Source organism: Streptomyces sp. NPDC002787 (assembly GCF_053592095.1).
This window is the reverse complement of record NZ_JBSFVC010000017.1, coordinates 1-56,639: the sequence shown is the minus strand read 5'-3', so window position 1 is coordinate 56,639 and position 56,639 is coordinate 1. Positions and strand designations below refer to the sequence as shown.

Genomic DNA, 56,639 nt, shown 5'->3' with positions numbered 1-56,639 from the left:
CCGCGTAACTGCGGCCCATCACGGCGGCGCTGGCGTTGCCCGCCGCGTACAGGCCGCGGATCACCGAGCCGTCCGGCCGCAGCACGCGGGCGCGGGCGTCGGTGAGGAGGCCGCCCTTGGTGCCGAGGTCGCCCGGGACGATGCGGAGGGCGTAGTAGGGCGGCAACCACAGGGGCGCCAGGCAGGAGTTGGGGAGGACGGACGGGTCCGTGTAGTAGTGGTCGTACGCGCTGTCGCCGCGCCCGAAGTCGGTGTCCTCACCCTGCCGGGCGAGGGAGTTGAAGCGGTCGACGGTGGAGCGGAGGGCGGCGGCGGGTACGCCGATCGCCCCGGCCAGCGCGTCGAGCGTCCACGCCTTGTGGACGGCCCCGGCGTCGTACCACTCGTCGGGGAACGGGAACGTCGGCAGGATGTCCTTGAAGAGGTACCGGTTGCGGTAGTTCTGGTCGACGATCAGCCAGGCCGGGATGTGCGAGGCGGACGAGGTGTCCTTTTCGTACATCGTGTGGACGACATCGCTGTACGGCCCCGCCTCGTTGACGAACCGCGCACCGGCCCCGTTGACCAACAGCCCACCGGGCAGCGTACGTTCGGCGAGGCAGAACCAGGCCTGGCCCGGGGTGGCGATGGCCGGTCCCCACCAGGCGTCGTCCATCAAGTCGGTCGCCGCGCCCGCCTGTTGACCGGCCCGGATCCCGTCGCCGGTGTTCTCCTTCGCGCCCACCGTCCACTGCGTGCCGACGGGCTGCTCCTGGTACCGCTCCCGCATGGCCGCGTTGTGCTCGAAGCCGCCGGAACCGACGATGACGCCCCGGCGGGCGCGGACGAGCCCGGGGGAGCCGTTCTTGGTGACGACCGCTCCCGTCACGGCCCCGTTCTCCAGGTGCAGGTCCGTCAGAGGGGTGTTGAGCCACACCGGCACACCGGCGCCGAGCAGCCCGGCCCGCAGTCCGCCCGCCAGTGCCTGCCCCATGGTGAGCGGCTTCTGCCCGAGCAGCGCGGCCTTCGTGCCCCGGGCGAGGCACTCGGTGGCGACGGCCAGCCCCTTCGCGCTCACGGCGGTCAGCGCCAGCCACTTGTAGTCGGCGCTGAAGACCACCATCCCGGCCGGGGTGGCCAGATAGGCGGGATTCAGCCGGGCCAGCTCGTCCCCCAGCAGATTCCCGTCGAACTGGTCCGGCTCGATGGACCGCCCGTTCGGCAGGCCTCCCGGCAGTTCCGGGTAGTAGTCGCTGTAGCCCTCCATCCACCGGAACCTGAGCGGGCTGTTGGCCATGACGAACGACAGCATGGCGGGCCCGTGGTCGAGGAACGCCTTCTGCCGGTCGGCGGGCACGTCGTCCCCGACCACGGCCGCCAGGTACTGGGCCGCCTTGGCGGGCGTGTCCGGCACCCCGGCCGCCTTGATCACACTGTTGTTCGGCAGCCAGATCCCGGCCCCCGAACGCGCCGCCGACCCCCCGAAGGTCGGCGCCTTCTCCACGACGACACAACTGAGCCCCTGCTTGGCCGCCGTCAGCGCCGCGGTCATCCCGGCGGCGCCGGAGCCGATGACGACGACGTCGTAGGTGCCGAGGAGGGGTGGAGCGGCTGCGGCGGCGGTCCCCGCGAGCCCACCGGCCGCGACCGCCGCCCCCGCCCCCGCTCCGGCGGCCGTGCCGAGCACCCGACGCCGCGAAGGCCCGCCGTGTGCCGCCGTACGTCTCTCAGGATCCGCGCTCTTGGACATGCAGGACGCTCCAGCCTCGCGAAGGGACGGGTAGGCCGTGCTGTTCCCCGGGAGGCAATCGGTCCCCTGCGCCCCGGACGTGGTGCGGAGCCTCGAATCTGACGTGAAGGGATGGTGAAGTCAAGCCTGTCACTGACGTCGAATCAGGTCCCTTTGATTCGGGCCCATTTGACCTGCATATTCGTTTCGCGGGGTAGGCGCGCGGGCAATGTTCGGGCAGCGTGGTCCCGGTCTGCGGACCGAGGGAGGGGGAGCGCTGTGCATGACCTCGTACGGGCGCCGGACCATGTCCGGACGGCCGACGGGCGGCGGTTACGGGTCGAGTGCGCGGGGGATCCGGACGGCCGGCCGGTGTTCCTGTTGCACGGGATGCCGGGGAGCAGGGTGGGGCCCAGACCGCGGTCCATGTTCCTCTACCATCGCGGCGCGCGGCTGATCAGTTACGACCGCCCCGGGTACGGAGGGTCGGACCGGCGGCCGGGGCGGCGGGTCGTGGACTGCGTGGAGGACGTGGAAGTCGTCGCGGACGCTCTGGGGTTGGACCGTTTCGCGGTGGTGGGCCGGTCCGGCGGGGCTCCGCACGCGCTGGCCTGTGCCGCGCTGCTGCCGCACCGGGTGACCAGGGCGGCCGCCCTCGTGACGCTGGCGCCGCAGGACGCGGAGGGGCTCGACTGGTTCGCCGGGATGGCGCCGCACAACGTCCGTGAGTTCCGTACGGCGCTCACGGATCCCCGGGGGTTCGTCGCCGCGCTGATCCCGCGGTCGGCCGCCATCCGTTCCGACCCTGCCCGGCTGCTCGACGAACTGCGCGGCGATCTCACGGACGAGGACCGGATGATCGTCTCGGACAACGGCATCCGGTCGATGCTGCTGCGCAACTACCACGAGGCGCTGCGGACTTCGCCGTACGGCTGGATCGACGACGCGCTCGCGCTGACCGGCCCCTGGGGGTTCGACCCCGCGGAGATCAAGGTGCCGGTGCTGCTCTGGCACGCCGGGAAGGACGTCTTCACCCCGTCCGCGCACTCCTCCTGGCTCGCCGATCGCATTCCCCGCTCCATCGCCGTCTGCGAACCCGCCGCCGCCCACTTCGCCGCGATCCGGGCTCTGCCGGACGTTTTGAACTGGCTGCTCACCGCGAGTGAGCCGAGTGCGGCGGCAGTGGTCTGAGTTTGTCTGCCGGTCCGGTGGGGGCTGGTCGCGCCCCGCGGCGGAGCCGCATATCGACAACGCCCCGCGCCCCTTAAAAGCCCCGGGCGCGACCCATGCCTTAAGGGGCGCGGGGAACTGCGCGAGCAACCACACACCACCCGCACCCGCCCACGAAACCGGCAACCCACCACCCCCTGACGCGCCCCTCACACCGCCAGGGGCTCAAGGTCCCGGTAAACCCTCCGCCGCTGCCCCACCAGACGCGTGATGCCGTTACCCTCGCCCAGCTTCGGGCCGAGGCGGCGCAGGTCGGAGAGGGTCGCCTCGCGCAGCCGCTGGGCCTCCTCCTCCCGGCCGAGCGAGCGCAGCGTCAACGCGGAGTTGCTGATCACGGCGAGGGTCTCCGGGTGCTGGGGGCCGAGGAGCGACTTGAGGACGGTGCGGGCCGGCTCCTCCAGGGCCCAGGCCTCCTCCGGACGGCCCTGCTCCGCCAGTACGTTGGCGTGGTTCGCGCGGGCGAAGAGGGTGTGGGGGTGCTCGTCGCCCAGGGTCGCCGCCATGCGGCCCGTCACCTGCTGGAACACCTCCTCGGCCTCCTCGGCGTCCCCGCAGGCCCACAGATAGATGCCGAGGTTGTTGAGCGCGGCCTGCGTGTAGGGGTGTTCCCTGCCCGGGACCTTCACATAGTGCTCCAGCACGCTCTTGACGGTCTCCCGCGCCCGGTCGGGCTCGTCGGCGGCGTACAGATCGGCCGCCAGGTTCAGCTCACAGGCGAGGGAGTCCGGGATCGGGTCCGGATACTTGTCCCTCGTGTACTGGGTCCGGTACTGGGTCAGCGTCGCCCGGGTCAGCCGGTGCGCGTCCACGAACTGTCCCGACCGCCGCAGCGACACCGCGAGCGACTTGGCGCAGCTGAGCGTGCCGGGGAAGTCCTTGCCGAGGATCTGCTTGTGCGTCTCGTACGCCTCCGACAGGACCACCACCGAGTCGGTGTAGCGGCCGACCTCGCGCAGGTCGCGGCCGAGGCCCTGGGCCGAGATCAGGGTGTAGGGGTGGTCGGGGCCGAGGACCTCGCGGCGGCGGGCGTAGGTGTCCTGGTCGACGTCGCGGGCCTCGTTGTAGTGGCCGACCATGCGCAGCGCGAGCGCGAGGTTGTTCGCGGCGTTGAGCGTCCGCCCGTGCGACTCGTGGAAGATCTGGCTGAACCCCTGGTGGGCCTCCCGGGCGAGTTCCACCGCCTGTGTGTACTCCCCGAGGGCGGCGAGGTCGCTGGCGAGGCTGGAGGTGGTGACGTACGTGTGCGGGTGCGTGGGCCCGAGGACCCGCAGCTGCCGGTCGAGCACGTCGGCGTCGATCTCGCGCGCCTCCACGAAACGCCCCTGCGACCGCAGCACGTTGGCGAGCTGACCGCGCAGGTACATGTACTGCAGATCGTCCTCGCCGAGGGTCTCGTGCCAGTGTGCAGCGAGCTCCTCGGCGAGTTTCCGGGCGCCGGGGAAGTCACCCCGCTTCCACAGGTAGCGGACCCGGTCGATGAACAGGCGACGGGGCTCGGCCTCATGGCAGTCGCGCAGCTCGGAGGCGTTCAGATGCGGCCAGATGATGGCGAAGCGGGGCCAGGTCTCGGCGTCGTCGATGGGTTCGTCGCCCGGGGGGCGGGCGCCGGCGAGCATGGTGTGGACAACGTGCCGGGCCTGCCGCTGCTCCTCCTCGGTGAGCCGGGAGCGGATCACGGCCTGCACCAGCCGGTGCACCTGGATGCTGGTGCTGGCCTGGTCGACCTTGGCGAGGGCGAAGCGGCCGATCTCCCGGATGACCCGGCCCAGCATCAGGCTCTCCTGAAGGCTCGGGTCGACCTTCTTCAGCTCGTCCAGCATCTCCCGGCTGTACAGCAGGTGCGAGGAGATCGGCTCGGGCGCCATGAAGGCGCACAGCTGGAGCAGGCGGACCGAGGCGGGGGAGCGTTCCCGCAGCCGGGTGATGGAGATGTTCCAGGTCGCCGCCACCGTCTGCGGGTAGTCGGCGGGCTGGTTGAGGTCGAGGACACCGGTCGTCTGCTCGTTCAGCTGCCGCAGGTACTCCTCGATGGGCGTGGCGGTCTCGGCGAGCCAGGCCGCCGCCTGCTCCACGGCCAGCGGAAGGTCGCCCACCGCCTCCGCGACCCGGTCGGCCTCCTCGGCGCTCAGCCCGGGGGCGCGCCGGGAGAGATGCTCGACGCTCTCGTGCCGTGGGAAGACGTCGACGGGCAGGGAGGTGCCCCGTTGTTCCCAGGTCTGGTTGCGGGAGGTGACGAGGATGTGCCCGCCGCCGCCCTGGGGGAAGAAACGGGTGAGTTCCTCGGGGTTGTCGGCGTTGTCGAAGACCAGGATCCAGCGTTTGGTCGGCACGCCCTCGGCGAGCATCCGTACGGTCTCCTGGCTGACCAGTGTCATGTCGTCGCCGCCTGGAGCGTGGATGCGGGCGCCGAGTTCGGCGAGGGCGGAGGTGACGCCGTCGCCGTGCTCGGCGGAGATCCACCACACCAGGTCGTAGTCCGCCATGAACCGGTGCACGTACTCCAGGGCGACCTGGGTCTTGCCGACGCCGCCGAGGCCGAACAGGGTCTTGGGCTGGGTTCCCACGGCCGACGACCCGCCGCGCAGCTGTTCGCGCAGTTCGTCGAGGATCTGGCTGCGGCCGGTGAACGTGGTGTTGCGCTGCGGCGCGTTCCACACGGTGGGGGCGCTGCCCGGGAAGCGGGGCTCCACGACAGCGAGGTCGTCGGGCCGTTCCGGCAGTTTCAGGGCGCTGAGCAGGGCGGCGACGCACTGGGTCGCGTCGAGCCGGTACAGGTCCACCGGCTCGTGGTCGATGTAGGCGTCGGGGAAGCGGGCCTCGTCGACGCGCAGCGGCACCGTCGTGGTGCGCGGCATCGCCAGGGCGGTGTCGGTGAGGGAGCGCCAGGTCGCATGGGCGTGCCGGGACTTCTGGAAGGCGTGGGACAGCAGCAGGAGCGCACGCGTCGCCGTGTCCAGGCGCTCCGGTGGGCCGGTGGACACGTCGTGCAGGGTGACGTTGCAGCCGGTCTGCCTGAGGACGGCCTCCACCCAGTCGGCCCACATCCGGTTCTCCGCCGCGTACACCACGACGATGTCCGTCATCGGCTGTCGTCGTGTGAACGCCTCCAGACAGCGCTGCCGCAGCGGTTCGGGCACCGGTGGCAGTGCGGTGATCTCACCGTCGGAGATCACTTTCGTGAGCCGTTCGAAGGCCGACAGCAGGGAGTTGGCGATGTTGCTCTTGTCGCCGACCGTGGCGAGGGTCTCCTCGTACGCGTAGAAGGGCACGTACGGTATCTCCATCGCACCCCAGTAGGCGTCCTGCTGTTCGGCGCTCAGCTCCTCACCGTCCAGGCCCCTGGGCAGCCCCTCGAACCGCAGCCGGGCCAGTGCCCGCCCCGCGTCGACCTTCCGCTTCTCGCCCTCGTCGATGCGCATCAGGACCGGCAGCACCCTGATCCGCCGCTTGTGCTGGCCCCCTTCGACGCTGCGGGCCACCGCGGCCGCCCCGTCCAGGGACTGGCCGCTGAGCGTGAAGCAGTCGACGAGCACGTCCGGCATCTGGATGGTGCAGATGTCCGCGCTGTCCGACAGACCGGTGCGGCTGTCGATGAGGATGTAGTCGTACGACGCCTTCATGTCCTCGCGCAGGGCGTCCAGGAACTGGCCGCCGCCGAGGCGCTCGTAGAAGTTGTCCCACTCGAACGACGACACGGCCGCCGAGTACTCCCGGTTCCGTCGGCCGGCGGAGAGGAAGTCGAGCGAGCCGCCCTCGGGGAAGGACAGCCCGAGCCGTTCGGGGCTGAGGGACACGGCGTGCTGTTCGACGCGGGCGTAGTCCCGGTGCCAGGGGCCGGTGCGCGGGCCTCCGGTGGTCGCGGCCCAGCAGTACTCGGTGATCATGTCGATGACCCCGGTGGTCGACGCGAGGACGCTCAGGTCGAGGAAGGGCTGGAAGAAGCGGTCGAGGCCCGGGGCCTCCAGGTCCCAGTCGACGGCCAGGACGCGCTTGCCGTTGGCCGCCAGGATCCACGCCGTGTTGGCCAGGGCCATCGTGCGGCCCGTACCGCCCTTGTACGAGTAGAAGGTGATGATGCGTCCGTCCTGCCGGGCCGTCATGCTTTTCCTCCGTGGTCGGAATCCGCATCGGGGGCGGTCGGGCCCGCGAGAGTGAGCCGTGGCCGGGGTGTGGGCGGGCCCGGTGGCGGGTGGGCCTTCGCGTGCCTGAGGAACTGCCGGGTCGCCTGCGCCACGACCACCGGCAGTACGTCCATGAACGCCTTCAGAGTGGGGACACCGTTGACCGCGGACCAGCACTTGGCGCGGCGCCCCCGTTCCAGGAGCAGCGGCATGGTGTCCTCCAGTTCCTCCTTCAGCCGCTCGCCCTGTTCGCCTCGGCACTGCAGGTCGAGGCGGTTCCACGGGACGATCGCGCCGACCCAGGGGTGGGCGGTCGAGTCGAACGCCTTGAGCCGGTGCCGCCGGTCCCGGTCGAGCAGGGCCCAGCGGTCGAGCAGCAGGATCCCCGGGTGGGGCTCGGGCGGCTGCCCGCTGCCGTCGGGCTCGGACTCGGCCGAGGTGAGGCCGTCGGTGCCGGGGTCCGGGAGGTCGAAGTCCGAGACGGTGATGCGGTAGTCGAGCGACCGGATCAGCTCCTCGGCCAGCGTGGACAGCGGGCGCCTGGACTGGCCGTGGTACGGGTTCCACTCGGTGGCGTCCTCGCCGTACGGGGCGGCGTCCCGGCCCTCCGGCACGGTGCTCCGGCTGGGCGCCGCCACGGTGAGGTGGATACGGCGCGGCCCCTCGCCGTGCGGGCGGAACGCGCTGTGCGTCGACTCGTACGGCCGGGGCCGGCTCGACGGCAGCGGGGTGTTCTCGGCGACCTGCACGATCCGCTGCGCGAGGCCGAACACCGTCTCCTCGTACTCGTCCCGCAGTCGCTTGAGCTTGATCAGCCCGTAGATCCCGTACGACGCGTAACGCTCCCCGAACTGGGTGCGCTCGACCTGGATCTGCCGGACGGATTCCGGGAGCCCTTCGAGGTCCATGCCCGTCCACAGCACGGGGACTATGGCGGGGATGTCACCCAGGCCGGCGTTCCGGGCCTCGCGTATGCGCTCGTCGAAGGTGAACCACTCGCGCCCGCAGTTGTCGCTGGAGAAATAGCGGGGCGAGTACAGCGGTACGAACACACGGCAGTGCGCGAGGTTCTCACTGAGCCGGTCCGGCCAGCCCTCCCCGGACCGCATCTCCCGGTCCAGGAACCCCGCGGGCGTCCCCCGCGGATGAGCGGTGAGGGCCAGGACGTCCGCGCACAGATCCTTGTAGAGCAGGTGCACCCAATGGTCGGGATCGCCGCTGTCGGGTCCCGAGGACGGAGTGTGCGCGTAACTGAGGAAAAAGTACGGACGGTTGTCCGGAGCCCGTCCCTGAGCAGGTGTACCCACACGCCCCCGCCTTTCGATGCCCTCGTGCCCCCGCCTAGGCGCCATCCAGCCGGAACCAACAATGTGCCCGATCAGCTCCCCGGGCACATGGCTCGTTTCACGTCATTTCCGCGCGATATCCGGACATCAGATGCCGCGCCGTGTCGACAGCATCGCGCATCCCGAACAGAAACGTCGGTTTTCCCGCGAACTCCCTTTCCCTGAACAAACCATGCGGTAAGCGGGCCCCGATCGTCCCGAAGTCGCCGTCGTACAGGGAGAGATCCTCGTACTCGATCCAGTTCCCCTTGTCCTCGACCACACAGCGGTAGGTCCTCGTCGGGGGCGGCGGGGTCATCCGGTACTCGGAGAGGTGGAAGGCGGTGCACACCTCGAAGCCGACCCGCAGGAGCAGGACCTGGGCGTCGGCGGCGTACAGCGTGGCCAGGGGGGACCGTTCGCCCAGGTGGCAGTGCGGGTCGTGGTCGGCGAGCAGTTCCCCGGCCCGGGGCCCGAGCGCGGCGAAGGAGGTCTGCGGATGGGCGCTGCGCACCGCGCCGGGCGTGGTCCGCACGCACTCGGCGAGCGCGCCCATGGTCGGGCAGGGCGTGGCGTTGGGCTCGAACGGGAGCATCGCCGCGCGGAAGTCGGCCTTCTCCCGCTCGGTCATTCCCTTGGTACGGCTGTGGTACGAGGGGGAGGTGTCGGAGTTCTCCGGTGTGAAGGCGGGTACGACGAGGGTGCCGTCGGGGCCCAGCGCGTCGAGGAGGGCGTTGCGTACCTCGGTCGGGCTCAGCCCGGTGCCGCGCAGCGAGGAGTGCACCATGAGCACGCCGCCCGGCCGCACGCCCAACCGGCCCAGTGTGTCGTGAAGTCGGGCGACCTCACCCATCCGTCACCGCCAGCTCCGCGCGCAGTTCGCCGGCCAGGCGGGCCCCGCCGCGGGTGAGTTGGTGTTCCGCGGTGGCGGCGAGCGTGTCCAGGGCGGCATACGCCCGTCGCAGCGACCCGTCGGCGTCGTGTGGTACCGCGCAGGCCCGCCCCACGTACTCGCTGGCCTCGTCGAGCAGCCGCCCGGCGGCGCTGCCCGGCACGTTCAGGTCCGTGACCTCCCGCAGGGCGGCGAGCCGGGACCGGCGTCCCAGGAGCGGCAGTTCCCGTACGAACGTGTCCGGTGCGAAGTCGACGGCCACACCGAGCGCGCCGAACGCGTGCGTGCCGAGCCGGAGTCCGGCACCCGGGGCGAGGGGGGTGACCGTGGTGACGACGAGCGCGTTGGCGCCCTTGCGCCAGCCTGGCTCCCGCGCGTCCAGCGCCTCGTGGGCCGACCGCAGCCGCTCGCCGAAGGCGGCCAGCTCGTCCGGGGGCAAGGGCTCCGCGACCGGCGCCTCGAAGCGGTCGCGGTACGGGTCGGCGTCGTCGAGGAGCAGTGTCGCCCCGTCGGTGAGTTCGGTCGTCCTCAACGGCCGCCAGCCCACCGCGAGTTCACGGCCTTCCTCGTCCGTGCCGCGCACCTGGAGGCCGCTCTCCGTGACCGCGCACTCCACCCGGCCGGGGGCCGAGAGTCGCACCGTCCCCAGGGTCGGCAGGTGGAGGTCCCGGGCGGGGTGCCGCCAGGTGAGGGTGGCCTCCGTCTCCGCCAGCACGGCGGCCGCCGTGACCGCAGCCATCAACTGGGGGAGATCGACGGGTCCGTCCAGGGAGCGGCGCAGCACGGACCGCAGATACGGGTGGGCGAGGACGGTGTTGAGGTGCGCGGCGGTGGCGGCGTCGGAGTCCAGTTCGACCAGTACGCGCCAGGCGGCCTCCCAGTCGGGGTGATCCGTCAGGGCCGCGTTCACCGTCGACAGCAGATCGCGGTCCAGCTTCAGCTGCGCCAGCCGTAGTTCCTCGGCGTCGGTGACCGCCGGGTGCAGCGTGTGCTCGGTGATCCGCTCGGCGATGCCCTCCACCAGGCCTCGCAGGTCGGCGCAGAACACCGAGGGATTGTCGAAGCCCTTCTCGCCGCTGTACCGGTGGGCGTAGAGGCCGCCGCCGCAGGACTCCACGACCGGGCAGCGGCGGCAGGTCTCGCTGACCCCCGCGATGCCCAACTGGCGGGCACGGACACCGGGATGCTCGGCGAACTCCGCGAAACCGTGCCGGAAGACGTCGTACCCGGTGGCGGGGGCGCCTTCGTACGCCGTTTTCAGCGAGTCGGCCTGCTCGAAGGTGCCGTCGGTCTCGATCACCGCCAGGTCGGAAGGGGCGAGCCCCAGCGCCTCGGTGAGGCTGGGGCCGCCGCGCAGGGTGCTGAGCACCGACTCGAAGGTGCGCACCGGCATGGGGCGCCCCTGCTCCTCCCACCGGTCGAAGACCTTCAGCAGCCAGTCGGCGTACGGTGTCGCCGGCCCGCCGGGCTCATGGCCGGGGGGAGGGCTGTCCCAGGTCGAGTGGGGGAGAAGATAGTCGATCCGGGGCGGATCGAGGGAGGTCAGCGCGTCGTGCACCGCCACCGGGTCGTTGGCCACGTCCACGGTGCACAGCAGGCCCTGGTACAGATGCCGGTGTTCCGGGAGGCGGAGCAGGTCGAGGGCCCGCAGGACCCGGTCGTAACTGCTGCGGCCCCGGCGGTCGAGGCGGTGGCGGTCGTTGGCGACGCGGTCCCCGTCGAGCGAGACGCCGACCTTTACCCCGAATTCATCGAAGATCCGCAGGTGATCTCTGTTCAGCCGCACCGCGTTGGTGTGAATACGCAGATCGAGTGCGGTGACCGGGGCGAGAGCGCGGGTGAGTTCCGCGCAGATTCGTCTGAGCCGGGCGGGTCCGACAAGGAGAGGTTCGCCGCCGTGCAGAATGACCGTGACGGATTCCAGATTTCGCGCCTGCACGTACTCGGTGAGGCGACGGGCGACCTGGTCGAGGGTTTCCTCGGAGATGACCGTCGGCCGTGAGCGCCACGACTGGTCCGAGGCCTCATACACGTAGCAGTGGTCGCACGCCAGGTCGCACCGGCTGTGGATCTTGAGTACCAGTTGCTGGATCGCGGGGTCCCTCACTTCGGCAGTGTAAGCCCTCGCGCCACTCGCGACAGACATGACGACGGGGCCCAACTTCCTTGATCCAAAAGGAGGTTGAGGCCCCGGTTGGCCTACGTCAGATGCTGGAGGTGAACCCCGGCTTGGCGAGGTGCGGGCCACGAGCGTCCGTCACCCGTCCGGTGGAGCGCTGGGTGCGGGGCTCGTGCACGGCGACCTTCGCGAGCGGGGCGAGCCTCGTGTGGGCCGACCGGGCGGTGTCCGATCCACGCGTCGTCTTCGTGAAGGAAAGGTTCATCTCGTCGCTCCAGTTCGAAAAAGGGACGCTGTCATCGGTCCCTTGCTGACGAGGTCCTTTTGGTCGAGGCTCGGACATGAGGGTGGACGACAGACTACAGACTTTCGCGTTTCTATCATGCGCCGACGGGGGTTCGCTGCGCGATATGAGGAGATGGCGATCTGGCGCATATTCAAGATTGACGAGAGCATGACCGTCCCGTTGACTTCCCGGCATCCTTACGAGGTGTGCATGGCTGCGACGCCCGGCCCCAGCACCACGGTGAGTGATCGAGATCTGTCCCCGTTGTTCCGTGTCAGCGATGAGAGGGCGCTGGTCCGGCAGGGTGAATCCTTCCGGGTGGTCCGTACCCAGTTGGTCGTGCTGCTGCTCGCCACGGCGACCGCCTCGCTGGCGGAACGGGTGGGCAGCCGGGTGCCCTCGGCCGTCGCCGCGGTGCTGTACGCCCTGACGGTGGGGATCGGCCTCTACGCGTCCCGTCGCCGCGCCCGGGCGCAGTGGCAGGCCCAGCGGGCCGCGGCCGAGGTGGTCAAGTCGCTGGCCTGGCAGTTCATGGTGCACGGCGGGCCGTTCCACTCCCGGCTCGTCAATCCCGAGGCGCTGTTCGCGGAGCGGTTGGAGGAGCGGCTCAGCGAACTGCGGAAGGTGGGCTGGGAGGATCCGCGCGAGAGTGTCACCGAACGGGGGCTCGGCCAGATCACGCCCATGATGCGTACGGTGCGCGCCAAGCCGTTCGCGACCCGGCGGGACATCTATCTCCGCGACCGGGTCATGGAGCAGCTCTCCTGGTACGGCAACAAGGCCCGGCAGGCGCACCGCGCGTCCGTGCGCTGGTCGGGTATGACGACCTTTCTGACGCTGCTGGCGCTGCTCGCCGCCGTGCTCAGGGCCTTCGGGGCGATCGAGGGCCGCTGGGACCCGACCGGTGTCCTCAGCGCCGCCGCCGCGGCCGGCGTCGCCTGGCAGGAGGTCCGGCGGCACCGCCCGCTGACGTACGCGCACCGGCTCGTCGAACAGGACCTGGAGACCCTGCGGGTCGCCATGAGTACCACCGTCACCGTCGACGGGTGGGCCGACGCGGTCGCGGAGGCGGAGCGGCTGGTCTCACCGCAGCACACGGACTGGCTCGTACGGTTCGGGTCCTGACGGGGCGCCGAACGAGTGAGGGGGTGAAGGTCAGGCGCGGCGTACGCCCGGTTTCCACAGCACCGTCACCGGGACGCCCGTGAGGCGGGCGTAGTCGACGATGTCGGCCGTGCCGCCGAGGCCGCGGGCCGGGGCGCCGTCCCAGACGGCGATCACGCGGTCGGCGTGGTCGACGATGTAGCGGCCGGCGGCGTAGTACGCCTCGTCGTGGGTGCGTTCGTGCGGGAGTTCCACGCGTGCGGCGCAGCACTTGAGGAGTCGGCGGTAGGCGGCCCGGACCGTGTCGTCGCCGAGGTGGGTCTCGTAGTCCATGCCGGGGATGACGGCGGTCAGCGGGATGCCGTTCTCCAGGGCGATCTCCGCGAAGAGCTGGTCGGCGCCGGCGGCGAGGCTGCTGAGGGCGCGGGCGGCGGGGCGGTCCCGTAACTCCGCCCGGATGCCCGAGCGGACGGTGGACAGGGCGGCGTCCGGGATCTGCCGGTGTCCGGTGATACCGATCCGGGTCACGGGCCCTGACATCCGTGCGCTCACCTCCGTGGCCGCGGTCATCCGAACAACCCTAGCGGCGCGGGCCTTTGACGAGAACGACGCGTACGGGCGTTCGGTGGGGCGAATGCGGGCTCGAGGAGGCGGCTGCCGGGTGAACGTCGTGGTGCCGGCCGCCCCCTGCGTGCTCCGGGTGCTGCCGCTCGGCGGGAACGGCGGCGGATACGCGTCAGTTCTCGTCCGCCGGGTCCTCGTCCGACGCGTCCTGGCTCGCTGGGTTCTGGTTCGCCGGGTACAGGCTGATGGGTTCGATGCGCCCCTCCAGCATGGCGCCGATGCCGAGGGCGGCGCAGACGTCGGGGCGTTCGGCGATGTGGACCGGCATGCCGGTGGCGTGGCGGAGCATCTGGTCGAAACCGGGGAGGAGGGCGCTGCCGCCGACCATCATGATGCCCCGGTCGGCGAGGTCGGCCACCAGGTCGGGCGGGCAGTCGCGGAGCACCGCGCCGATGCCGTCGACCACGGCGGTGAGAGGGGTCTGGATGGCGTCGCGCACGGCCGCGGTGTCCACCTGGACGGAACGGGCCAGCCCCGTCGCCACGTCCAGCCCGTGGATCTCGGTGGAGGTGGGGCCGTGCGGGGTGAGGCCGTTGCCGGAGAGGGCGAGCTGGAGCGGGCGTACGGACTGGCTGGGCAGCGTCAGCTCGTGCCGCAGGCGCAGGTGCTGCACGATCGCGTGGTCGATGGCCTCCCCGCCGACGGGGATGCGTACGGCGTTGACGACCGAGCCGAGGGAGAGGACGGCGAGCTGGGTGGCCGCCGCGCCACAGACCATGATCATGGTGGCCTCGGGCTGCTCGACGGGCAGGCCGCAGCCGACCGCCGCCGCGATGAGCGTGTCGACCAGCTCCACGCGGCGGGCACCGAGGCCCACCAGCGTCTCGATCGTGGCGCGCTGGGCGAGCGGGTCCGCGTCGTGCGGGGCGCAGGCGGCGGCGCGCAGGACGGGCTTGCGGCGCAGCGTACGGCGGACCTTGTCGCCCAGCAGTTGGCGCAGCATGCGCTGGGCCATCTCGATGTCGACGACCGTGCCGCCGGAGACGGGCCGGACGACCCGGATGTAGTCGGGCGTACGGCCCGTCATCTTCTCCGCGAACTCCCCGACGGCGATCAGCGCGCCCGTCCGGGTGTTCACGGCGGCCACGCTCGGCTGGTCCACCACCAGGCCCGCGCCCTTCACATACACGCGGGTCCGCGCGGCCCCCAGATCGACGCCGAAGTGGCAGCGGCGCAGCTGCTCCAGACTGGCGGTCATCGCGGTCATTGCGGATCCTCCCGAACACACGGGCCGTACGGACCGCCGCCGGTCGGCGGTTCCTGGGTTCCCTTGCATCGTGCGGGGGACGGGGGGCGGGGTGCCTGCTGGGGTGGGCCGGGTGGGGTGCGGCCGGACGGGTGGTTTTCCTGTGACGGTCCATCAGATCGGGAGGAGAGCCTGGTAGAGGGGGTTGAGTGAGGTGACCGTGTGCTCGCATCCGGCGCGGCGCAGCCGCCGGGCGAGCTGGCGGGTGCGGGCGTAGCCGATGAAGGGGAGGCCGAGGGCGGTGGCGGCCGTGAGCTCGGCGATCGAGGAAGCGATGGATGCGGCGCTCGGAGGGCCGGTAGAGCCGGATCAGGCGGCCGTCGAAGCAGAGCGGCACCGCCTGGGCCGGCCACCCGCGCAGGCCCTCCTGGACCGCCGCCCGCATCTCCGCGTCCGCGCCCTTCGGATGACGCCTACTGAAGCGCGACGCCCCTTCGTGGAAGTGTGCGAGGAGGAGCTCAGGCAGGTCGGTGGTGGCGTTCGGTGACGGGGAAGCAGGCTCCGGTGTCGCGTCCGCACCTGATTCTGGCGTGCCAGGATGCGCTGGTCATGAGGCCGGAGCGGTCCCCGAGGAGCCCTCGGTCGACTGGGGTGACCAGGAGAGTCTGACCACGAGATGACCTTCGACCGCGCTCTTCGCGATCAGGGCGCCCGCCTCCGCGGTGAGTTTCACACCGAACTCGATCTCGACGGCGTCCGGCTTCAGCGAGCCGTCCCGGAAGACCCGAAGGGCGGACTCGGCGGCCGTCCGTACGCCGTCCAGGGATCTCTCGAAGGTGCGGGTCGCCTGGACCGCTCCGTCGTCGCCACGCGCCACGAGGCGGGAACCGAACTCCTCCTGGGCCGCCGCCTCGACGGCGATCACTGCGCCGTCCTCGGTCCTGAACTCCACCAGGCCTTCCATGACGCCCCCGTCCGTCGTCGCCCGTGACGTGTCACCACTACCGCCAGGCCATTGTTACGGACGTGCCCGCGGTTGTCGTCGGTTTCCGTACTCCTTCACGCGTCGGCCGAGAGGCCGACGATCCCCCGTACCACTCCCAACTCCACCAGGTCCTGGGGTCGTACGCGGAGTTCGTCGGCCGTCGCCCGTACGTGGTCCGCCGGGCGTTTGAGGATCGCCGCCGCCAACTCCGGTGCGATCACCGAGAAGTAGCTGTCCGGGGTGGCCCAGGTGTTGTCGGGGGCGGCCAGGGCCAGGGCTCCGCCGGAGCCGCCCTCGCCGATGAGGAGGGTGGTGAGGGGGGTGCGGGCGGTGGCGACGGCGGTGAAGAGGTCGGCGATGGCGGGGCCCGCGCCCTGGCGTTCCGCTTCGGCGTCGTTCGCGGCGCCGGGGGTGTCGACGAGGGTCAGTACGGGGATGCCGAGGCGGTCGGCGAGGCGGATGAGGCGGGTGGCGGTGCGGTAGCCCGCCGGGCGGGTCGGGGTGCCGCACTGGGCCGCGTAGGCGATGGTCCGGCCCTCGTGTTCGCCGAAGCCGCACAGCATGCCGGGGTCGGTGCCGCCTGCGCGGTCCCCTTGCAGGGAGGCCCGGCGGGTGAAGTACGTGTCCAGGTAGGCCTCGGCTCGGGGGCGGTGGGGGGAGCGGGCGCGTTGTACGGCTTCCCAGCCTGTGGTGGGGAGGGGCGCCTTGGGGGGTGGCGGGTTCGGTTGCTTGGCGGCTGCCGGCCCGTGGGGGCTGGGCGCGCAGTTCCCCGCGCCCCTTGAGGGCCTACGGCCCTCGTGAGGGGCGGCGTGGGGTGGGAGGGCGTGGGGTGGGGGTGCCGGTTCTGTGGACGGGGCGGTCAGGAGGGTCAGCCAGAGGGTCAGTGTGTCGCGCAGGTCGGCCGGGGGGACCACCGCGTCGATCGAGCCCGCCGTGAGTTGGGACTCCGCCGTGTACGCCGCCGGGTCCGCGTTCGGGGGGCGGACCCGGGAGCCGGCGAAGGCGATCTGGGCGGTGGGGAGGGCGAGGACGATGTCGGCGCCGGCGCCGAGGGTGGCCCAGCCGCCGCCCGTCGTCGGGTCGCGGAGGACTGAGATCTGGGGCAGGCCGGCCTCCCTCGTCAGGGCCGACTCACGGGCCACGCGCTGGAGTTGGGTGAGGGCCCGCATCCCCTCCTGCATACGGCTGCCGCCGGTCGCGACCAGGGAGACGACCGGCAGACGGTGCTCGCGCGCGTACGTGTACGCCGCCTCCAGCCGGTCGCCGGTGCGTTCGCCGAGCGAGCCGCCCAGGAAGCCGAACTCGAAGGAGATGAGCACGGCCTGCGAGGTGTGGATCGTCGCCCGGCCCCACACCACCGACTCCTCCTCCCCGGTGCGCTCGGCGGCGCGGGTGCGCGAGGCGTGGTAGCCCTGCCAGGCGAGGGGGCCGTCCGGGGCGTACTCCCTTTCCGGCGTGGGGAGTTCCGTGAAGTCGTCCGTCAGGACGGTGATCGCCTCGCGGGCGGAGAAGCGTCGGTCACTCATCCGTCTTCAGCGCTCGCTTCATGATCTTGCCCATGTCGTTGCGGGGGAGGGCGGAGAGGTGGCGGACGGTTCGGGGGCGCTTGTGGGGGGCCAGGCGGGTGGCGACGTGGGACGCCAACTCATCGGCGGGTGGCGGGGATTCGGGGTCGGCCGGGACGATCCAGGCGACCACGCGTTCGCCGAGGTCGGGGTCCGGTTCGCCGGTGACGGCCGCTTCCCGTACCCCCGGGTGTTCCAGGAGCGCGTTCTCGATCTCGCCCGCGCCGATCTTGTAACCGCCGCTCTTGATGAGGTCGGTGGCCTTGCGGCCGACGATGCGTACGTAGCCGTCGGGGTCGCGGACGGCCATGTCGCCGGTGCGGAACCAGCCGTCGGGGGCGAACGCGGCGGCGGTCGCGTCGGGGCGGTTGAGGTACTCGGTGAAGAGGTTCGGGCCGCGTACCTGGATCTCGCCCACCGACTCGCCGTCGTACGCGGTGAGCGGGGTGCCGTCGTCCTCGACCAGCCTCAACTCCACGCCCGGCAGCGGTACTCCGACCGTGCCGGCGCGGGGTTCGCCGTCGGCGCGGACGCTGGTGTTCATGAGGGTCTCCGTCATGCCGTACCGCTCGATCACCCGGCGTCCGGTCGCCGCCGCGATCCGTTCGTGGTCGTGCACCGGCAGCGCGGCCGAGCCGGAGACGAGGAGGCGGGCGCGGCCGAGTGCCTTCGCCAGTTCCGGGTCCTCGGGCAGGGCCTCCGCGATGCGGTGGTACATCGTCGGCACGCCGAACAGCATCGTCGCGCCGGCCGACAGTTCCCGGGCGACGGCGGCCGTGTCGAACCTGCCCAGGTGGCGGACCTCTCCGGCGCGCCGCAGCGGGCCGAGGATGCCCAGGACCAGGCCGTGCACGTGGAAGAGGGGCAGGGCGTGGACCAGTACGTCGTCGGCGGTCCACCGCCAGGCGTCGGCCAGTGCGTCCAGGGTGGTAGTGATGGCGCGGCGGGGGATGACGGCGCCCTTGGGCGGGCCGGTGGTGCCGGAGGTGTAGACGACGAGGGCGGGGGCGGTGGGGGACGGTTCGTCCGGCGCGGGGTGCGGGGCCGGCGGCTCCTCCGACGCGGGGTGTGGGGCCGACCGCTCCCGTACGTCGATGTCTACGCGCTTCAACTCGCCTAGCGCTGAAGGGAGTTCGGCACCAGGTGGTGTGAGAACCAGTGTGGGGGCGCTGTCCTTCACGATGTGCCCCAGTTCGCTCTCGCCCGACTTCGGGTTGAGCGGTACGGCGGGGACGCCGGCCCGCAGCGCCGCCACGACGCCCACCGCCGTCTCCAGTGTCGGTGTCGCCCAGACGGCCACGCGGCCCGCGTCGCGGAGCCGGGCGGCGAGCGTGCCGGTCACGGCGGCCAACTCCGCGTACGTCAGGGAACGCTCGCCGAACCGGAGGGCGGGGTGGTCGGCCCTGGCGTCGTCGGTGAGGGCCGGGAAGAGAGAGGACACGTGTCGTACTCCTTGGTTGTCGCCGTCCGATGTACCGCTGTACCGCTACCGCGCGTGTGGCTACCCGAATCCCGGGACGACCAGCACCAGCCACACCACCGCGGGTACCACCGCCACCACGATCCCTCCGTAGATCATCAGCTGTCGGAAGAAACGCTCGCGGTCGACGTCCGGGGCGGCGGCCAGGACGAGCGCGCCGTTCGTGGAGAAGGGGCTCACGTCCACGACCGTCGCGGAGACGGCGAGGGCCGCGATCATGCCGACCGCGCCGATCTCGCCCTGGGCCAGGAACGGTACGGCCAGGGGGATCAGGGCGCCCATGATGCCGACGGACGAGGCGAAGGCCGAGACGATCGCGCCGATGTAGCAGAGCAGTACGGCGGCGAGGAGGGGGATGCCGATGTCGCTGACGCCCTCGCCGGCCCAGGTGATGGTGCCCATCTCGTCCAGTACGCCTACATAGGTGAGGACGCCGCAGATGAGGAGGACCGTGGGCCAGGCGATCTGGGTCACGGCCTTGCGGCTGTCGTCCGGCCAGAGGGCGCTGAGGAGGGCGGCGAGGGTGATGGCGGTCAGGCCTGCGTCCAGGTCGAAGGCGAGGACGGCGATGACCAGGGCGGCGAGGGTGGTGAGGGTGGCGATGCGGGCGGGGGTGAGCGTGGGGGTGGTTTCGGGGAGGGGGGTGCCGGTGGCTTCCGGGTGCCCGGGGGTGGTGTCGGCCGGGGGTTGGGCCCGCTGCTCGGCGGTACGAGGTGCCGCTGCGCCCACCGGTGCCGCCACAGCGGCACGATGGCCCGCAGCTGAGAGGGACGCGGCGGTGGACAGTTTCAGCCCCCCGAACAGCACGAACACCACCCCCGCGATCACGATGTTGGCGAGCAGGGACGTCAGGAACAGGGCCAGCTCGTTGCCGGGGAGGTTCTCGCGTTCGACGATGCCGTTGACGATCGTGCCGTAGATGCTGATCGGGGAGAAGCCGCCGCCCTGGGCGCCGTGGACGACCATCGCGCCCATCAGGAGGGGGCTGATGCCGTACCGCGCGGCGAAGCTGAGGGCGATCGGGGCGACGATCGCGACCGCGGCCGGGCTCACCGCGCCGATCGCCGTCAGCGCGCCGGTGAGGAAGAACATCACCCACGGGATCAGCGCCACCCGCCCCCGTACGAGCCGGATCGAGGCGTGGACGAGCCAGTCGGTGGTGCCGTTGGCGCGGGCGATGGCGAAGAGGTAGGTGACGCCGACGAGGACGACGAACAGATCGCCGGGGAAGCCGGCGAAGATGCCGTCCGCGTCGAGGTCGGCGACGAGTTCGCCCACCGCGAAGGCGGCGGCGAAGGCGAGCGCGCCCATGTTCACGGAGCGGGTGGTGGCGATGACGAACACCACGGCCAGGACGAGGATCGAGATGAGTTCGGGGGACATACGGGCTCCCGTCGTTGGGTCCCGGAACGGCACGAGAGGGGGAAGTATTGGAGTGGTTGAGTGGCCGAGTGGATGAGCCACTTACGGTTGGTCAGCGTGGGGGTGTACGACGGTGGCGTCAAGGGGTTGCGCAGGAATTGGTTCAGCCACTCGGCCATCGAGCCACTGGGGCGGGCCGGTGTTACGCTCCCGACGAGCGACGCCGGACGAGCCCCGGCGACGCCGTACGAGCCGGACGAGTAGGGGGACCCCGTGAGCGACGCCCTGCGCCCCATGGCCAAGCAGCGGCTCTACGAGCAGGTCCTCGACCGGCTGCGCCAGTACGTCGCCGAGGGCGGTCTGAAGGCCGGGGACCGGCTGCCGCCCGAGCGGGACCTGGCCCAGCGGCTGGGGGTGAGCCGGGCCTCGGTCAAGCAGGCGATCGTGGTGCTGGAGGTCCAGGGCCTGGTGGAGGCGCGGCACGGCGGCGGCACGTATCTCGTCCGCGACAGCCTCGACGTCGAGCCGGTCGAGAGGATGGTCGAACGGCGTCGGCGGCTGCCCGATGTGCTGGAGGCCCGCGAGGCGTTGGAGACCAAGCTCGCCGAACTGGCCGCCGAGCGCCGTACGGAGGACGACCTGGCCGCGATGCGGGACGCGCTCGCCCACATGGCCGGGGAGATCGAGCGGGACGGGCACGGCGTCGAGGGCGACCGGCTCTTCCACGCGGCGGTCACGGCGGCCGCGCACAGCAGTCTGCTCGCCGAGTTCATGCGCTCCATCGCCGACCAGATCGCCGAGAGCCGCACCGAGTCGCTGCGCCAGCCGGGCCGTCCCGACCGTTCCCTCGCCCAGCACCGGGCGATCCTCGACGCCATCGCCGCCCGGCAGCCCCAGCAGGCGGCCACGGCGATGCGCCGCCATGTCCGTACGGTCGCGAAGGTCCGCCTGCTGGACTGGGACCCGGGCGACTCGCCCTCCTGAGGGAGGCCTGGGACCACGGCCGGCCCCTCCCGGGGGACGTCGCGTTGTCAGTGGTCGTCAGTACAGTCGGCCTCCGGCAAGCGGACGGGTGGATGCGGGGCGGCGGTGCGGGATTTCGCGGGGGAGTTCGAGACCCATCTCACGGTGGTGTCCGAGTCTGTGGCGGGTGACGAGGGGCGGATACGCCGCTGGGCGGAGCGTCACCGGGTGAAGTACACGCGGATCGTGCTCGATCGGGGCACGACGCCCGACCAACCGATGCTGACGGTGCGTGGCTCAGGTGGCCTGTCGGCGCAGCGCGTGGCCGCGTCGGCGTGGGTCGAGCGGCTGGGCGCGGAGGGGTTCGGGGTCGCCCGGGTGAAGATCGAGGCGGCGCCGTGGAACGAGGACGTGCCGCGGACGGCCGCCGAGGCGCGGGCGCTCCCGCCCGGCTGTTACTTCGAGCACCACGTCAAGCTCGCCCTCGCCGACGAGACCGAGGTGGCGGCCGTGCGCGTCCTCGTCGAGCGGCACTCCGCCCATGTGTCGCGCAACGCCCGCCGCGATCTGGGCGGACGCGGTCACGAACGGTTCGTCACCCAGCGCTGCCGCGACGTCGGCCGCGCCGAGGCCCGCCGCCGTCTCGACGCCCTCCTCGACGCGCTCGCGGCGGCGGAGTTCAAGGCCGTGGAGGTGGAGGAGGAGTTCGTCGTCCACGACGACCGTCCGGCCCTGGACAGCGGGTGGATCGACGAGCGGGCGGCCGTCAGGTGACCCGCTCCCCGAACGGCGAGCGGTGGCGCGCAGCCCACCGGGCCGTGCTCGACCATCTGCTGCACCTCGTCGCCGGATCTCCCCTGGGCGGTGATCTCGTGCTGCGCGGAAGCATGGTCATGCCGGCGTGGGTCGGGGCCGCCGCGCGGGAGCCCGCCGACCTCGACTGGATCGTGCCGCAGCCCCTGCTGGTCCCGCTGGATCCCGCGCACCCGTATCCGTACGTGGAGGGGCTGGAGTCCGTACAGCAGTGGCCGGAGGCCGCCGACGGCGCCGGGCGGTACGAGATCTGGAAGTTCGAGGAGTTCGACACCGGCGGCCTGCGGCCGGCGGTGCCGCCCGAGGGGCTGCACTGGGTCGTCGAGGCGGAACCGGAGGAGCGCCCACCGCACCTGGCACTGCTCGACCTGGTGCGGGAACGGCCCGTGGCGGCGCCCGGCGTGGTGCTCGACGTGGACCGCGCCCAGCCGGACGGCACCTGGACCTACACGGAGTACGAGACCCCCGGCGTCCGCCTGATCATCCCCTGGTCGGCGGACGGCCTCCCGCCCGGCGAGGCGCGGCAGGACTTCGCCCGCGACGAGTGGCTCCCGGAGCTCCCCGTCTGGACGGCGATACCCCGCGGTGACGGCACCGGCCGGACCGTCGTACGCACCCCCGGCAGGGGCCTGTCCCTCGCCTGGAAGCTCCTGTGGCTGCACGCCGACTGCGCCGCCGAGGGACGCGCCGGGGCCAAGGACCTCTACGACGCGGTACTCCTCGCGGAAGCGGAAGCCACCCGGCTGCCCCCGCGACTGCTGCGCGAGGTGTTCCGCCGCGAACCGGGCGGGACGGCCACCGCCGACCCCCTGCGCCTGGACACCGTGGCACTGGACTCCGTGGACTGGGAGGCCTTCCGCGCGGCCCACCCCCAGGTGCGGGGCACGGCCGAGGAGTGGCTGGAGCGTCTGAGCCGGGCGCTGGAACAGCGCGGGGGCCTGCCGCACAGCGAGGCGATCGACAGCGGTCCCTAGCGCTGCGCGGCCCCCTTCCCCACCACGTCCGCCACCACGCAGCTCACGTTGTCCGGACCGCCCGCCTCGTTCGCCTCGGTGACGAGGGCGCGCACGGCCGCCTCGGGGTCGGCGACCGAGGCCAGGGTGCGCCGGATGGCCGGGTCGGGGACGACCGACGACAGGCCGTCGGAGCACAGGAGGTAGCGGTCGCCGGGGTGGGCGTCGTGGAGGCGCAGGTCGGGAGTGGCGATGGACTCGTTGGTGGTCAACGCCTTGAGGAGCAGGGCCCGTTGGGGGTGGGCGGTCGCCTCCTCGGCGGTCAGCCGGCCCTCGTCGACCATCGACTGGACGACGGTGTGGTCGTGGGTGATCCGGAACAGTTCGCCGCCGCGCAGCAGATACGCGCGGGAGTCGCCGATGTGGACGAGGGCGAGCTGGGAGCCGGTCCACAGCATCGCGGTCAGGGTCGTGCCGTCGTCCCCGGTCTCCGAGATGCCCCGTACGGCGTCGGTCGCGCCCCGCACCGCGTCCTCCAGCAGGTTCAGCACGCTGCCCGCGGGGAGGGTGTCGCGGTCCAGGGTCTTCAGCGCCTCCACGGCGGCGGTGCTCGCGGGGGCCCCGGCCGGGCCGAAGCCGTCGGCGACGGCGAGGACGCGGGTGCCCGCGTAGGCGGTGTCCTGGTTGGCGGCCCGGACCAGGCCGGTGTCGGAGAGAGCGGCGTAACGGAGTTCGAGCATCGCGGTGTCCTCCTCGGACGTGTGGGTGAGGTGGTCCACGAGGAAGGCAGCCAGATCGCGTCGGGTCGCCGTCTCGGCCTCGACCCCGGCCCAGTACGTGCGGATCTCCCGCGCCGCCGGACCCGGCTCCAGCGCGCACACCGTACGGATCCGGGCCAGCGGCATGCCGAGCCGGCGCAGCCAGGCCACCAGCCGGGCTTGCTCCAACTGCTCGGCGGCGTAGTAGCGGTAGCCGGTGTCGGGGTCGACCCGGGCCGGCCGCAGCAACTCCAGCTCGTCGTAGAGCCGCAGCGCCTTCGGTGACAGCCGGCTCGCCTTCGCGAAGGCCCCGATCGTCAGCATCTCCATGGCTCCCCCGGCTCCTCCCCGGTCCTGGCCGTTCCTCGTTCCGCGTTCGATGCTGAGGCTTCACCGAAGGTGAAGGTCAAGCGGCGAATCGGAACCCCGCCCGCCATCCGTTATCGTTTCGTGATCAGGTCGGCCACATCCGATCACATTCTGATCACACTCTGAAGGAACATGAGCGCGCACAAAGCAACACCTTCCAGTAGTCGTCGGCGGCGCAAGGGTTCCGGACGCCGGAAGAAGGGGCCCGCGCGCTGGGCCAAGGGTCCTCTGTGGGGTGGGCTGGGGGCGATGGCCGTCCTCGGTGCCGCCGGCTTCGCGGCCGTGGGCTGGACGTCGGGCGGCGCGGGGGAGTTAACCGACGAGGCCGGGGCCACCGCGTCCGCCGACCCCTCGCCCGAGCGGTCCCGGCGCACACCCGGCCCCAGCCCGGACATCGGCTCCAGCCCCCAGGGCGGCTCCGGTGCTCCCGGCTCCAGCGCTCCCGGCAGTCCCTCCTCCTCGCCCAGCGCGTCACCGAGCGGGTCCCCCGGCACCTCGTCACCCAGCGGGTCCCCGGTCACCATCCCCAGGAACGGGCCGGGGACCTTCACCACCGCCTCCGGCGGCAGCGCCAAGGTCGGGAAGGGCACGCCCCTGCGCTACCGGGTCGACATCGAGAAGGGCCTGTCGCTGTCGGCCGCCGCCGTCGCCGAGGAGGTGGAGGCCGTCCTCGCCCACCCGCGCGGCTGGACCGCCGACGGCGAGTCGGCCTTCCAGCGGGTCTCCGGCGGCGCCACCGACTTCGTCGTCAAGGTCGCGACCCCCGGCACCGTCGACGACATCTGCGGCAGGGCGGGACTGAACACCCGCGGCGAGTACAACTGCAGGGCCGGCGACGACGTCATGGTCAACCTCGAACGCTGGGAACTGGCGACCCCCGTCTACGCCGACGACGTCAAGGCCTACCGCGCCCTGATCATCAACCACGAGGTCGGCCACTTCCTCGACCACGGCCACGTCACCTGCCCCGGCGCGGGCAAGCCCGCCCCGGCGATGATGCAGCAGATCAAGGGCATGAAGGGCTGCGTCCCCAACGTCTGGCCGTACGACGACGAGGGCCGCCTCATCACCGGGCCGGCCGTCCCCTGAGCCGGGGCTCCCGGCCGGAGACTCCGTTCGCGAACCCGTTCCCCTCCCGTCTCCCGTGCTTGTTAGCCTGCGCGGACCCCGCACGTACGAGATTGGAGCCCCCGTGGCCCGCACAGCCGCCGCCCCCCGTATCGCCGTCGCCACCTACGACCCCGGGCCGGCGGCCAGCGTCGACCGGGATCTGCCGGTGCTGGTGGGGGCGCTCAGGGAGGCCGGGGCGGACGCGGCGGCCGTGCGCTGGGACGATCCGGCGGCCGACTGGGCCGGCCACGACCTCGTCGTCATCCGCTCCACCTGGGACTACAGCTGGCGCGCGGCCGAGTTCGTGGCCTGGGCGGCGAAGGTCGGCGAGGCCACCCGGCTCGCCAACCCGGCCGAGGTCGTGCGCTGGAACACCGACAAGCGGTACATCGGGGACCTCGCCCGGGCCGGGGTGCCCGTCGTGCCGACGGACTATCTCGCGCCGGGCGACCCCGTGGACCTCCCGGTGGCACACGAGTACGTCGTGAAGCCCACCTCCGGCGCGGGCGCCCGGTTCGCCGCGCGGTACGCCCCCGGGCAGCGGGAGACCGCCCTCCGGCATGTCGAGCGGATGCACTCCGAGGGGCTCACCGCGATGGTGCAGCCGTTCGTGACGAGCATCGACACGGAGGGGGAGCGGGCCCTGCAGTTCTTCGGGGGCCGCCTGCTGCACGCCAGCCGCAAGGGGGCGGTGCTCACGCCCGGCACGGCGTACGACGCCGACAAGACCGCCCACCCGAACCTGGAGCGCTGGACCCCCACCGAGGCCGAACTGTCCGTCGCCGAGCGGGCCTTGGCCGCCGTACCGGGCGCGGCGGAGCTGCTGTACGCGCGCGTCGACCTCGTCACCGGAGAGGACGGGCGGCCGTGGGTGATGGAGCTGGAGCTCGTCGAGCCCAACCTCTTCCTGTGGCTGCACACCGAGTCGCTGCCCCACGTGGTCGAGGCGATCCTCGCGGCGGCGGCCGACGGCTGACCCCCCGGCCCCGTACCGGAACCGGCAAGGCCCCCTCACCCGAAGAGGCGGCAAATCCACGAAGGGCACGTTCCGCCCGTGCCCGCTGCCTACCCTTCGGGGTTACAACAGCGCGTACGGGAACCACAACTGAGGGCGTGACCAGGGTCGTGGGCGGATCGGAGTCGCGGCGCACTTCCGGTTTCCCGGCGGAGCTGACGAGCTTCGTGGGGCGACGGGACGAGGCGGCGGATGTCAGACGGTTGTTGTCGGCGGGCAGGCTGCTGACGCTGACGGGACCCGGCGGGGTGGGCAAGACCCGGCTCGCCGGGCATGTGGCGGGACAGGTCGCACGGGCCTTCCCGGACGGCGTGTGGCTCGTACCGCTGGCCGCGCTGCGCGACGAGGCGTTCGTCCCGCACGCCGTGAACGACGCGCTCGGCGTCCGCAACGAGACCGTACGGCGCCCGCTGGAGATCCTCGTCGACCATCTGCGCGAGCGCCGGTTATTGATCGTCCTCGACAACTGCGAGCACCTGCTGCGCAGTTGCGCGGTCCTCGCCGGGACCGTACTGGCGGCCACCGAGGGTGTACGGATCCTCGCCACCAGCCGGCACCGGCTCGGGCTGGCCGGGGAACAGCTCTACGAGGTGCCGCCGCTGCCCGCGCCGGCCCCGGAGGAGCTGAGCCCGTCGGCGGTCGAGTCCTTCCCCGCGCTGCGGTTGTTCGCCGACCGGGCGGCGGCCGTGGTCCCCGGGTTCACGGTCGGTGAGGACAACCAGCAGGCCGTGGCCCGGCTCTGCCGCCGCCTCGACGGGCTGCCGCTCGCCATCGAGCTGGCGGCGGTACGGGTGCGCGCGCTCGGCGTGGACCAGCTCGTCGAACGCCTCGACGACCGCTACCAGCTCCTCACCGGCGGCAGCCCCACCTCCGCGCCCCGCCATCGCACCCTGCGCTCGGCGGTCGACTGGAGCCATGAACTGTGCACCCCGCAGGAGAAGTTGGTGTGGGCGTGGCTGTCGGTGTTCGTCGGCGGCTTCGACCTGGCCGCCGCCGAGGCCGTCTGCGGCGGGGACGGCGTCGACGCGCGTGACGTCCTGGACGCCGTCGCCGGGCTCGTCGACAAGTCGGTGCTCGTCCGGGAGGAGCGTGCGGGCCAGGTGCGCTACCGGCTGCTGGTCTCCCTGCGCGACTACGGGCTGGAGAAACTGCACGACCTGGGCGAGGCCACCGAGACCCGGCGGCGGCACCGGGACCACTTCGCACGGTTGGGCGCGGAGTACGAGCAGGCCTGGTTCGGCCCCGACCAGGTGGAGATCACCGAGCGGCTGCGGATCGACCAGGACAACTTCCGGGCCGCCCTGGACTTCTGTCTCACCACCCCGGGCGAGGCCCAGCACGGGCTGCGGCTGGCCGCCGGTCTGTGGTTCCACTGGGTCGCGGGCGGCATCTGGGGCGAGGGCCGGCACTGGATGGACGGCGCGCTGCGGGCCGGGGCCCGGCCGGACGAGGCCCTGACCCGGGCCATGTGGGCGGGCGCCCTGACGTCGCTGGTCCACAGCCGCTCCGCCGCCGTGCTCGCCGGCCTCGACCCGGCGCACATCGCGGCCGTGGCCGACGAGGAACTCCCGGTGCCCGCGCCCCCGCCCGTGCCGGCCGGCGCGCTCGGCCCCGGCCGGGCCCGGGCCTGCACCGCCTTCGTGGTCCTCACCCGTGTCGAACTGGCCTGCACCCTCGTCAGCCGGGGCCGCGCGACGGAGGCGATCCCGCTGTGCGCCGAGGCCGTCGCCCTCTGCGAGGCCCACGGCGAACAGTGGGCCCGCTCCTGGGCGTTGCGCACCCTCGCCCTCGCGCACTGGGCGGCCGGGCAGTACGACCGCGCCGCCGACCACGCCCGCGCCTGTCTGCGGCTGCCGTACACCCTGCGGCAGCACCAGGGCCTCGCCCGCACCCTCGACCTGCTCGCCGCGGCCGAGTCCCTGGCGGGCAACGCCGAGCGGGCCGGCGTCCTGCACGGCGCCGTCGACCGCATCTGGCACGACATCGGCGGCAACCCCATGGAGTTCCTCCAGCCGGGCCGTCCCCGCGCCGCCGAGCACCACGCCCGCCGCGTCCTCGGCGACCGCGCCTATGCCCTGGCCCACCGCCGCGGCGGCTGCCTGACGACGGAGGAGGCGGTGGCCTACGCCCTCGGCGAGCCGGGGGAGGCCCCGGGTGCCGGCGCGCGCACCAACGGGCGCCGGGACGGCTTCGCTTCCGGCGGGCGGGAGGGCTCGGCGTTCGGCGGACGGCGGGAGGGCTCCGCTTCCGGCGCACGACGGGACGGCCCGGCCACCGGCGGACGGCCGGAGAACCCGACTCCCGGAGTACGCGCGGGCGAGGCCACCGCCGCACGCCGTAGTGCCGGACCCGGCAGCCGGGAAGGTTCCGCCTCGTTCGGGCCCTCGGCGGACCCGGTCTCGGCGAGGACCCCCGACCTCGTCGCCGACCCGGTCCCGCTCACCCGGCGGGAGCTCCAGGTCGCGGCCCTCGTCGCCCAGGGCCGTACCAACAAGCAGATCGCCGACCATCTCGTCATCGCCCGCCGCACCGCCGAGGGTCATGTCGAACGCATCCTCGTGAAGCTGGGCTTCCACAACCGCAGTCAGGTGGCGGCCTGGTTCAGCGCGCGGGCGGGGTCGTCGTAGCACGGGCCGGGGGCGCCGATGCCGTCGCGACGGCCGGGGCCGACAGAGGTACGGACAGCGTGGCCACGGTGCCCCGGCCGGAGGTGCGGAACCGGAGGCGGCCGACGCCGTCGATCAGCGGCGAGACGCGACCCGTGCCGCCCGGCTGCCCGTGCCGGAGGCCCGGCACCGCCGTTCGACGCGGGCCCGGGCCCGCCGTCCCTCACCTCGCAGCGCAACTCACCCTCCCTCACCCGAAGTTCGGCGACCGCAGACCCGCCACCGCGCAGCACGGCGTTCGTCGAGATCTCCAACGCGGCCTGCAGAAAGGCGTTCCTGACGGCGGCGGTGACACGGGCCCGGAGCGCGGCCTCCTCGACCAGGGCGCGGACCAGGGGGAGTTCGCTCCGGCCGAACTCCCTGCGCAGCCTCAGCCCCTCGCTCACCCGGCGTCACCCTCCTCTCCTTCCGCCTCCACGCTGACCACCAGCTGGGGCACCTCGCCGGCGCCCAGCTGGTCCAGGACCAGACCCAGCAGCTCGCCGCAGCGCACGGTGACCTCGCTGCCGGACGGCAGTGACGCGGCGAGGCTGATCAGCTGCCAGGCGCAGTGGGCCTCCATGAAGCACAGATCACGCAGGTCGAGGACCAAGTGGCTGGGGCCGGAGTCGTCACGGCGTTCCAGCGCCTCGCGCAGGGCCTCGACGAACGCGGTACGGGTGCTCAGCTCCGCGGTGCCGGCGATCCGCCCGCCGTCCGGGGTCTCGGTGGCCTCCAGTGAGTCGAGGCGTTCCATGACCCGCAGCGGATGGACCCTGTCGACGCGCGCCGTCAGGTCGTCGTCGAACCGCTGTCGGTCGTACCAGCAGATCGCGGTGAACAGCGGGTCGGTGAACAGCGGCGCCACCGACGCCTCGTAGTCCACCAGCCGGTCGTGGTCGAGATTCACCCGGGGCGCCCAGCTCATGTCGGCGGCGATCCGCAGCCCCGCCCAGCCCTCGTCGCGCGCGCGGACGACCTCGGAGGCGTACGCGTCCATCGTGCGCTCCTCCTGGAAGCGGCCGTCGGGGACGTAGATCTCCGTGTTGCGCTTGAGCGACAGCTGACCGCCGGCCCGCGCCGCCACGACCTGCCCGCTGCCCCCGTCCAGCAGCGCGACCACCTCGTCGTCGGTGAGGTCGTCCGGGTCCGTGACCAGCAGGATCTTCTCCCCGCGCGCCAGACTCGTCCGGGTGTACGCGGTGAACACCTTCCACGGCGAGTCCCCGGCCCCCTCAATGTCCCCCGGCCCCATACAGGCGTGATCCCCGAGCCGCAGCCGCTCGACGGGCACGGTTCGCTCCGCGGGGTGCTGGGACGTCATGGGGGTGCCTTCCGTGAGGATCAGGACTCTGCACGGACAGTAGGCGCATATGCGATGCCAACGGCCGGATGATCGCCAATCTTCCGTTTGGGCGCCTTTTGGGACCGGACGATGACAAGGCTGACCGATAGCGTGCGCGACCTGACAGGACGCGACCAGCTGCATGGTGGGGGCGCGCGGCCGTACTTGATATGCGGCTCCGCCGCGTGGACGCGATCAACCACGAACAACCCGCGGCCGCCCACGCACGCACGCCCCCCGAGCTCTCAGGCGACCCTCTGCAACAGACCCCACGTGAACTCCGCGACGCACTCCCGTCGCACGCCCCGCCCATCGGGCGCCACAAACGCGAGCCCCCACCGCGTAGGCGCCGTCCCCTCCAACGGCCGCGCCGGCGCGAACGCCCGCGCCACCTCGTCCACCGTGCAGGACCACGGCGTCAGGTCCTCGAGAGCGCCCAGGTCAGGACCCGAGACCCCCGGCGCACGCACCAGCCACTCGTTCCACACCGCCCCGTTCGGCGCCAGCAGCACCTCGAAGCGGAGGTCCGCCCACAACGGCACCGGCCACAGCCACGCCTCGCAGTCCAGGTCACCGATGCGGCGCTGGACCACGGCCTCCGGCGCGCCGAGCACCGACCGGTACCGGGAGGCCGACCCCCGCGCCCGGGGCGACCGCACCATCGCCTGCCACCGCTTGTTCGCCTCGCGCATCTCCGCGAGGGAGACGCCCAGCTCACGGCGGGCGTCCTCGACGAGCTCCGGATTGTGGTCGGCCATCCGGCGCAGCAGGACGAGCTGGAAGTCGAGCGGGGTGAACGGACCGGAGGGCTTATCGGGACCGGGGCGCTTCGCGGAGGACATGGGACCCATCGTGGCGTACGCCGCCCGAGGCGGTCCGGCGGCCACCGGCACGGCCACCGGCGCCGTCACCCGGCCGGCGCCCGTCAGGGAGGAACAGCACCGAGTTCACGTACCGGGGCCCGGCGAAGGGCAGGACCCGCCGGAGCAGCCCCTTGGACGCCACGTACGACGTACGGGCCTGGTGGGCCTCCAGGGCGGCCGGGTCGAGGGGGCGCCAGGTCCCGGCGGGAAGGACCCAGCCGGCGTATCCGAGGCCGGCGAGGAGGTCGACGACCGGGGCGATCGGCTGGATACGGGACTCCAGTTCGACGAAGAGGGCCGGGCGGTCGCGGACCAGGAGGCCGGACGCGCCGTGCAGGACGGCCAGCTCGTTGCCGTCGACATCGATCTTGATGAACCCGACGTCCGTCAGACCCAGCCCGTCGAGGGTGACGCAGCGGACGTCCAGCGCGCGGGCGTGGATGTCCCGGCGGACCAGGGACGACACCCCGCGTCCGCCGTCGTCGCCCGGCGGCAGCCAGAGCCGGGCCGTGCCCGGGTGGTCCGACGCGGCGGCCTGGACGACGCGGACGTTGGCGAGGGCCGCCGAGGTGAGCAGCCGGGCCAGCCGGGGAACCGGCTCCACGGTCACCACACGCACGGCACGTCTCGACAGCCGGCGCGTCCAGGGGCCGTACCAGCCGCCGACGTCCACGGCCGTGCCGCACCCCGGCGGGCACAGCTCGTCCAGCCGGGCCAGCTCCGGCTCGAAGCGCGGATAGACGAGCCGGGCGGCCGCGGCGATCAGCCGGTCCGGCAGGAGCGGTGCGAGCCGGGCGGCGAGCGTGGTCATGAACTCATCCTCTTCAGGAGTTTCTCGTGTTCGTCCTCCGTCACCTGCTCGCCCGACGACGGCAGCAGCTGCGGAATGCCGTCGACGATGGGATAACGGCGGTGCAGCCGGGGGTTGTAGAGCGACTCCGACGCCTGGGCGTCGTCGTCCGGTCGCTCCTCCTCGTGGACCACCAGGTGCAGCGGCCCCTTGTCCAGCGGGCACGCCAGGATCTGGAGCAGCGGGTCGTCGGGGTTCATGGAGGGGTCAACTCCTTGGCCGGTACGGACGGTTGGGACGAGGGCGGGGGACTGTCGTGCTTGGGCATGCTCAGCAGCACGGCGACCGCCAGCACCGTGCCCGACAGCCGCAGCGCCAGCCGCAGGGGATCGTCGGGCAGCGACTCGCCGAACGACAGCGTGCCGAGCACGGCCGTGAACAGACAGGTCACCGTCGTGCACACCGGCACGATCAGCGAGGCCCGGCAGCGCTGCAGCGCCGCCTGCGACATCACCAGACCGAACGCACCGGTGAAGAGCAGCAGATACGGGTACGGGGAGCGCAGCAGCCCGACCACCGCGTCCCCGAGCCCGCTGGTCGTCAGATAGCTCGACACGCCCTTGATCGCGAGCGAGCTGACGCCGTACAACAGGCCCACGGCCACGCCGTACTCGACGCCCGTGGTGGGCAGCCGGTGCCGGTGCCGGGCGCGCCGCTCGGCGGACCGGTACAGCCCCACGCCGGCCGCCAGCGCCGGCAGACAGATCGTCAGGACCAGCGCGTACGGCGCCTCGCGGCTGACCGTGTCCGAGCCCTCGTCCAGCGACAGCACCACCATCAGCAGCGCGGCGAGGATGGCCCCGAGGGCGAACCGCTCCCGGCCCGTCGTCTCCTCGCCGAGCAGCCGCGCCGAGAGCAGGACCAGCAGCACCAGTCCCGACACGAAGATGCCCTGGGCGGCGGCGATCGGCAGTGTCCGGTACACGGCCAGCTGCGCGGCGAACCCGGCGGCCAGCGACAGCGAGCCCGCGATCCACAGCGGGCTGCCGACGACCTGCCGCAGCAGCTTCACCGGCTCGCGGACCGTCACCTGCGGCATGGCGGTGAGGGCCCGTTTCTCCAGGACGAATCCGGTGCTGTACAGCGCGTTCGCCAACAGGGCCGCGGCCACTCCCCACCACATGGTCGCCCCCTATGTCCGGCTGCTCGTTCGAGCGGTCGCGCCGGTCGGCCTGCGCGCGTGCAGCAGCAGGATCGACGCGGCCGAGGGGGCCGCGCAGGCCAGCCGGTCCAGCGGGCGCAGCGGACGCGGTACGCCGTGGAAGGGCGCCCCGCGCAGCCGTACGACCTCGAAGCCGGACGCGGCCACGAACTCCCGTAGCGCGCGGGCGGTGTAGAGCCGCAGATGGCCCACGACCTCGGTGCCGGGGCGGCCGTGGATGCCGCGCAGGCTCACCTCCGAGAACACCGGCTGGACGCCCGCGAGGAGCAGGGCGCGGTTGTACCAGGCGGCGAGATTGGGGGTGGACAGCATCAGGTGGCCGCCGGGGCGCAGGACGCGGTGGATCTCGTCGAGGGCGGAGTCCGGGTCGACCAGGTGCTCGATGACCTCGCTGAACAGGACGGCGTCGGCGGACTCCGACCTGAACGGCAGCCCGCCGTCGGCCAGTTCACCGCGGATCGCGTACGGGACGCGGGTGCGGGCGCGGCGGAGGGCGTCCTGGGACCAGTCGACGCCGATGATGCGGTGGCCCGGCAGGAGGGGAGCGGCCGTGGCGGCGGCGGTGCCGTCGCCGCAGCCGATGTCGAGGATCGTGCGGGTTCCCCGGGTGGCCGGGCCCAGGGCGGCGGCCAGCATGCGGGCCTGGGCGAGGCTGCGGGGGGTGCCGGAGGCGACGGGGACGGACGGGTCCTCGTAGAAGTCCCGAAGTCCTGCTCGGGGGACGCGCGTTGTCGTGGTCGGCATTACCGGGTGTCCTCTTCCGTCGCGTGCAGGTAGTGCTCGAAGAGGTCGCGGAGGTGGGCGCCGTCGCCGTGGCTGAGCAGGGCGCGGGACCAGCGCAGGGCCAGGTGGAGGCGGCCCGCCGTTGAGGCCGTCGTCACGGTGAGGCCCCGGGGCATGCGGGCGGGGGCGGAGAACCAGACGGCGTGGGCGCGGCCGGCCTCCTCGCCGAAGTCCAGCGCGTAGGGGACGCGGCCGATGTTGCTGAGCAGGGTGGTCGAGGTCCATGGGGCCGCCGCCCGGCGCAGCCCCCTGGTGAGCGCGGCGCGCCAGGAGACGGGGACGACGGGGGATGTCAACAGGGAGGCCCCGTGGCCCAGTTGGGGGCGCTGGAGGGATTTCAGGGCGCGGGTGCGTTCGGCCGTGCGGCGGAGGAGGGTGGGGAGGGGGGTGTGGGTCTGGTTCAACTCGTCGGGGGAGAAGGGGACTTCCACGAGGCGGGTGCCGTTGCCTATCGGCATGTCCGTGTCCCTCGGGCGGTCGTCCACGGGCATGGTGATGCGGAGGGGGCGGGGGTGGGCGCCGTGCTCCCGGTTCCAGTGGGCGAGCATCAGGGCCGTGGTGACCATGAGCTGGTCGTTCACGGTGTAGGGGGCGGACCCGGGGCGGCGGGGGACGGGGAGTTCGGTGACGAGCATGCCGTTGCCGGGGGAGGGTTCGGGGGTGCCGGGGGCGACTCGGGCGGGGCGGGTCCAGTTGGAGGGGTTCTCCGTGTCGGGCGGGTTCGGGTCGTCCGGGGTGGAGGTGGGCGTGGGGCGGACGGGTGGGGCGGCGGGGTCGTTGTCCTTGCCGCCGTACAGCTCCGCTGCGGTGGCCAGGATGCGGAGGCAGGCGGGGCCGTCCAGGGCGGTGTGGTTGATGGTGAGGAAGAGGACGGTGCCGCTGGGAGTCGGGCCGACCGCCCTGGCTGCGGGCAGTCGTGCCGCTGGGGCGATGCGCCCCGAAGCGTTCCCCACGTCGTCGCACGCCTCGCTTCCCACCGCCGGCCCCGCGCCCGCCACCACCTCCAGGCGGATCGGTGGGGACAGGGTGAGCGGGGGTGCCTGCATCAGCGCTCGGGTGCGTGCGTCCCGTAGCGCACGCGGGCCCGCCGGCAGGAAGGTCACCACCTCCACCTCCGGCTCCTCGGTCAGCTCCCACTCGTAGCGGCGGCTGTACCAGCGGCCCGGGGCCTCCCGCATCAGGATGCGGGGGTGGCGGTGGAGGGCGGCGGTGAAGGCCGTACGCAGACGGTCGGGGTCGAGGCGGCCGGGGAGGTGGACCTCGATGTGGACGGTCTCGGGTTCCTCCTCCTGGAGGCAGTGGCGCGACACCTCGTCGACGACGGGGAACGGGATGCGGACGGGGCCCCGGGCGGCGTCGTCCCGGGCGGAGTGGTCCAGGGCCGTCATGAGGATTCACTCCTTCCCGCGCCCTCGTCTTCTGGAGGTGTCGCCCTGAACTTCGGCTTGGTGAACGGGATCCGCCGGGTCGGGGTGTCCGGGTCCTCCTGCGGGGAGCCGGGCCCGCGCGCGGAGATCGTCGGACTCGCGACAGCGCCGTCACCGGCCGGGGCGGGGGTCACCCGCCTCCGCTGCGGCAGCGGTGCGGTGGGTGCCTCCGTGCCCGGCGGTACCTCGAACCGCCGCGTCACGTCGGGCCGGTCGGGCGAGGTCTCCACGTCCGCCCGCACACTCACCAGCGCCGCGAACAGGCCGGTCAGCGCCAGGAGTTGGGCGATCGGCCCGAACGCGCCCTCGTCCGCCGCCACCGGCTCGCCCGCTCCGAAGGCGGCGGCGACACCGGCGCCGGCCAGGGCGAGGAGGGCGATCGGTACGAGCAGGGTGTGCCGTTTCCAGGCGAGGAGCGCCAGGAGGGGGACGAGGAGGGCGAAGAAGCCCGCGATGACGATGCCGACGAGGGTGAGGGCGACGGTGCCCAGCCAGAGCCCGGGGCCCGGCGGGGTGGGCTGCGGCTCGTCGGGGTTGGGCTCCCGGCGGCGCCAGAGAGCCAGGCCGACGAGGGCCGCGAGGCCGACGCCCGCGCCGATCAGGCCCGCCTCGTACGTCACGGACGGCTCGTACGACAGCTTGACCGTGCCGCCCGCGCCGCCGGGGACGCGCCAGCCCTGCTGCCAGCCGTCGAGCCGTACGGGGGTCAGCTCGCGGCCGCCCAGCGTGGCCTTCCAGCCGTCGTTGAAGTTCTCGTACGTCGTCAGGTAGGAGGCCGCGCCGTCGCCGACGGTGACCTCGCGGCGGTCGCCGAGCCAGTCCCGTATGCCGAGGTCGCGGCCGGTGGCGGCGGGTTCGGCGACCGAGCCCCGGGTGAGGGTCACGGTCGTGACGGCCAGGGCGCCGGAGTCCTCGGACTCGAAGGTGTGCCGGTCGGCCGCGTCGAGTTCCAACTTGGCGCCCGCGCGGTTGTTCTGGCATAGCGTCAGATCGACCGGGCGACGCTCCACCAGGTCCCGTACCGTCCCCTGCGCGCTCGTCTCGTACAGCGTCCCGTCGACCTCCACCACCGGACCCTCGCCGCACGGCAGCTCGAAGTCCCGGGTCGGGGCGGGCTGCGGGGTGCGGTACTGGTCGAGGGCCGGGACGTACGCCTCCGTGAGACCGACCGGGAGCCGCAGGTCGTCGTCGGCGACGGGGTTGTGGACGGTGAGGGGGGCCGTCTCGGTGATGGTGATGTCGAGGCGGTCGGTGTTGATCGGGTCGAAGCGGACCCAGCCGTTCTCGTCGACACCGGCGATGACGGCGCCGTCCGGGGAGCTGATCTCGACCTGTGTCGGGCGGGTCGACAGTCCGCCCGCCGGGGCCAGGACGAGCGAGCCGACCGGCCACTTGTCACGCCAACTCAGATGGATCGTCGGCTCGTCGCCGGCGATCCACGCCGTGGTCAGGTCACCGTCGGTGAGGTTGCGCGGCGAGAGCCCGGCTCCGAGGGAGGCCGTGGAGTCGGCGGTCGCCGTCATCTGTGTCTGCTGCTCGGGGGCGACCTGGTACAGCAGTTTGTCGAGTGCGTCGCCCGGCACGGGTACGGCCGTCGCCTTCACCTCGTACGTCCCCGCCGTGGAGGTGGCGAAGGTGCGGTGCAGCCCGGGTTCCGTGCCCGTCGGGGAGAGCCCGGTCGGGTCGGCGGCTCGCTGCAGCGAGACCACCTCGGCGGAGGCGTCGGACTCCTTCGCGTCGGTCGGCAGCCGCAGCATCCGGGTGACCTTGACGCCGGGGATGTCGATCTCGGAGAAGCCCGCGCCGACGAGCCCGGTGTGCCGCTCGGCCGAGTCGAGGATCGTGATCTTCAGCCAACTCGTCTGGCCGGGACGGGCGCTGACGGTCTGCGTGGAGCCGTCGGCCTGGAGGTTCGTGGAGCGTGAGCCCCGCTCGGTCTCCACCTTGATCCGCGTCGGCGCCGAACGTACCCCGTCCTGCGGCAGCGGTGTGACCTCGAAGGTCTCCGGGATGTCCTGGCCGCCGTCGAAGTCGATCCGCAGCCACTGCCCGTTCGCCGACCCGGCCGCGCCTTCCGCCCAGGCCGTGTCCCGGTCGCCGTCGAAGGCGTTCACCGGGTCGTACTGGGGCAGATGGAACAGCCAGTTGCCGCTCGTCGAGGCGGTCACCGACTTGGCGCCGCGCAGCTCGGCCACCGTCTGGTGGTCGAGGCCGGACATCGGCAGGATCTGCTTCGGCTTCTCGCCGGGGTCCTGCACGCTCCCGCTCGGGTTCCGCTCGTCCGCCGTGTACGTGTACGACGTGTTGGCGTTGACCAGCCCGAAGCGTGTGTCCGCGTAGCGCAGCCCGTCGCCGACCACCTGGACGGCCGGGGTGCCGAGGCCGGGATGGTTGTCGCCGGTCAGCACGGTGGCCCTCTCGCGCAGCTCCGGGTCGGCGGCCAGCGGCAGCAGCGACTCGGGGCCACCGGAGACGACGGCGGTGTCGGCGATCGCCTTCAACCCCGCCTGCCCGGGACGGGGCACGTCCCCGGCGGGCCGGTAGATCTCGACGGCCCGCTGCCGCGCGTACAGCCCCTCGACCTGGAGCGGGGTGTCCTCGGCGATCCGCCCGCCCGTCATCACCGGCCCGAGCCCGGTGACCCGCTCGTACCCCGACTGTTCCAGGGTCCGCTTCACGGTCGTGGTCGGCACATAGCCGACCTGGTCGGGGTCGAGGTCGTTGCGTACGACGACGTAGTACAGGCCGGCCCGGCTCAAGTAGTCGGCCAGGCCCGGGACTTCGCCACCCGTCAACAGCGCCTGCTCGACGGCGTCCATCGCGCGCCGGTTGCCGGGCGTGCCGAAGGGGACGTAGTCGCGCTGGGCCCAGCGGGACTCGGCGAGCACGTCGAGGGGCTGGTCCACGGTGGTGCCCCAGGTGTGGATGCCGTGCGCGGTGGCCGGCACGACCAGCGCCCGCGAGTCCGGCGAGTACTTCTCCAGCCAGTCCGCCGTCGCCTGCCAGTACTTGGGCAGCTCCTGGAACGAACCGGGTTGCAGCACCGACCCGTTGAGGTACGGCCACAGCAGCCCGGGGACGACGAGCACGGCCGCGATCAGCGGTGCGAACCGCCGCCCCCGCACCCGGCGGGCCCCGCGCGCCTCGGCGGCCACCCCCACCAGATGCGCGAGCCCGAGGACGAGCGCGAGCGCCAGGCCCGTCTGGAACTTGTAGATGTTCCGGAAGGGCGCGAGGCCCCCGTTCAGCCAGTCCTGGACCACCCCGTGGAAGGGCGCCCCGAAGACCCCGCCGTACCCGGCGAGCGTGATCAGCGCGACCACCAGCACGGTCAGCACCAGCCACCGCCGCTCGGGCATGTCCCGCCGCGCGAGCCCGGCGAGGCCCAGCCCCGCCGCCAGCGCCGACGACAGGATCAGGAGCACGGACGCGGCGACGGACCACCCGGCCGGCAGCCAGGGCTCACCGAAGTTCAGGTACGCCACCCAGTTCCCGGCGCCCCGCAGGGCCTCGGTGGCCGACATGGTCGCCGTCGTGGTCTGCGAACTCTCCACGTACGGAAGGAAGTTCTCCCCGTGGATGCCGAGCAGCAGCAGCGGGACCACCCACCACGCGGTCGCCAGGACCACTCCCGGCACCCACCAGGCGATCAGCCGCCGCTGCCGTGGCCCGGGTGTCCGGGTGAGCAGATACAGCCCGACGGGCAACAGCGAGGCCAGGGTCGCTGCCGCGTTGACCCCGCCCATGAACGGAATGACGAGCGCCGACCGCAGGGCGGCCACCCGCGCGCTGTACCGCTCGTTCGTGAGCGGCAACAGCACCCACGGCAGGAACGCCCCCGGCAGCGCGGCGGCCGAGGTCGACCCGACGACGGTCGTGAACACGGGCCACAGCGCATACGCGACGGCCGCCACCAGCCGTGACCCGGAACTCCCCACCCCCAACCGTTCCGCCAGCCGCAGCGCACCCCAGAAGGCCACCGACACGATCAGCGACAGCCAGAGCCGCTCCGCCAGCCACACCGGCAGCCCGACCAGATCGGTCAGCCCGTAGTACGGCAGCATCGGCCACAGGTAACCGACGTACTGGTCCTGGATCCCGCCGAACCCGCCCCGGTCGTGCCACAGCTGACCGAGGTCGGAGACGAACTGCCAGGGATCGGTGGTGACCCCGAGCTTGGTGTCGAAGGTCTGCCGCCCCGGCTGCGCGACGACCAGCAGCACGAACACCACGGCCCAGAACCCCAGCAGCCAGCGCCGCGACCGAGGGCCCTCCGGGGGACCCTCGGTCGTGCCCGCCGGCCGTACCGGCGCGGGAGGTGGAGCCTGGACCGTGCTCGTCATGGTGGACACCGCCGGAGGATGAGGAGGAGGTTCCAGGTGGCGAACTCACGCAGTCCCGGCGCCTTGACGACGGTCTCCGCGAGAAACGGCCAGTAGCGGGAGCGCGCCGACACGACCGTCAGGTCGTCCCGGCCGCGCACCTGCCGCAGAGTGCGTCCGATGTGCACGGCGAAGAGGTTCTCGCCGAGGGTGTGCTTGGCGTCCTTCCCGGTACGGCGCCGATAGCGTGCCCGTGCCCGCTCCGCCCCCAGGTAGTGCCAGGGCGCCCACTCGTGACCGCCCCACGGGGACAGCCAGTTGGTGAACGACACATAGATCAGCCCGCCGGGCCGCGTGACCCGCACGAGCTCACTGATGAAGGTCGGCGGATCGGCCACATGCTCCAGCACGTTGGAGGTGAAGGTGACGTCCGCGACACCGTCGGCCAGGGGCAGCAGGTACCCGTCGGCGACGACGGACCCGTCGGGCGGCTTCGTCCCCAACTCCCGCAGGTCCGGCTCGAAGAGATACGCCTGCGCCCCGCGCCGCCGGAACTCCTCGGTGAAGTAACCGCTCCCCCCACCGACATCGACGACCGTGCGCCCGTCGACCAGCCCGTCGTACGCCTCGACCTGGTCGACGGCATCACGGGCCAGCAACGAATAGCAGTACTCGGGATCGTCCTGCTCCCGCATGAAGGCCCGGAAGAGAGTGAGTGACCGCCGAAGAGAGGGATCCTTCAAAGCCGCCGGTTCATTCAAGGGGCGCGGGGCTGTGACATGTGCGGCTCCGCCGCGTGGGCGCGACCAGCCACGAACAACCCGCGGCCGCCGACGGCCGGTCGAGGCACCCCATTTGGCGCTCACCGAGCAAATCCCCGCACGGCCTCGGAAGCCACCGCTCGAAACTGCCGCACAGTGCGATCCCACCGATAGTGCGCGGCCCGCTCCCGCGCCGCCTTCCCCATCAGCACCCGCCGATCGGTCGACAACGCCAGCGCACACCACGCCGCGGCGAAGGAGGACTCCCCCCGTGCCAGCACCCCGGTCTCCCCGTCCACGACGGAATCCCGCAGCCCGGGCACATCGAAGGCCACCGAGGGCGTCTCCCGCACGGCCGCCTCCGTGACGACCAGCCCCCACCCCTCCACGGCCGACGGATGCAGCAGCAACCAGGCCGCACACAGCAGCCGGTGCTTCTCGGCCTCGGAGACATGTCCCGCGAACTCCACACCGGGCCCGGCCATCGCTTCCAGCCGCGGCCGCTCCGGCCCGTCACCGACGATCACGAGCCGCCCGCCGGTCACCGGGCGAACCCGTTCCCACAGCCGCAGCAGCAGATCGATCCGCTTGTACTCGACGAGCCGCCCCACCGCCACGAACAGCGGCTCGGGCGACCGCTCGGTACGCGGCCCCGGCTCCTCGACCCCGTTGTGCACGACCCGTATCCGCTCCCGCTCCACACCGATCGCACGGAGCGCGGTGGCCGTGGAGGAGGAGACCGCGACCACCAGGTTGCGACGCTGCGCGGCCGTGAGCGCCCAGTGTTCGAGTCTTCGGCCGAGCCGCGCGGCCGGCGCCAGCGGGCCGCCGAACCGCAACTGCCACAGATCCGTGTGCACATGGTTGACCAGGCACATCGTCGGACCGCTGTGCCAGAGCGGCGCGAGATAGGGCATGCCGTTGCAGACCTCGACGAGGAGGTCGCAGTCGCCGACCTGACGGGCGAAGGCCGACTTGGCGCGCAGATGGTGGCTCAGATCGCCGCCCGCCGACACGACCCGGTAGTCGCGGTAGGCCGCCGGGCCGCCGCACAGCAGGGTGACCTGGTGGCCGAGCCGGGTCAGGCCCTCGGCGAGCCGGTCGACGAGGAGCTCGGAGCCCCCCGCCGCCGGATTACCGAGGTCACGGCGGGCGAGAAAGACGATCCGGCGCGGCTGTGTGGGGGTGGCCGACCGGTACTGGTCCAGGCGCGGAAACACCTCGACCAGCGAGAACGGCACGTGCTGGGGCATGGGTGCTCCAACTCGTCTCGGGGTGCGGAACTCAGCGGGGAGAAGGAAGTTCGCTGTGGGGGATGTTCCGGTGGGAGGGGGGTCCGGGTGGGTCGTGCGGGTCTCTCGTTCCTTGTGGGTGCTTGTAGGCGAGGTGTGGGTGGGCTGTGCTCAGGTGGGGTGGACAGTTTTCGCCGAGTGGTTCGAAGCTGCTACTCACCAGCGTGACAATTTCCGGGGTTTGTTGAGCTGACGACCTGTCACATCGTGAGCGGGTCCTGGGACGACTCGGGCGTATCGGGGCGCCGCCTGCCGCGCGCGACCAAAACGGCACCTGTCGCGGCGAGGACGAAACCGAGCACGGCGGTACCGATCGGCACCGTCCGCCCCACCAGTCGCAGTAGTCCGCTGTCCTTCTCCGCCTGGTCGACCGCGAACTTCTGCGTCGCCGTGGTGAACGCGAGCTTCCGGCTGTCGAGCAGCACCGCCGCGTCCTCGTCACCGCCCGGCGCCCGCAGGGTCCGGCGCGGCCCGGTCTGCGCGTACAGCACGCGGCCCGTGCTCTGGTCGACGACCAGTTCGAGACCGTGGTTGGCGTACCACTCCTCGGCGAGCACCTGGGGCCGGTTCGGCTCGTCGACGAGGGCGCCGGGGACGAGCCGGGTGCCGGTCTTGGTGGCCGGCACCTTCGCCGTGAAGCGCAGCCCCTCGTAGCCCCGGACCTTCTTGCGGCCCTCGTAGTGGAGCGTCACCGTCGCGCCGAGGGTGTTGTCCCACCAGCGGTAGGAGCGTTCCTGCACGTCGAAGGGGAACTTCAGGTACGCCTCGCCCTCGATGTACGGCTTCTCGTCGCAGCAGTGCACCGGCCGGTTGGTCTTCCGGTCGCTGACCCAGCGGTGCGGGGTGAAGTCCAGCGCGTCGTGCGGATCGGCCGCCGGCAGCGACTTGTCGGTGTCGACCGAGGTGATCACGTCCCACACCGCGGCCCCGCTGCGCTCACTTTCGGCCACATCTCCGCGTACCCGCTGGGTCACGGTGATCTTCTGGTCCGGCACGGTCTTCACCTGCTCCACGTCGAAGACGCTGCCCGTACCGGTGTAGACGGCGGTCGTGTCGATGTCGATCGGGTTCACCGCGGCCCGTGGCTCCACGTACCAGGCCAGCAGGGGCGCGAGGACCAGCAGAAAGGTACCGAGGCCCAGCAGGACCAGGGAGAACGGTGAGGCGGTACGGCGCATCCGGGCACTCCAGGGGCGTTGGGAGGTGCGACTCGGGTAGTCGTGCGGAGGTCGACACCGAGGAGGGGGGAACGTGCGCGTGCGGACTGGGGCTGCGTATGGGCCGGGAACCGTAGGCGGAGTCTTGACGCAGTGTCAATGCATTGCTGACACTGGGCCGAGTCGGCGCCCCGGACGGGGAGTTGGCCGTGGGGCCGTCCGACGGCCCCGACGAGGTGGGCGAGGTGCCGGGACCGTCAGGAGGTCCCGTAGCGGTGCGGGGTGCCCTGGGTGGGGACGACCTGTCGACCGAGAGGCTGCCCCTGCGATGTCCAGACTGCTCGCCGCCGCGCTGACCATGGCGGCCGCCGCCGCGCTCGCCGTCGGAGCCGCGCTCGGCATCGTCGCGCTGCTCGACGCCACCCCGGACCAGCCGAACAACCCGCTCATCACCTACGAGAACGCCGGCCGGGAGCGCTGAGGGGTGACCGTCAGCCCGGGAACCGTCACGGCCCGCTCGGCCTGGCACGACGTGCCGCGCCTCCAGGTGCGCGAGTTCGCCGCGATCGCCATGGCCGAGGCCCCCGCCCTCGCCGAGGAGATCCTGGGCGAGATCCGCCGCGAGTACCCGCACCTGCCCGTCGTCCTCGACGACTCCGGCGAGCCGATGGCCCTCATCGGCATCCGCCGCGCCATCGAGGTCTTCGTCCAGCACCTGGAGACCGCGGAGGGCCGCCCGCGTGTCCCTCCCGGCGTCTTCCAGGAGTTCGGCCGTGGCGAGGGCCTCAACGGCCGCAGCCTCGACTCGCTCCAGGCGATCTACCGTCTCGGCGTACGCCTCGCCTGGCGCCGTTTCGCCGAGATCGGCCAGCGCGTGGAGATCCCGCCGCCCGCGATGTACGAGCTCGTCGACGCGGGATACGAGTACCTGGACGGCCTGGTGGACCAGTCGGTGCGCGGCTACGCGGAGGCGGCGGCCCGGCAGGCGGGCGAACGGCTGCGACTGCAACGCCGGCTGATGGAACTCCTCCTCGCCGAGCACCACAGGGGCGACCCCGCCGACGCGCTCACCGAACGCGCGGCCCGGATCGGCTGGACCCTCCCGGAGAAGGTCGCGGTCGGGGTCCTGTTACGCCCCGCCCGCGAGGCCATGGCCCCCGCCGTCGGCCAGGGCGTCCTGCTCGACATGGAGTACGAGCAGCCCCGCATGGTCGTCCCCGAGCCCGACGCGGCGGGCCGGCCCGAGCTCCTCCACCGCGCCCTGACCGGCTGGTCCGGCGCGATCGGACCGCCGGTGCCGTTGGCCGACGCGGCGAAGTCGCTGCGCTGGGCGGAGGCGGCGGTACGGCTGATGGAACGGCGGCTGCTGCCCGCGGGCGAGGTCCTGCACTGCACCGAGCACACCGAGGCGCTCGTCCTCCTCCAGCCCGAGGAGCTGATCGACGACCTCGCCCTGCGCTGTCTCGCGCCGCTCGCCCACTGCGGCCCCACCCACGGCCGGCGCCTCGCCGAGACGCTCCTCGCCTGGCTGGAGACCCGGGGTGGGGCGCCGGAGATTGCGACGCGTCTTGGTGTGCATCCGCAAACCGTGCGGTATCGACTTCGTCAGATTCGTGAGCTCTGGGGCGACGAGATCGATGATCCCGACCGCCGCTTCGAGTTGGAGCTGGTGCTTCGGGCGCAGCGGTTGCGGGGGGAGCTGGGGGATCCGCGCGGCCGGCGGTGACCGGGGCGCCTCATAGCCCGGGGGTGCGGGTGCGCCGGCGGCCCCGGGCCCGAAAGGTGACGGGGCTGGGGGTTGAAAAGCAAGGGGCGCAGCCCCTGCTTTTCAGGGGCGCGGGGAACTGCGCGAGAAGCCCCACGCACCCGCACCCGACACCGCCCCCAGCCCTTCGCCCGACACCGCCCCCCACCGCACCCGACACCGCCCCCCCACCGCTCCCAGCCCCTCGCCCGACTCGTCCAGGGTTATTGCCCGGTCAGGGCACTATGGCTAGCCTGTGTTCGTTATGCCGATCGACCGTTGAAATTTCGAACACTCGCCGCAGACAGACAAAGGGAGGGGGCCGACCGTGGGACGCCTAGTACCTGCCGTGACCCGGGCGCTCGACATATTGGAGCTCTTCCTGGACGGGGACGGCACGCTGTCCGCCCCCGACATCGTGCGCAGGCTCCAACTGCCGCGCACCACCGTGCACGAGCTGGTCACCACACTCGCCGCCCGGGGCTACATCGTCCAGGTGCAGGGGCAGCCGGGACGCTACCGCCTCGGCGTCCGCCCGTACCAGCTCGGCAGCCGTTACGCCGAGCAGCTGGACCTCGCCGCCGAGGGCCAGCAGGTCGCCCGGTCCGTCGCCGAGACCTGCGACGAGACGGTGCACGTGGCGATCCTGGAGTACACGGACGTCATCTACATCGCCAAGGTCGACTCCACGCACGCCGTCCGCATGGTCTCCGCCGCGGGCCGCCGGCTCCCGGCGCACTGCACCTCCGTCGGCAAGATGCTCCTCGCCTCCCTTTCCGAGGCCGAGCTGAGCGCCCGGATCCCGGACGACGCCGACCTGGTCGCCATGACGCCCAACAGCATCACCGACCCGGCCGCCCTGCGCGAGACCCTGGCCCGGATCCGTGAGCGGGGTCTCGCCGTGGAGAACCGCGAGTCCAACCCGGACGTCTCCTGCGTCGCCGCGCCGGTCCGCGACCGCGCCGGCAAGGTCGTTGCCGCGCTCTCCATCTCCGTCCCCATGATCCGCTGGAGCGACGAGCGCCGTATCGAGCTGGAGCAGCTCGCCGCCAAGGGCGCCGCGGAGCTGTCCGAGCGTCTCGGCCACCGGAGCGTGGCATGAGCGCGTACGCGGGTTACGAGGTCGCCGTACGCGAGTACGCGGCCCTCGGCGAGGGCCCCACCTGGGACGCCGACGCCCAGCGCCTGATCTGGATCGACATCCTCGGCTCCCGGGTCCACACCTACGACCCGGCCTCCGGCCGCCGCACGGTCCTCGTCACCGAGCAGCACGTCGGCGCGGCCAAGCCCCGCGTCGGCGGCGGCCTCGTCCTGAACCTCCGGGACGGCGTCGGCCTGCACTCCCCGGACGGCGGCTTCCGCTGGCTGCACCACGAGCCGGTCCCCGGCCGCCGCGCCAACGACGCCGCCGTCGCCCCCGACGGCTCCCTCTTCGCCGGCACCATGCGCTACGACGAGGCCCCGGGCGGCGGCACCCTGGCCCGCTTCACGGCGGACGGGCCCGCCGAGACGGTCCTCGACGACGTCGCCGTCAGCAACGGCATCGGCTGGAGCCCGGACGGACGGCTGATGTACTACATCGACTCGCCGACCCGCCGCATCGACGTCTTCGACTACGCGGACACGGGGGACGGCGGCCGCATGCCCGCCCATCGCCGCCCCTTCGTGACCATCGAGGACGGCGACGGCTTCCCCGACGGCCTCACCGTCGACGCCGAGGGCTGCGTCTGGGTCGCCCTGTGGGAGGGCGGCGCCGTCCGCCGCTACACCCCGGCCGGCACTCTGGACCGCGTCATCGCCCTGCCCACCCCCCGCCCCACGGCCTGCGCCTTCGCGGGCCCCGACCTCACCGACCTGTACATCACCACAGCCCGCACAGGCACGGAATCCCCTCATCCCCTCTCGGGCTCCCTCCTGGTGATCCCGGGCGCGGGCAAGGGCCTGCCGCAGCCGGCGTTCGCGGGCTGACCCCCGGGGATCACCAGTCTCGTGGCCGTCCGCCGCAGTGGGCGACCACGATGCCGGCTGCCGGGGCCCGGACCCGGCTCACCACGTGGGCGTGCCGGGAGGGTCAGGCGGACCGTGACGACCGGTCGGCGGCGGGGCGTTCACTCATGCGCGGGCACACCGCTCTCCGCTGGACTCTCTGCCGCGGAGGCGGCCGCCAGGGCACGTACCGCCTCGATCTCGGCGGGCCGGCGAAGCACCAGGGACACGGCCTCGATGTCCTGGAGCAGCTCGGTGGGGTCGGAGGAGACCGTGAACTCCGGGAACGCCGTGCGGTCGGGGAACGCCGTGCGGTCCGGCGCGGCCGGCAGCTCACCCGGGCCCGCCGCGAGGCCCGGGAAGACGTGCGGCCCCGACGTGAGCCCGGCCGCCGTCGTCCCGCTGTCGGGCGACCGCCTTCGTTCGGCCACCGCGTCCTGGACGACCACGGCGGCGGCGAGGGCCTTCGCCCGGCCGGGCTCATGGCCGAGATCCAGAGCGGCGTCGTACGCGCGGCGCCGCAGGTCCTCGTCGAGGTGGCGGGTCAGCCGGAGCAGGGCGTCCCGGATGAAGGTCTCGCGGCGGGTCAGGCGCAGCTCCGCGCCGGCGCGCAGCGCGAACGGGACACGGGAGCCGTCGACGGTCCTGGTCAGCAGGTACAGGGGCCGCAGCCGCCGATGGCTCCTCCGCACCCGCCAGCGGTCCTGCAGATACTGGCCGCCGTGCGGCAGGATGAAGCCGACCGCGATGAAGATGGCCGCCACGGCGACGACCGGCGGCGCCACATGGGTGCTCAGCCAGTCCAGATCCCGCCCCGTCCAGCGGGCGACCACCGCCGTGAGCTTCGAGGCGTCGAACACCAGGTTGAGCGCGCAGCCGATGCGCAGGGCCCTCAGGCCGCCGCGCAGCCACAGGTCGAGGCCGTCCACGCGCGCCCAGTTGCGGATCAGGCGGTAGGTGACCAGACAGGCGGCCGTGTGCGCGACGAGGTAGAGCAGGATCTCCTCACGCATGAAGGGCGTGGTGGCGTAGTACGTGTCCAGGTCGCGCAGCCGCTCGCGCGGTACGTCCGCCAGCGCGAACAGCGCCCACAGGACGACGATCACCGCCGCGTACACCGCGACGACCCACCGCATGGTGCGGCGGGTCGCCGGGGAACGCTCGGCCGGGCCGTTGCGCCAGGCGACGATCAGCAGCAGACAGCACGCGCAGTACGCCGTGACGAGCGAGTACACCCAGGGCGCGGCCACGTTCGGCACGCCCACGACCCGGTTGGTCCACGCGATGACCGACGGCACCGCGAACACGAACACACAGCAGGCGAGCAGCAGCAGCCCGCCGACCGCCCGCAGCAGCGCGTCCCGCCACAGCTTCACGATGCTGGGCAGTTTGATCATCAGCGCGGCGGTCAGGACGGCCGTGGGGATCCAGAACGAGATGTACAGCTCGCCGAAGAAGTCGGCCGGACTGAGGGCCCCGGTCGTCGTCGCGGGCACGGCGGTCCCCCTCATCTCTGGTGCCTGCGATAGCCCAGGGACGCCTGGATGGCCCGCCCGACGGGGTCGGCCGGATCGGCCGGCGCGCCCTGCCCGGTGTCCACCCAGGGACGGAAGGCGGTGGCGAGCCGGTGCCCGAAGTCCTCGGCCTCCTGTTCGTCGGACTCGTGCGAGCCGTTGCGTGCCGCGATGGGCGTGCCGCCCTGCCCGAGCGCGGCCGACAGTTCGGGAGAGAGCGGCGGCAGCGCGGACCCGCGCTCGCCCGGTCCGCCCGTCTCACCGGACAGCGCGAGCGCGGCGGCATCCGCGCCCGGCAGATGGTGATGGCAGTGCCCGGCGTGCATGTGCCACAACTCATGGCCGAGGATGACCAGTTGCTGCACCGTCTCGGCCCGCTCCTCGACGATCACCAGGTCGAAGTCCGGGAACTCCATCCACAGCCCGGTCACCCCGATCCCGTCCGGAAACCGCTCGAACCGCAGCTCCACCGGCCGCCCACCCCGCCGGGCACTCATCTCCGCGCACAGCGCCGCGCCCAACTCTCGTACGTCGACGGGCCCGTCGAACCTCCCCCGCACCGCCTTGCTGAGCCCGGCGGTCAACTGCCGCATCTCGGCGGCGGACCGGGACGGCAGCAGCGCGGCCCGGACCCTGCCGACGGCGCCACGCAGCCCCGCGAGGCCCGTACCCCGCACGGCCCGGCGGGCGCGGCTGTCCCTTGTCTCGCCGGCGCCGTCGTGCGGCGCGTGGTCGTTCCCTGTACTCCCGGCGTGGTCGTCCCCCGCGCTCCCGGCGCGAGCGCCCCCCGTACTCCCGGCGCGACCGCTCCCCGTGCCCTCGCCACGGCTCATCGCCCGGCCTCCTCGTCGTCGACGCCGAGCAGCCCTTCGAGCATGACGGCGAGGGCCTCCTGCTTGCGACGGGTCAGCCGCTGGCCGCGCAGGGCGAGCGTGACGACCCCGTGCCGGGTGGCGAACTCGACCAGCGGCCCGTCGCCCGCGTCGCCCTCCAGCCCGGCCAGTACCCGCCCGAGCTCCCGGTTCAGCACGGTCGCCGCCGGGTCGGTGAAGAACCGGACGCCCTCCTCGACCCCGAAGAACCCGGCGAGTTCGGTCAGATCGGGGACGTTCGGCATCTTCTTGCCGAGCAGCAGCTGCCGGGCCCACTCGGGACTGATCGAGAGCCGCTCCGCGACCTCCCTGCAGACCTCACCGGCCCGCTTCCCGCTCCGCGCGACATACGCCTCGTGCAGCGCCCGCACCCGCCGCCGTACCCGGTCGTCGACCCGGTCGGCAGCCGGTTCGCCCCCGCCCAGCAGGGTCCGCACCTCGTCCTCGCCGAGGGCGGTACGTTCCGACAACACCCGTACGTCGAGAAGCGGGCCCCGGTCGGCACCGGTCTCCGCGATGCGGGCGTCAATTCGTGTCAGGGTCTCGGCAAGGTCGTCCGGGAGGGCAGGCACGCGCCGACCCTACGCGGCAGGTGGGCGGGGCCACCACGAAAACCCAACGATCGTTGGATTTCGGCGAACGATAGTGGACGCCCAACCGGCGCCCCCGGCAGACGCTCAGGCGCACGCCCCCCTCGCTCTGCACCCCCATTGACTCGCCCAGCCCGCGACCATAGCGTCCCGTTCGACTCAACGTGCAGCATCCGTAATACCGAACACCGAACAGTGACCGCGAACACCGAAGGGCCGCCCCCATGCCCCGCTCCGCCCGCTTCACCCTCGACCCCGCCTTCACGGTCGGCGAGGTCAACCCCCGACTCTTCGGCTCCTTCGTCGAGCACCTCGGCCGCTGTGTCTACACCGGCGTCTTCGAGCCGGACCACCCGGCGGCCGACGAGGCCGGTCTGCGCACCGACGTGCTGGACCTGGTCCGGGAGTTGGGCGTCACCACGATCCGCTACCCCGGCGGCAACTTCGTCTCCGGCTACAAGTGGGAGGACTCCGTCGGCCCCGTCGAGGACCGTCCCCGCCGCCTCGACCTCGCCTGGCGCTCCACCGAGACCAACCGCTTCGGCCTCTCCGAGTACATCGCCTTCCTGAAGAAGATCGGCCCCCAGGCCGAGCCCATGATGGCCCTCAACCTCGGCACGCGCGGCGTCGCCGAGGCCCTCGAACTCCAGGAGTACGCCAACCACCCCGCCGGCACCGCCTTCTCCGACCTCCGCGCCGCGCACGGCGACAAGGACCCCTTCGGCATCAACCTCTGGTGCCTGGGCAACGAGATGGACGGCCCCTGGCAGACCGGCCACAAGACGGCGACGGAGTACGGCCGTATCGCCGCAGAGACCGCCCGCGCGATGCGCCAGATCGACCCGGGCGTCGAACTCGTCGCCTGCGGCTCCTCCAGCCAGTCCATGCCGACGTTCGCCGAGTGGGAGGCGACGGTCCTGGCGGAGACGTACGACCTCGTCGACTACATCTCCCTGCACGCCTATTACCAGCCCGAGGGCGGCGACGTCGACTCCTTCCTGGCCTCCGCCGTCGACATGGAGTCCTTCATCGAGAACGTGGTCGCCACCGCCGACCACGTGGGCGCGAAGCTCAAGTCCAAGAAGAAGATCAATCTGTCCTTCGACGAGTGGAACGTCTGGTACATCTCGGAGTGGCACGCGATCGAGAACTCCGGCGCACGGGACTGGGCGGAGGCCCCCCGCCTGCTGGAGGACAACTACAGCGTCACCGACGCCGTCGTCTTCGGCTCCCTCCTCATCGCCCTGCTCCGGCACGCCGACCGCGTCACCGTCGCCTGCCTCGCCCAGCTCGTCAACGTCATCGCGCCGATCATGACGGAGCCGGGTGGTCCGGCCTGGCGCCAGACGACGTTCTTCCCGTTCGCGCAGGCCTCGAAGTACGGGCGGGGGGAGGTGCTCGACGTGCGGGTGGACTCGCCGACGTACGAGACGAAGAAGTACGGCGAGGTGGATGTGCTGCACGCGACGGCGGTGCGGGCGCAGGACGGTTCGGTGACGGTCTTCGCGGTCAACCGGAGTCGTACGGAGGCACTGCCGCTGGAAATCGCCCTGAACGGCCTGGAGTTGACCCGGATCGTCGAGCACAGCGTGCTGGCCGACGCGGACCCGGACGCGCGGAACACTCTGGAGGAGCCCGAGCGGGTCGCTCCGCACACGGGTGAGGGGACGTCGCTTCAGGACGGCGTGCTGAGCGCGGTTCTCGAGCCGCTGTCCTGGAACGTGATCCGGCTCGGCTGAGGGTGCGGGTCCGCCGGGACGTCGCCGTGGTCGACAATGTTGGCCATGAGGATCTCGGCACGGGCGGATTACGCCGTACGCGCGGTACTGGAAGTCGCCGTACGGCAGGACAGTGGGCCGGTGAAGGCGGAGGTCATCGCGACCGTGCAGGAGATTCCGCACAAGTTCCTGGAGGGCATCCTCGGGGATCTGAGGCGCGGTGGCCTCGTCACCAGCCGGCGGGGTGGCAGCGGCGGGTACCAACTGGCCCGCGAACCCGCTGCCATCACCGTCGCGGACGTCATCCGAGCCGTCGACGGGCCCATCGTGTCGGTGCGCGGCGAGCGCCCCACCGGCCTGACGTACACCGGTTCCGCAGAGCCGTTGCTGCCGCTGTGGATCGCGCTGCGGGCCAACGTGCGCCGCATCCTGGAGGGCGTCACCGTGGCGGACATCGCCGCGGGCACCCTCCCCGAGCCGGTGAAGGAGCTGGCGGCGGAGCCGGCGGCCTGGGAGAACCCGTAGCCCGGCGGGCAGCTGCACAGGATCGTTACCTCGCCCTAAGCGTTTCCTCAGTTTGGTCTCGTACCGTGGCCGCTCGGTCGATCCCTACTTAACCGGTGGGAAAGGCAGGGAAGGGCCGCGGCGAAGGTCGCGGACGGAACGACGACGCGACGGAAGACGGGACGAAGGACAAATGCGGACGCTGGTACTGCTCGCGCTGGCGGGCCTGGGCGCCCAGCTCGTGGACGGCAGCCTGGGCATGGCCTACGGCGTGACCTCGACGACGCTGCTGCTCGCGATGGGCACCAACCCGGCCGCCGCCTCGGCCACGGTGCACCTCGCCGAGATCGGCACGACCCTGATGTCGGGGGCCTCGCACTGGCGGTTCGGGAACGTGGACTGGAAGGTCGTCGCCAGGATCGGCGTTCCGGGCGCGGTGGGCGCGTTCCTCGGCGCGACGGTCCTCTCGTCGCTGTCGACCGAGGCCGCCGGCCCGATGATGTCGCTGATCCTCCTCGGCCTCGGCCTCTACGTCCTGTCCCGCTTCACCCTGCGCGGCCTGCCCGAGAAACGCCTCGGCCAGCCGCTGCGGAAGCGGTTCCTGTCACCGCTGGGCCTGGTCGCCGGCTTCCTGGACGCGACCGGTGGGGGCGGCTGGGGCCCGGTGGGCACCCCCGCCCTCCTCGCCAGCGGCCGTATGGAGCCCCGCAAGGTCATCGGCTCGATCGACACGAGCGAGTTCCTCGTCGCGGTCTCCGCGAGCCTCGGCTTCCTCTTCTCCCTCGGCTCCCAGGGCCTGGACTGGGCCTGGGTCGCCGCCTTCCTCCTCGGCGGCCTGATCGCCGCGCCCATCGCCGCGTGGCTGGTCCGCCTGGTCCCGCCGAGGGTGCTGGGCTCGGCGGTGGGCGGCGTCATCATCGCGACGAACGTCCGCACGCTCCTCAAGAGCGACTGGATCGCGGCGTCGGGTGCCGTGAGCACGGTCGTCTACGTCGCCGTGTACGCACTCTGGGCGGCGGCCCTGACGTACTCGATCCGAGAGCACCTGAAGGAGAAGGCGGCCCTCCCGGCGCCCGACGGGGTCCCAGGAAACGGCGAGACCAGCCACGACGAGCGACTGACCGCCGAACCGGCGGCATCCCACCACGGCTAGGCCGTGGTTCAGGTAGCGGGTGAGTCTTGGGCGGATAGTTCTTCCGCCAGTTCCAACAGCGCAGGCGGGCTGGGGAGAAGTCGTAGGGCATCTTGCCGGTGGCTTCGAACACGCTCATGGAGTCAGCCTCCCGCCTGCCAGAGCCGAGGCCGGCCTCGCCCTCGCCGTCATCGGCGGTGGCAGGGTGCAAAGTGTCCCAGGCGTCGAAGAGGGCATCGTCGTCCTTACCCAGGCCGGACTCCTCGATGACGGCCTGCAGGGCGCTTTCGAAGGCGTGCCGCTCGACGGTCACTTGAGCCACCCGTGGATCATCGACGGCGACACTGTCATCGAGTGCCTCCTCGGCGTCATCGATGCGGTCGGACAACGCCGAGATCGCAGCACAGCTCCACCTCAGCTCAGGCACGATCAAGGCCCACATCAGCAGCATCCTCACGCGTACCGGCTGCACCAACCGCGTCCGGGCGGCGGTGCTGGCACAGGAAGCGGGGCTGCACGGCTGACGCCCGGCCCCCCGATCCCGAGCAGCTGGGACATCGCACGATCAGACCGGGGAACGCCGCTGCATAGATCGAGGCTGGGATCGGCACTACTACGGGCGAACGATCAGACCGAACCGCCCCGGGTTCGGTAGAGAGCTCAGACTGCGGTTGTGACCTTGGGTTTCACTGGGTACTGCGACCCGGCGTCCGAGTGAGGTATCAACTCGCCCTGTGCGTGTGGGAATCCGTCCCGGTCGCGTTGCCACGGGGCCATCTTGAGGAGCGTCCAGGACGAGCCTGGTCTTCCTTGGTGGTGGGGGCGGACCAGCCGACGCTGCGCCGGGAGAGGGTGACGCTCGCCGCGGGCGCGGAGGTGCTGCCGGTGATCACCCAGGGCTGGCAGATATATTTCGTAGCTCGATATATGCTCGATGCGTGACCAGGCAGAATCCGCCCTTGACGGAACCGCAGTACTTCATCCTTGCCGCACTCATGGATGGTCCGTTGCACGGTTACGGCATCATCAAGGCTGCCGAGCAGGCCACCGACGGGCGACTCCGGATCGCTGTCGGCACTCTCTACGGCGCGCTGGAGCGGATGGAGCGGGCCGGGCTGGTGGCCGCCGGCCATGAGGAGATCGTCGACGGGCGGGCGCGGCGCTACTACCGGCTCACCGAGGACGGCACCGAGGCGCTCGGCCGGGAGGCGCTGCGGATGCAGCAGGCGGCGGCCGTCGTCATCGGACGTGCGCGGGAAGCCGGAGCGGCCCCGGCATGAATCGTCTGCTGCTTGCGGTCTATCCCGAGCCCTACCGTTCCCGGCAGGGAGAGGAGGTGCTGGCCTGCCTGTCCGAGGCGTATCCCGGCCGCTCCTGGCCCCCGCCGCGGGAAGTTGCCGCCCTGGTGCGCGCCGGGGTGCAGGCCCGCGCCCGTGCCGTCGTCGACGACACGGCCCGGCCGTGGTGGCTGGACGGCATCCATCTGGCCGCCCTGGCCCTCGCCGCGCTGGCGCTGGTTCCGTACTTGCAGGATGTGTGGCACTGGGCGCTGCGCATCGACCCCGGACAGCACGCTATCGCCTTCCGCTACTCCGGCTGGTACCCGTGGGCCGAAGGTCCCACGCGGATACGGCTGCTGCCCTACGGGCTGCTCCCGCTGGGCTGCCTGATCGCTCTGCAGCGTGGCAGACCGTGGATCGCGCTGCCGGCCGCGGCAGCCATGATCTGGGCCGGCGCCACGTCCCACGGCCGCACCCTCTTCGGCGACGAGGGCAAGGCGGGCCTGAGCTACTACGGTCTTGGCGCCCCGATAACGGCCCATGACCTGGTGCTCTCGGGGGCACTGTGCGCCGCGTGCGCCGTGCTGGCGCTCTGCCGTCCCAGCCGTCTGCGACGCCGCTCGTACCGCTGGCTGGCCCCCGTCGTGCTCGCCATGTTCGTGGCCGGGAGCCTGCACATCATCTCCGTCAGTCCGGTTTTCCAGCGCGGCTTGTTCGTCCTCGAAGTCGCGGCGCTGATCGCCGCGTGGGCGGCGACGGCCGCCACCGGCGACCACCGGTGGCTGATCCCCGTCGCGGCGGTCGCGTTCATCCGCACGCAGGCGATCGTCGTCCAGCCGGACGCGTTCATGCAGTCCTTTCCGGACCTGGTCGTCCTCATCCTGCTGATCGCACCCCTCCCCGCCCTGGCGATCGCCGCCCAGCGCCGACAGGGGCAGGCACTCGCCGAATAGGAGCGGACCCCCGGTGGGCCGGCCGAGCCCGGCGGCCCACGTCGTGCCGCAAGGCGTGCGTGACCGAACTCCCCCCAACGGAAGAAACAGAGCGATGACTCAGCACGATTCTCCGTCCCTGCCCGCGCACCGTCCGGGGGTCTCAAGGCAGGCCCCCGAGGCCCCCGACGACCCCAGCCCGTCGCGTACGACACGGCCGTGGATGCCGGCTCTGCTGTACACCCTGGGGTTCCTGACGGTCTACCTGCTCGCCATCTGCACCCCGTGGGGGCAACGAGCAGAGAACGCCCTGTTCGGTCTCGGTAAACCGGGCGGCGAAGAAGCATGGATCCACCCCCTGTCAGGTCAGGTCTACGGCTCGACTCCCCTGCCGCCGATGGAATTGAGCGCCAAGCCCACCCTGCTGGTGGGCCTGGCCGTCATCGTGGTCCTCACCCTGGTGCGGCGGTGCTGGTGGCGGGGATGCGCGGCGCTCGGGGTCGCCATTCTCACGACCGGAGGCAAGGAGGTGCTCGAATCGACCATCCTGCCCCGCCCTGATCTGGTGGGCGCGCCGGAGAATCTCCTTGAACAGGGTTTTCCCAGCGGGCACACGGCCATCCCCGCCGCGCTGACCCTCGCCGCCGTCCTCGTGGTTTCCCCCCGCATCCGCCCCTACGCCGCCACGGCCGGTGTGCTGTGGCTCGCCTGCATCGCCGCCTACAGCGCGACCATGGGCGGCCACCGGCCCAGCGAAGTGCTGGGAGCCGCACTGTTGGCCTGTGCCTGTTACGGCCTCGCAACCTGGCTCCTGCCGCCAGCCGCCGCGCCAGGCGCCACGTGGAGCCCCCGTGCGCTGCCCGTCATCACCCTGACGCTGGCCTTGGCCGTCGCCCTCGTTTCCGGCGCACGGAACGACACCCTCACAAGGTCACTGGTCTCCGCGGCGACGGCCTTCATATGTGCGGTCCTGGTCTGGTACGCCGCAGTCGGGCATCCCGCACGCGCCGCACGCCGCACACGCCCCGCGCTGGGCTGACCACCCGGCCGGCTCCGGGCGGGAACCGGCGCATCCTGGCAAGCGGCGGTCCGACGCCACCGCCCATTCGTCGAAGCCGGCGACGCCCGAGCGGGGATGAACGCCCAGTACGAGAACGCCCCTACGCCATGCGACCTAGTTCCGCCGCCCGATGTGACCGGGCGCCGCACGTCATAGCCTCGCCACATGACGGCAGTTGACTCTCAGCCCAGCGGACCCCGCAGTCCGGAGCAGCGTAAGCGCGAGGCGCTCGACCGGCTTGTGCGGGACAACGATGTATGGGTTGCCACGGCTGACGCCACCGGGGAGCCGTGCCTTGTTCCGCTGGCCTTCTGGTGGGACGGCGAAGCGGTGTGGCTGGCCACCCGTGACACCAACCCGACCGGGCGCAACCTGTGTGCCTCGAGCCGGGTCCGGCTCTCCTTCGGGCATACCCGGGACGTGGTCCTGGCCCATGGGACGGCGCGCATGCTGACCCGCGAGGAGCTTCCGGCCGAGGTGGGTGACGCCTTCGCCGCCAAGGGCGGCTGGGACCCCCGCGAGGACCACCCCTCCTACGTCTTCTTCCAGGTCGACTTGCAGGTGGTGCAGGCGTGGGGAACGGTCCCCGAGATGGCCGGACGGACCCTGATGCGCGACGGGAAGTGGCTGGTCTAGCTGTACTCGGCCGTCACGTTGGTGACACGTAGCCGTCGGTAGTTGATCATGGAGGGACCTCCGGGCGTAGTGGAGATAGCCGTCTTCACTCACCTC

Annotated in this window: 48 protein-coding genes and 1 pseudogene (1 of these 49 running past the window's edge); 20 read left to right on the top strand and 29 right to left on the bottom strand. The window is 72.2% G+C overall.

The features are described 5' to 3' along the window. Positions 1-1,729, bottom strand: partial view of a 3-oxosteroid 1-dehydrogenase gene (kstD, locus tag ACWD26_RS24065; protein ID WP_451273280.1) — the 5' portion only. 74 nt of this gene lie to the left of the window's left edge; the window shows 1,729 of its 1,803 coding nt (coding positions 1-1,729); it begins with the start codon at positions 1,727-1,729; its stop codon lies beyond the left edge, outside the window. Positions 1,730-1,987: 258 nt separating this feature from the next. Here kstD and ACWD26_RS24060 point away from each other — a divergent pair, with 258 nt between their 5' ends. Then, positions 1,988-2,899: an alpha/beta fold hydrolase gene (locus ACWD26_RS24060; protein ID WP_451273278.1), complete on the top strand. Its 912-nt coding sequence runs from the start codon at positions 1,988-1,990 to the stop codon at positions 2,897-2,899. A 188-nt stretch (positions 2,900-3,087) separates the two neighbouring features. Here the strand turns inward: ACWD26_RS24060 and fxsT are convergent, their stop codons facing one another. The 5 genes from fxsT to ACWD26_RS24035 form a co-directional block, all read right to left on the bottom strand. Next, positions 3,088-7,038, bottom strand: coding sequence for an FxSxx-COOH system tetratricopeptide repeat protein (gene fxsT, locus ACWD26_RS24055; RefSeq protein WP_451273276.1), 3,951 nt, complete (start codon positions 7,036-7,038; stop codon positions 3,088-3,090). Then, entirely contained in the window at positions 7,035-8,411 is a 1,377-nt protein-coding gene (locus tag ACWD26_RS24050; RefSeq protein ID WP_451273274.1) for a TIR-like protein FxsC, read from the bottom strand. Before ACWD26_RS24050 ends, fxsT begins: the two co-directional genes overlap by 4 nt. Positions 8,412-8,463: 52 nt before the next feature. After that, a complete protein-coding gene (locus ACWD26_RS24045; protein ID WP_451273272.1) occupies positions 8,464-9,237 on the bottom strand; it encodes an AAC(3) family N-acetyltransferase in 774 nt (257 codons plus the stop codon). Beyond that, positions 9,230-11,383, bottom strand: coding sequence for a radical SAM/SPASM protein FxsBH, inactivated beta-hydroxylase extension form (gene fxsBH / locus ACWD26_RS24040; RefSeq protein ID WP_451273270.1), 2,154 nt, complete (start codon positions 11,381-11,383; stop codon positions 9,230-9,232). Before fxsBH ends, ACWD26_RS24045 begins: the two co-directional genes overlap by 8 nt. Positions 11,384-11,480: 97 nt before the next feature. Further along, positions 11,481-11,660: a hypothetical protein gene (locus tag ACWD26_RS24035; RefSeq protein ID WP_451273268.1), complete on the bottom strand. Its 180-nt coding sequence runs from the start codon at positions 11,658-11,660 to the stop codon at positions 11,481-11,483. 231 nt (positions 11,661-11,891) lie between these two features. On the opposite strand from ACWD26_RS24035, the gene ACWD26_RS24030 reads away from it, so the two are divergent. Further along, positions 11,892-12,806, top strand: coding sequence for a DUF4231 domain-containing protein (locus ACWD26_RS24030; RefSeq protein ID WP_451273266.1), 915 nt, complete (start codon positions 11,892-11,894; stop codon positions 12,804-12,806). Between the two features lie 30 nt (positions 12,807-12,836). Here ACWD26_RS24030 and ACWD26_RS24025 read toward each other — a convergent pair whose 3' ends face one another. From ACWD26_RS24025 to ACWD26_RS24000, 6 genes are all read right to left on the bottom strand, one after another. After that, positions 12,837-13,355: a hypothetical protein gene (locus ACWD26_RS24025; RefSeq protein ID WP_451273264.1), complete on the bottom strand. Its 519-nt coding sequence runs from the start codon at positions 13,353-13,355 to the stop codon at positions 12,837-12,839. A gap of 166 nt (positions 13,356-13,521) precedes the next feature. After that, the gene (locus ACWD26_RS24020) at positions 13,522-14,607 is read right to left on the bottom strand and encodes a rod shape-determining protein (protein WP_451273558.1); all 1,086 of its coding nucleotides are present in this window, start codon (positions 14,605-14,607) and stop codon (positions 13,522-13,524) included. A 595-nt stretch (positions 14,608-15,202) separates the two neighbouring features. Then, positions 15,203-15,559, bottom strand: a complete 357-nt coding sequence (locus tag ACWD26_RS24015; RefSeq protein WP_451273262.1) for a CU044_2847 family protein — start codon at positions 15,557-15,559, stop codon at positions 15,203-15,205. Positions 15,560-15,654: 95 nt separating this feature from the next. Beyond that, positions 15,655-17,106: a carboxyl transferase domain-containing protein gene (locus ACWD26_RS24010; RefSeq protein WP_451273260.1), complete on the bottom strand. Its 1,452-nt coding sequence runs from the start codon at positions 17,104-17,106 to the stop codon at positions 15,655-15,657. Beyond that, on the bottom strand, positions 17,099-18,586 hold the full coding sequence (locus ACWD26_RS24005) for an acyl-CoA synthetase (RefSeq protein WP_451273258.1): 1,488 nt from the start codon (positions 18,584-18,586) through the stop codon (positions 17,099-17,101). The genes ACWD26_RS24010 and ACWD26_RS24005 overlap by 8 nt, the downstream gene beginning before the upstream one ends. Positions 18,587-18,646: 60 nt before the next feature. Beyond that, a complete protein-coding gene (locus tag ACWD26_RS24000) occupies positions 18,647-20,008 on the bottom strand; it encodes an SLC13 family permease (protein ID WP_451273256.1) in 1,362 nt (453 codons plus the stop codon). A 252-nt stretch (positions 20,009-20,260) separates the two neighbouring features. On the opposite strand from ACWD26_RS24000, the gene ACWD26_RS23995 reads away from it, so the two are divergent. From ACWD26_RS23995 to ACWD26_RS23985, 3 genes are all read left to right on the top strand, one after another. Continuing rightward, positions 20,261-20,971 carry a FadR/GntR family transcriptional regulator gene (locus tag ACWD26_RS23995; RefSeq protein WP_451273254.1) on the top strand — a complete coding sequence of 237 codons (711 nt, stop codon included), beginning with the start codon at positions 20,261-20,263 and terminating at the stop codon, positions 20,969-20,971. Positions 20,972-21,076: 105 nt separating this feature from the next. After that, the gene (locus tag ACWD26_RS23990) at positions 21,077-21,724 is read left to right on the top strand and encodes a hypothetical protein (RefSeq protein WP_451273252.1); all 648 of its coding nucleotides are present in this window, start codon (positions 21,077-21,079) and stop codon (positions 21,722-21,724) included. Continuing rightward, positions 21,694-22,737 carry a nucleotidyl transferase AbiEii/AbiGii toxin family protein gene (locus ACWD26_RS23985; protein ID WP_451273250.1) on the top strand — a complete coding sequence of 348 codons (1,044 nt, stop codon included), beginning with the start codon at positions 21,694-21,696 and terminating at the stop codon, positions 22,735-22,737. Before ACWD26_RS23990 ends, ACWD26_RS23985 begins: the two co-directional genes overlap by 31 nt. On the opposite strand, the gene ACWD26_RS23980 is transcribed toward ACWD26_RS23985, so the two are convergent. Then, on the bottom strand, positions 22,734-23,804 hold the full coding sequence (locus tag ACWD26_RS23980; RefSeq protein ID WP_451273248.1) for a MerR family transcriptional regulator: 1,071 nt from the start codon (positions 23,802-23,804) through the stop codon (positions 22,734-22,736). The two genes, ACWD26_RS23985 and ACWD26_RS23980, sit on opposite strands and share 4 nt — an antisense overlap. Before the next feature lie 288 nt (positions 23,805-24,092). On the opposite strand from ACWD26_RS23980, the gene ACWD26_RS23975 reads away from it, so the two are divergent. From ACWD26_RS23975 to ACWD26_RS23965, 3 genes are all read left to right on the top strand, one after another. Beyond that, complete coding sequence (locus ACWD26_RS23975; protein WP_451273247.1) at positions 24,093-24,932, top strand: DUF3152 domain-containing protein; 840 nt, start codon at positions 24,093-24,095, stop codon at positions 24,930-24,932. A gap of 103 nt (positions 24,933-25,035) precedes the next feature. Further along, positions 25,036-25,929 carry an ATP-grasp domain-containing protein gene (locus ACWD26_RS23970; protein ID WP_451273245.1) on the top strand — a complete coding sequence of 298 codons (894 nt, stop codon included), beginning with the start codon at positions 25,036-25,038 and terminating at the stop codon, positions 25,927-25,929. 137 nt (positions 25,930-26,066) lie between these two features. Next, complete coding sequence (locus ACWD26_RS23965) at positions 26,067-28,595, top strand: LuxR C-terminal-related transcriptional regulator (RefSeq protein WP_451273243.1); 2,529 nt, start codon at positions 26,067-26,069, stop codon at positions 28,593-28,595. Here the strand turns inward: ACWD26_RS23965 and ACWD26_RS23960 are convergent. The 12 genes from ACWD26_RS23960 to ACWD26_RS23905 form a co-directional block, all read right to left on the bottom strand. Continuing rightward, complete coding sequence (locus tag ACWD26_RS23960; protein WP_451273241.1) at positions 28,553-29,020, bottom strand: hypothetical protein; 468 nt, start codon at positions 29,018-29,020, stop codon at positions 28,553-28,555. The genes ACWD26_RS23965 and ACWD26_RS23960 overlap by 43 nt on opposite strands. Continuing rightward, complete coding sequence (locus ACWD26_RS23955) at positions 29,017-29,937, bottom strand: MEDS domain-containing protein (RefSeq protein ID WP_451273239.1); 921 nt, start codon at positions 29,935-29,937, stop codon at positions 29,017-29,019. The genes ACWD26_RS23960 and ACWD26_RS23955 overlap by 4 nt, the downstream gene beginning before the upstream one ends. 266 nt (positions 29,938-30,203) lie before the next feature. Then, positions 30,204-30,809 (bottom strand): hypothetical protein, encoded by a 606-nt coding sequence (locus ACWD26_RS23950; protein WP_451273237.1) that lies wholly within the window; start codon positions 30,807-30,809, stop codon positions 30,204-30,206. Beyond that, complete coding sequence (locus ACWD26_RS23945; RefSeq protein WP_451273235.1) at positions 30,769-31,632, bottom strand: FkbM family methyltransferase; 864 nt, start codon at positions 31,630-31,632, stop codon at positions 30,769-30,771. Before ACWD26_RS23945 ends, ACWD26_RS23950 begins: the two co-directional genes overlap by 41 nt. Continuing rightward, positions 31,629-31,871: a Trm112 family protein gene (locus ACWD26_RS23940; RefSeq protein WP_451273233.1), complete on the bottom strand. Its 243-nt coding sequence runs from the start codon at positions 31,869-31,871 to the stop codon at positions 31,629-31,631. The genes ACWD26_RS23945 and ACWD26_RS23940 overlap by 4 nt, the downstream gene beginning before the upstream one ends. After that, on the bottom strand, positions 31,868-32,782 hold the full coding sequence (locus tag ACWD26_RS23935; protein WP_451273556.1) for a hypothetical protein: 915 nt from the start codon (positions 32,780-32,782) through the stop codon (positions 31,868-31,870). The genes ACWD26_RS23940 and ACWD26_RS23935 overlap by 4 nt, the downstream gene beginning before the upstream one ends. Before the next feature lie 21 nt (positions 32,783-32,803). Next, entirely contained in the window at positions 32,804-33,577 is a 774-nt protein-coding gene (locus tag ACWD26_RS23930; protein ID WP_451273231.1) for a class I SAM-dependent methyltransferase, read from the bottom strand. Beyond that, positions 33,577-35,004: a condensation protein gene (locus tag ACWD26_RS23925; protein ID WP_451273229.1), complete on the bottom strand. Its 1,428-nt coding sequence runs from the start codon at positions 35,002-35,004 to the stop codon at positions 33,577-33,579. Before ACWD26_RS23925 ends, ACWD26_RS23930 begins: the two co-directional genes overlap by 1 nt. After that, positions 35,001-39,386, bottom strand: coding sequence for an alpha-(1->3)-arabinofuranosyltransferase (locus tag ACWD26_RS23920; protein WP_451273554.1), 4,386 nt, complete (start codon positions 39,384-39,386; stop codon positions 35,001-35,003). The genes ACWD26_RS23925 and ACWD26_RS23920 overlap by 4 nt, the downstream gene beginning before the upstream one ends. Next, a complete protein-coding gene (locus ACWD26_RS23915) occupies positions 39,383-40,060 on the bottom strand; it encodes a class I SAM-dependent methyltransferase (RefSeq protein ID WP_451273227.1) in 678 nt (225 codons plus the stop codon). The genes ACWD26_RS23920 and ACWD26_RS23915 overlap by 4 nt, the downstream gene beginning before the upstream one ends. A gap of 167 nt (positions 40,061-40,227) precedes the next feature. Continuing rightward, on the bottom strand, positions 40,228-41,379 hold the full coding sequence (locus ACWD26_RS23910) for a glycosyltransferase family 4 protein (protein WP_451273225.1): 1,152 nt from the start codon (positions 41,377-41,379) through the stop codon (positions 40,228-40,230). Between the two features lie 239 nt (positions 41,380-41,618). Beyond that, complete coding sequence (locus tag ACWD26_RS23905; protein WP_451273224.1) at positions 41,619-42,596, bottom strand: DUF3068 domain-containing protein; 978 nt, start codon at positions 42,594-42,596, stop codon at positions 41,619-41,621. A 307-nt stretch (positions 42,597-42,903) separates the two neighbouring features. On the opposite strand from ACWD26_RS23905, the gene ACWD26_RS23900 reads away from it, so the two are divergent. The 4 genes from ACWD26_RS23900 (at position 42,904) to ACWD26_RS23885 (ending at position 46,287) form a co-directional block, all read left to right on the top strand. Further along, positions 42,904-43,056 carry a hypothetical protein gene (locus ACWD26_RS23900; protein ID WP_451273222.1) on the top strand — a complete coding sequence of 51 codons (153 nt, stop codon included), beginning with the start codon at positions 42,904-42,906 and terminating at the stop codon, positions 43,054-43,056. A gap of 3 nt (positions 43,057-43,059) precedes the next feature. Continuing rightward, entirely contained in the window at positions 43,060-44,301 is a 1,242-nt protein-coding gene (locus ACWD26_RS23895) for a PucR family transcriptional regulator (protein WP_451273220.1), read from the top strand. Between the two features lie 346 nt (positions 44,302-44,647). After that, positions 44,648-45,421, top strand: a complete 774-nt coding sequence (locus ACWD26_RS23890; RefSeq protein WP_451273218.1) for an IclR family transcriptional regulator — start codon at positions 44,648-44,650, stop codon at positions 45,419-45,421. Further along, positions 45,418-46,287, top strand: coding sequence for an SMP-30/gluconolactonase/LRE family protein (locus ACWD26_RS23885; protein WP_451273216.1), 870 nt, complete (start codon positions 45,418-45,420; stop codon positions 46,285-46,287). Before ACWD26_RS23890 ends, ACWD26_RS23885 begins: the two co-directional genes overlap by 4 nt. Before the next feature lie 140 nt (positions 46,288-46,427). Here ACWD26_RS23885 and ACWD26_RS23880 read toward each other — a convergent pair whose 3' ends face one another. From ACWD26_RS23880 to ACWD26_RS23870, 3 genes are read right to left on the bottom strand one after another with little or no spacing between them, the layout of a single operon-like run. After that, the gene (locus ACWD26_RS23880) at positions 46,428-47,816 is read right to left on the bottom strand and encodes an MAB_1171c family putative transporter (protein WP_451273214.1); all 1,389 of its coding nucleotides are present in this window, start codon (positions 47,814-47,816) and stop codon (positions 46,428-46,430) included. Next, a complete protein-coding gene (locus tag ACWD26_RS23875) occupies positions 47,813-48,652 on the bottom strand; it encodes a toxin-antitoxin system, toxin component (protein WP_451273212.1) in 840 nt (279 codons plus the stop codon). The genes ACWD26_RS23880 and ACWD26_RS23875 overlap by 4 nt, the downstream gene beginning before the upstream one ends. Further along, positions 48,649-49,263, bottom strand: coding sequence for a transcriptional regulator (locus ACWD26_RS23870; RefSeq protein WP_451273210.1), 615 nt, complete (start codon positions 49,261-49,263; stop codon positions 48,649-48,651). The genes ACWD26_RS23875 and ACWD26_RS23870 overlap by 4 nt, the downstream gene beginning before the upstream one ends. Before the next feature lie 242 nt (positions 49,264-49,505). Between ACWD26_RS23870 and arfA the strand changes: the two genes are divergently transcribed. From arfA to ACWD26_RS23855, 3 genes are all read left to right on the top strand, one after another. Further along, positions 49,506-51,020 (top strand): arabinosylfuranosidase ArfA, encoded by a 1,515-nt coding sequence (arfA, locus tag ACWD26_RS23865; protein WP_451273208.1) that lies wholly within the window; start codon positions 49,506-49,508, stop codon positions 51,018-51,020. A gap of 45 nt (positions 51,021-51,065) precedes the next feature. Continuing rightward, on the top strand, positions 51,066-51,524 hold the full coding sequence (locus ACWD26_RS23860) for an RrF2 family transcriptional regulator (protein WP_451273206.1): 459 nt from the start codon (positions 51,066-51,068) through the stop codon (positions 51,522-51,524). 172 nt (positions 51,525-51,696) lie between these two features. Then, positions 51,697-52,656 (top strand): sulfite exporter TauE/SafE family protein, encoded by a 960-nt coding sequence (locus ACWD26_RS23855; RefSeq protein WP_451273204.1) that lies wholly within the window; start codon positions 51,697-51,699, stop codon positions 52,654-52,656. Positions 52,657-52,664: 8 nt separating this feature from the next. Here ACWD26_RS23855 and ACWD26_RS23850 read toward each other — a convergent pair. Beyond that, positions 52,665-53,020 (bottom strand): annotated as a pseudogene (locus tag ACWD26_RS23850) (MerR family transcriptional regulator); the annotation flags it as partial. Here ACWD26_RS23850 and ACWD26_RS23845 point away from each other — a divergent pair. From ACWD26_RS23845 to ACWD26_RS23825, 5 genes are all read left to right on the top strand, one after another. Then, positions 53,010-53,159 (top strand): response regulator transcription factor, encoded by a 150-nt coding sequence (locus ACWD26_RS23845; RefSeq protein WP_451273202.1) that lies wholly within the window; start codon positions 53,010-53,012, stop codon positions 53,157-53,159. The pseudogene ACWD26_RS23850 and the gene ACWD26_RS23845 overlap by 11 nt on opposite strands. Positions 53,160-53,573: 414 nt before the next feature. Continuing rightward, positions 53,574-53,915 carry a PadR family transcriptional regulator gene (locus ACWD26_RS23840; protein WP_451273200.1) on the top strand — a complete coding sequence of 114 codons (342 nt, stop codon included), beginning with the start codon at positions 53,574-53,576 and terminating at the stop codon, positions 53,913-53,915. Continuing rightward, the gene (locus tag ACWD26_RS23835) at positions 53,912-54,868 is read left to right on the top strand and encodes a hypothetical protein (protein WP_451273198.1); all 957 of its coding nucleotides are present in this window, start codon (positions 53,912-53,914) and stop codon (positions 54,866-54,868) included. The genes ACWD26_RS23840 and ACWD26_RS23835 overlap by 4 nt, the downstream gene beginning before the upstream one ends. A gap of 94 nt (positions 54,869-54,962) precedes the next feature. Beyond that, positions 54,963-55,886, top strand: coding sequence for a phosphatase PAP2 family protein (locus tag ACWD26_RS23830; protein WP_451273196.1), 924 nt, complete (start codon positions 54,963-54,965; stop codon positions 55,884-55,886). 186 nt (positions 55,887-56,072) lie between these two features. Then, positions 56,073-56,543, top strand: a complete 471-nt coding sequence (locus ACWD26_RS23825; RefSeq protein WP_451273194.1) for a pyridoxamine 5'-phosphate oxidase family protein — start codon at positions 56,073-56,075, stop codon at positions 56,541-56,543. Positions 56,544-56,639: the final 96 nt, after the last annotated feature.

Excerpts from the sequence above, each read along its gene's own strand:
- ACWD26_RS23945 (WP_451273235.1), bottom strand. The coding sequence starts at position 31,632 with ATGACCACGCTCGCCGCCCGGCTCGCACCGCTCCTGCCGGACCGGCTG.
- ACWD26_RS24010 (WP_451273260.1), bottom strand. The coding sequence starts at position 17,106 with ATGAGTGACCGACGCTTCTCCGCCCGCGAGGCGATCACCGTCCTGACG.
- ACWD26_RS23975 (WP_451273247.1), top strand. The coding sequence starts at position 24,093 with ATGGCCGTCCTCGGTGCCGCCGGCTTCGCGGCCGTGGGCTGGACGTCG.
- ACWD26_RS24030 (WP_451273266.1), top strand. The coding sequence starts at position 11,892 with ATGGCTGCGACGCCCGGCCCCAGCACCACGGTGAGTGATCGAGATCTG.
- ACWD26_RS23980 (WP_451273248.1), bottom strand. The coding sequence starts at position 23,804 with ATGGAGATGCTGACGATCGGGGCCTTCGCGAAGGCGAGCCGGCTGTCA.
- ACWD26_RS23905 (WP_451273224.1), bottom strand. The coding sequence starts at position 42,596 with ATGCGCCGTACCGCCTCACCGTTCTCCCTGGTCCTGCTGGGCCTCGGT.
- ACWD26_RS23835 (WP_451273198.1), top strand. The coding sequence starts at position 53,912 with ATGAATCGTCTGCTGCTTGCGGTCTATCCCGAGCCCTACCGTTCCCGG.
- ACWD26_RS23900 (WP_451273222.1), top strand. The coding sequence starts at position 42,904 with ATGTCCAGACTGCTCGCCGCCGCGCTGACCATGGCGGCCGCCGCCGCG.
- ACWD26_RS23845 (WP_451273202.1), top strand. The coding sequence starts at position 53,010 with ATGCGGTCGGACAACGCCGAGATCGCAGCACAGCTCCACCTCAGCTCA.
- ACWD26_RS23950 (WP_451273237.1), bottom strand. The coding sequence starts at position 30,809 with ATGGGTCCCATGTCCTCCGCGAAGCGCCCCGGTCCCGATAAGCCCTCC.
- ACWD26_RS23925 (WP_451273229.1), bottom strand. The coding sequence starts at position 35,004 with ATGACGGCCCTGGACCACTCCGCCCGGGACGACGCCGCCCGGGGCCCC.
- ACWD26_RS23885 (WP_451273216.1), top strand. The coding sequence starts at position 45,418 with ATGAGCGCGTACGCGGGTTACGAGGTCGCCGTACGCGAGTACGCGGCC.
- ACWD26_RS23920 (WP_451273554.1), bottom strand. The coding sequence starts at position 39,386 with ATGACGAGCACGGTCCAGGCTCCACCTCCCGCGCCGGTACGGCCGGCG.
- fxsT (WP_451273276.1), bottom strand. The coding sequence starts at position 7,038 with ATGACGGCCCGGCAGGACGGACGCATCATCACCTTCTACTCGTACAAG.
- ACWD26_RS24000 (WP_451273256.1), bottom strand. The coding sequence starts at position 20,008 with ATGTCCCCCGAACTCATCTCGATCCTCGTCCTGGCCGTGGTGTTCGTC.
- ACWD26_RS23830 (WP_451273196.1), top strand. The coding sequence starts at position 54,963 with ATGACTCAGCACGATTCTCCGTCCCTGCCCGCGCACCGTCCGGGGGTC.
- ACWD26_RS23825 (WP_451273194.1), top strand. The coding sequence starts at position 56,073 with ATGACGGCAGTTGACTCTCAGCCCAGCGGACCCCGCAGTCCGGAGCAG.
- ACWD26_RS23940 (WP_451273233.1), bottom strand. The coding sequence starts at position 31,871 with ATGAACCCCGACGACCCGCTGCTCCAGATCCTGGCGTGCCCGCTGGAC.
- ACWD26_RS23855 (WP_451273204.1), top strand. The coding sequence starts at position 51,697 with ATGCGGACGCTGGTACTGCTCGCGCTGGCGGGCCTGGGCGCCCAGCTC.
- ACWD26_RS24015 (WP_451273262.1), bottom strand. The coding sequence starts at position 15,559 with ATGGAAGGCCTGGTGGAGTTCAGGACCGAGGACGGCGCAGTGATCGCC.
- ACWD26_RS24045 (WP_451273272.1), bottom strand. The coding sequence starts at position 9,237 with ATGGGTGAGGTCGCCCGACTTCACGACACACTGGGCCGGTTGGGCGTG.
- ACWD26_RS23955 (WP_451273239.1), bottom strand. The coding sequence starts at position 29,937 with ATGACGTCCCAGCACCCCGCGGAGCGAACCGTGCCCGTCGAGCGGCTG.
- ACWD26_RS23860 (WP_451273206.1), top strand. The coding sequence starts at position 51,066 with ATGAGGATCTCGGCACGGGCGGATTACGCCGTACGCGCGGTACTGGAA.
- ACWD26_RS24020 (WP_451273558.1), bottom strand. The coding sequence starts at position 14,607 with ATGACCGCCAGTCTGGAGCAGCTGCGCCGCTGCCACTTCGGCGTCGAT.
- ACWD26_RS23915 (WP_451273227.1), bottom strand. The coding sequence starts at position 40,060 with ATGCGGGAGCAGGACGATCCCGAGTACTGCTATTCGTTGCTGGCCCGT.
- ACWD26_RS23880 (WP_451273214.1), bottom strand. The coding sequence starts at position 47,816 with ATGAGGGGGACCGCCGTGCCCGCGACGACGACCGGGGCCCTCAGTCCG.
- ACWD26_RS24050 (WP_451273274.1), bottom strand. The coding sequence starts at position 8,411 with ATGGCGCCTAGGCGGGGGCACGAGGGCATCGAAAGGCGGGGGCGTGTG.
- ACWD26_RS23875 (WP_451273212.1), bottom strand. The coding sequence starts at position 48,652 with ATGAGCCGTGGCGAGGGCACGGGGAGCGGTCGCGCCGGGAGTACGGGG.
- ACWD26_RS23930 (WP_451273231.1), bottom strand. The coding sequence starts at position 33,577 with ATGCCGACCACGACAACGCGCGTCCCCCGAGCAGGACTTCGGGACTTC.
- ACWD26_RS24035 (WP_451273268.1), bottom strand. The coding sequence starts at position 11,660 with ATGAACCTTTCCTTCACGAAGACGACGCGTGGATCGGACACCGCCCGG.
- ACWD26_RS23910 (WP_451273225.1), bottom strand. The coding sequence starts at position 41,379 with ATGCCCCAGCACGTGCCGTTCTCGCTGGTCGAGGTGTTTCCGCGCCTG.
- arfA (WP_451273208.1), top strand. The coding sequence starts at position 49,506 with ATGCCCCGCTCCGCCCGCTTCACCCTCGACCCCGCCTTCACGGTCGGC.
- ACWD26_RS24025 (WP_451273264.1), bottom strand. The coding sequence starts at position 13,355 with ATGACCGCGGCCACGGAGGTGAGCGCACGGATGTCAGGGCCCGTGACC.